This is a genomic window from Litoreibacter albidus (assembly GCF_900107015.1).
In the GTDB taxonomy this organism is placed as follows: Bacteria; Pseudomonadota; Alphaproteobacteria; order Rhodobacterales; family Rhodobacteraceae; genus Litoreibacter; species Litoreibacter albidus.
Window position 1 is genome coordinate 338,633 of record NZ_FNOI01000003.1, and the last position, 53,576, is coordinate 392,208.

Sequence of the window (53,576 nt, forward strand, 5' to 3'; positions counted from 1 at the left end):
CCTAATACTCACTCGCCAGAAACACCGTCATAACCCGCGTGGTTACATCTGGGTCGGCAGGGTTACTTGAGCCTGCGCTCAACTCATCGTTGTAATAATCAATCTTCCAAAAGATACGGTGTCCGTCATAGGTGACAACGCCAAAGTCGTGCTCGCCGTATGGATCATTATCTGGAGTGAAGTCATCAAAGGCAGCGATATCGCCCATGATCGCGTGAACGGCATGTGGGCCCATATCCATGATACTGGGGGTAGCCATTAGAGTGCCGCCGGTTTGCAGTTTGCGAAAACGATCATTTAGGTCTCGTATGGTGCCTACATTGGTTTGCGCATCAGGCACAGATGTTTCGTTCGTGTGATCAGTCATGTCCACGGTCCTTCAGAATGTTGATGTTGGGGAGTGGCAGGTCCGCCTTAAACGGACCTGCGCTTAGGTTAGCCGTAGGGCTAAAGCTCGCTGTCGAGCAGCAGTGTCATGAACCGTGTCGTTTGATCTGGGTTGGTGGAATCCAGCGACATGTCGTCAAAGGCTTTATTGTAGTAATTGATCTCCCAATAGATACGTCGACTGTTGACGGTGATCTCGCCACTGTCGTGTTCGCTACCAGCGTCACAACTACTATCGCCCTCCGCCCCACCGAGCTTTTTCATGATGGTGTCGGCCTCTGCGCGACCAAGCATATGGATACCCCAAGAGATCGAAACGATTCCGCCCTTGGCCGTTTTGCGGAAGTGGTCATTCAGCGTTCGGTTCTTTTGCAATGGGGACATTGTAGCTGTCAGTTTGACAGGTTCTGAGAGTGCGTTGACCGTCATGGTACGCTCCTTGATATATATGATTATGTTGAAGGGTTTGGCGCTCAATGGCATTGCCCAGATACGCCTGACATCACGCCACACAGGTTTACTGCGTGCTATGCTGTCAAATACAGTGTACTGAAAATCGACTAAAAGTCAAATTTATACCTAAAATCAATAACTTGAAAATCAAACCAACCGCAAAACAGATCATGCCGTTTGCGCACGGATTACCACAGAATTCTACGCTTTTTCATGCAGGGTGGTAGCTAGGTGGTTGCTGTAAACGAAAAATGGGCTAGCAGTTTCCTGCTAACCCATTGAAATCTCTGGTGCCCCCACACGGACTCGAACCGCGGACCTACTGATTACAAATCAGTTGCTCTACCAGCTGAGCTATAGGGGCACTGAGCGGCTTATAATGCGAGGATGGCGGGCTTCGCAAGACCGGAAATGCAACAAATTCAACTTCGCGTCGCTTTCCCGTTTGATTGCATGAAGTGGCGTAGGTAAATAGGTGGAACCCAGAAAATTTACCCAAGGTCTTTGTCGCATGGAAATCGTTCTACACGTCGGCGCTCACAGCACGGACGAAGACAACCTTCTGAAATGCCTATATAAAAACAAGGGCCCATTGGAAGAGCGCGGTATCATAGTGCCGGAGCCGTCGCGTTACCGGCGCGCCATCCGTGAGACCCTACAAGCCTTGGTCGGCGACGTTGCTCCCGTGGATGTACAAGAAACACTGATGGACAGCATCATGGACCAAGATCGCGCCGACCGTGTGATCTTAAGTCATGAGAGCTTCTTTTGCGTCCCAGGTCGCAGTATCAACGACGGCAAGCTCTACCCCACGGCGAGCTTCAAGGCTGCGCGGCTGCGCAACCTGTTCTCGCGTGAGGATGTGCGGTTCTGCATCGCTGTGCGCAACTTTGCGACGTTTATTCCGGCGCTTTTTGAGCGCGCCCAAGAGCCGAACTTCGAAGCGTTCCTAGATGGCGCGGACCCAATGGCGTTGCGCTGGTCCGAGTTGATTACGCGGATTCGTACTATGGTACCGGATGCGCCCATCACTGTGTGGTGCAACGAGGATACCCCCCTGCAGTGGCCGCATATACTGCAGGCCATTGCGCGGACCGACCCAGGCTTTCGCTTTGACGGTGAGAACGACTTTCTTGGAACGATTATGGGGCGCGGCGGTTTGAACCGTCTGCAAAGCTACCTAGAGACCCATCCGCCGCAGTCCGAAGGCCAGCGGCAACGTATTGTTGCCGCCTTCCTTGATAAATTCGGGGCCGATGCCATGGAGCAGGAGATCGACCTGCCGGGATGGTCAGAGGCTTACGTCAGCCAGCTAACAGAGCTCTACGACCGTGATCTGGAGTTGCTGGACGCGATGCCCGGCGTCACGTTTCTGACGCCGTAGGCAAATCACATACCCAAAGCTTCTTTGTACATCTCAAGAACAGCCTCTTCCTCGGAAATGTCTTGCGGGTCACGCTTGCGCAGGGCCATTATCTTGCGCAGGACCTTCGTGTCGTAACCGCGGCCTTTGGCCTCTGACATCACTTCTTTTTGCGCCTCGGCGAGGTCTTTCTTTTCTTGGTCAAGGCGTTCGTAGCGCTCTACGAACTGGCGCAGCTCATCTGCGGTGACACGGTAGGTGCTATCGACGTCGGAGGAGTCAGACATTTGGCGGTTCCTTGGCACTTGGAGGGATCAGAGACCCCGAGATACTAAGCCCCGCCCCCGCCTTCAAGGTGCAAACGGTTGCGGGGCGCGCGCGACTGGGATACTGCACCGCCACACAGTTGCAGGAGCCACCGTCATGTCAAACCTGATCCCCCTCGGGGCCGTTATCACACTGATGGGCTTGCTTGGCCTGATCTGGTGCATTGTCAAAGTTGCGCGCGCGCGCAAACAAGGGCTCAGCGATGAGGAGCTGCGCGCGGTCATGCAGACCACTGTCGGCCTGAACCTTGGGGCGCTGCTCCTCTCGGCCGTTGGGCTAATGATGGTGGTTTTGGGTATTATTCTGGCCTGACGCCCACGCGCTTAGACAGATCCCGCGTCGACCAGAAAGTTTTGCGCCGTGCACATCGCAGCGTCATCTGACGCCAAGAACAAGACCATACGCGCCACATAAACCGGATCAATCAAATCCGGCAGGCACTGCCGTTGGCGGTGGCTTTCCAGTGAGTCCGGCGTGGCCCAGAGCGTCTTCTGCCGCTCCGTCATGATCCAGCCCGGCACCACCGCGTTGACGCGGATGCGGTGATCGCCCAAGTCGCGCGCCATGGTTCTGGTCAACCCGTGCACCGCCGCCTTGGCGGTCGTGTAGGCAGGGAAGCCCCCGCCAGTCTCCATCCACGAATTCGAGCCCATGTTGATGATGCTGCCGGCCCCCGCCGCGATCATCCCGGGTGCGACAGCCTGTATGGCAAAGAACATGTGGCGCAGGTTCGTGGCCATCCGTTCGTCCCAGTACTCAGGCGTCACGTCTTGCCAGTTGTGGCGATCATCGCGGGCCGCATTGTTGACCAGAACCTCGAACGCACCTGCGTCCTCTGCCAGCGTCTCGATTGCGGCTTGGGTGGCTGGAACGTCGCGCAGGTCACACAGCGCATGGGCCGCGCCAGTGGCCTTGGATACGGCGGCACTGGCCTCCGCATCGCGGTCGAGGAACGCGACCTGTGCGCCCTGTTCGGCGAATGCCTCAACCATCAGCGCGCCAATGCCGGACGCGCCGCCGGTGACCAAGACGCGTTTGCCTTTCAGGCTGGGGTAATGTGCGAACTCTGGCATGGGTAACTCCTCAATTATGCGGGTACAGGCGTCATGCAACTGCACCGCCCGGCCTTTGGCCAAACCGTGGAAACCGCCTTAGCCCACAGGTTAGTTTAAATCCGCAAACTTCTGGCGCTCTTGCGCCAGCATGGTCAGCACCGGCGCCGCAGCCCAGAGCGACGGCTCCTCAGGGGCAAGAACAGACAGCCGCGAGGCGATGATCGAAGGCGTCGTCGCGTCCGCGTCCATCATCGGGCCGCCCCGACTGCGCGGGTAGCCGAAGCCATGCACCATGACGGTGTCGATGTCGCTGGGACGCGCGGCGACGCCCTCCCCTAGCAGGCGCGCGCCTGCGTTCACGATTGCCAGCAAGATGCGGTCACGAATATCGCGGTCCGAGAACTTGCGCGCGGTGATACCTTTGTGCGCACGGTGCTCCGATATCATCTTGAGGACATCACCGTTCGGTACCCCCGTGCGCTGCCCCTCGGCGTAGATGTAATACCCGCGCCGCGTTTTCTGGCCCAGCCACCCCTGCTCCACCATCTTGTCCGCAATCTCGACATAGCGCACGTCAGGGTCGCGGGGCTTCGATTGGCGGCGGGCATAAGCGATATCAAGCCCTGACATATCCGCAATTTGATACGGTCCTAGCGGGAAGCCAAACGACCGCATTGCGCCGTCGATCTGCGCGGGTGTCGCCCCGTCTTCCAGCATGATGTCGGCGGCAAGCCGGTAAGCCTCCAGAATGGCGTTCCCGATGTAGCCGCTTCCAAACCCCTTATGAACACGGGCGCGCACGGGGGTTTTTCCCATCGCCTTGGCGAACCCCACGCCTGTCATGACAGCTTGCGCGGATGCCGCGTCATGGACGCCCACCTCCACCAACTTGTTAACCTGCGCAGGTGCGAAGAAATGTAGACCGATGGTATTGGCTGGCCGACCTGTGGCTGCAGCCAAAGCTGACAAGTCCAGATAGGATGTGTTGGTCGCAATCACGGCGTCCGGCTTCGCCACGGCCCCTATCTCGGCCAGAATGCTGGCCTTGAGGTCAAAATCCTCGCCAATCGCCTCAATGATCAAATCCGCCTCGCCCAAGGTGTCGAGCTTGTTGGTCAGTTGTAGATGCGTCAGCGCTGCCGCGCCTTGCGCCTCTGACAGGCGGCCCTTCGCGATGGAACGCTCATAGAACGCGCCGATTTGCTCCAGCGCCGCGTTCACGCCGCTCTCTCCTTGCTCAACCAGCGTCACGGCAAAGCCGCTTTGAAGGCCCGCAATTGCGATCCCCGATCCCATGGTGCCGCCGCCCACGATGGCGATGCGCTCCACTTTGGCGGGCTTTGCGTCCGCAGCTTCGGGAAACTTGGCGGCCCTGCGTTCCGCGAAAAAGGCGTGGCGCAAACCGGCGCTTTCACGCGATGCGAGGCAATCCTCAAACGCCGCGCGCTCCAATTGCAGCCCTGCATCCATCGGCAGCAACAAAGCCGCCTCCACGCAGTCGACGATCTTCAACGGGGCCAGTGCCCCCGCCCCCAAGTCCGCCTTCACCTGCGCACGGCGCGCGGCGACCGTTGCCATGTAATCGCCCCCGTCCATGAGGTGCGTACGGTTCAACGCCGTCGGGCGCACCTCTGTCAGCGTGCGGGCGTATGCCACCGCCTCCGACCGCAGGTCGCCTGATGTAACGCTGTCGATTAGCCCGATCTCGGCGCAAATTCCGGCGCTCAACTGGTTGCCGGACATCATCATATCGAACGCCAGCTCCGCCCCGATCAGGCGCGGCAGCCGTTGCGTCCCACCAGCGCCGGGCAGAAGGCCCAGATGAATTTCGGGGAGCCCCATACGCGCATCACTTGATGCGATCCGGTAATGCGCGGCCATCGCCAGCTCTAGCCCGCCGCCCAGCGCGGTGCCATGTATCGCCGCCACAACCGGTTTCGGGGCGTTCTCGATCAAGTCAAACAACTGCCCGAGCGATGGTTCCTGCGCCGCCATGTCAAACTCGCGAATGTCTGCGCCTGCGGGGAATGTGCGCCCGTTGGCGGCAATCACAATCGCATCGGTCTTGTCATGCGCGACCGCCGCGTTCAACGCCGCCGCAATGCCACGCCGCACGGCCACGCCCAGCGCGTTTACCGGTGGGTTCTCAATAACAATCAGCGCAATAGTGCCTTGGCGTTCCAGCCGGACGGGGTGTTTGGGGGCCTGTTTCATATGGCTTTTTCGCTTGGATCATGGGCTATGTCTACCGCCTGTTTGATCAAGACAGGGATCGCTTGCGCATATTTTTGCGCCGCTTCGGGGTTTGAGGCATTCCCCCCCTTCGCCCGCGCCACCACGCCTTGCAAAATCGCCGCCAAACGGAAGTAGCTGAAGACGAGGTAGAAGCCCCAATTCTGCGGTGGTGCGATACCCCGCCTCATACAGTACCGCGCGATATAATCGCGCTCTGACGGTAATCCCAACGCGGCACGGTCCAAACCGCCTAACCCGCGCATACCGCCACTGTGCGGCAACCGCCACTGCATGCATTGATATGCCAAATCCGCGAGCGGATGCCCCAGCGTAGACAGTTCCCAATCAAGAAGTGCAATGACCTCAGGCACTTTCGGGGCGAACATCATGTTATCAAGCCGGTAGTCCCCGTGGACCAGCGCGACCTGCCCGTCGTCGTCCGGCACGTGCAAGCCCAGCCACTCCATTATTCCGGTCATCCCGCGATCCGCCTCATCGACGGACGCGAGATATTGCCGCGACCAGCGGTCAATCTGGCGCGAAAAATACGATCCCGGCTTGCCGAAACTGGCAAGACCCACTGCCCCCACATCAACGTTGTGAAGGGCGGCCAATGTATCTGCCATCGCGCTATAAACAGCGCCGCGCTCTTCGCGCTCCAGTTCCGGCAGGCTTGGATCCCAGAAGATACGCCCCTCCAGATGCTCCATCACAAAGAACGCGCGACCCAGTGGTGAGGTGTCGTCACTGGCCAGATGTATCATCGCTGGCACTGGCACAGGGGTCTTGGCAAGGCCGGACATCACCTCGAATTCGCGCTCTACCATATGCGCGGATTTCAGCAGCGCGCCAGGGGGTTTTGTGCGCAACACATACGTGCCCGTGTCGGTGGTCATCTTGAAGGTCGGGTTCGATTGGCCTGTGCCGAACTTATCCAGCCGCCGCACGGCCCCCAACTGCGGCGCGTGCGCCGTCAAATAGGGGTTCAAACTGGCAATCAATAAATCTGTGGTCCCGCCCATCCCCTGACATTACCGCGCTTTGCGCGATTGACAAGCGCCGCCGCTGCGCCGACCCTTCGCGCAGACAAACGGGAGACACTTCATGGACTTAGGCATCAGCGCACGGCTGCAACCAATTCGCACGGCGGTCACGGCTATGGTGCGCGACGAGATCGCGCCGCTCGATGCCGAGTATTTCGCGGAAGTAGAGATCGGCGACCGCTGGGAGTTCACCGCACGCCAACGCGATATTGTGGAAGGATTGAAAGCCAAGGCCAAGGCGACCGGCCTATGGAACCTCTGGTCATCCACAACCGGCCACGCCCTGTCGACGGTGGAATACGCCTACCTGGCGGAGGAGATGGGCAAGGCCCATCTCGCCCCCGAAACCTTCAACTGCAACGCGCCCGACACGGGCAATATGGAAGTGTTCGAGAAATACGGCACTGACGCCATGAAACAGCAGTGGTTGGCGCCCCTCCTTGCGGGTGAAATCCGCTCGGCATATCTTATGACGGAGCCTGATGTCGCCTCCTCCGACGCCACGAACATCGCGCTTTCCTGCGTGCGTGATGGCGACGACTACATCCTGAACGGCGACAAATGGTGGGCAACGGGTGCAGGTGATCCGCGCTGTGCCGTCTATATCGTTATGGTGCGCACGCCCACGGACGGGCCGAAGCATCAGCAGCATTCCATGATCGTCGTCCCCGCCGACACAAAAGGCATCGAGAAGTTGCGCGCGATGCAAGTCTACGGCGACGACGAGGCACCGCACGGTCACATGCATATCCGCTTTAGCGATGTGCGCGTCCCTGCCGAGAACCTGCTTTTGGGCGAAGGTCGCGGGTTTGAAATTTCCCAAGGACGCTTGGGGCCAGGCCGCATTCACCACTGTATGCGCGCGATCGGCATGGCCGAAAAGGCGCTGGAACTCATGACCCGACGCGCGCTGGCCCGCGAAGCGTTCGGCAAGCCATTGGCCCAGCTTGGCGGCAACTTCGACTACATCGCCAACGCCCGCATGCAGATTGAGCAGGCCCGCCTGCTCTGCCTCAAGGCCGCGTGGATGATGGATCAAGGCGACGCCCGCGCGGCCGCGCCGTGGATCAGCCAGATCAAGGTAGAGGCCCCACGCATCGCGCTAGAGATCACCGATCAGGCGGTGCAAATGTTTGGCGCGCAAGGCATTTCGCAAGACACGCCGCTCGCACGTCAGTGGGCGCATCTGCGCACGCTCAGGCTCGCCGATGGCCCGGATGCCGTACACCGTCGCCAAGTCGCCCGCGCAGAGCTGCGCAAATACACCCAGCAAAAGGTCTGACACGGGCGTTTGTGGCGCGCAAAGCTGGACGCGCCGCCCTTCGCGCAGTAATTGATATCTATGGACATTCGCACACTCTCCCCCGCCTTCGCCGTCACCCCACAAATTCACGTCTCCGACATCGAGGACATCAAGGCGCAGGGGTTCACCCACATCCTGTGCAACCGCCCCTCCGCCGAAAGCGCGCCGGGCGATAAACCATCCGACATTGAGATCGTGGCCAAGGCCGCCGGTCTGGGGTTCTCCGAAAACCCCGTCGTCATGGGGCAGTTAAACATGGACAATGTCAGCGCCCAAAAGGTCGAGGGCAAGGTCTTGGCCTATTGCGCATCGGGCACCCGCTCCGCCATTGTGTGGGCGCTGTCGGTCGCGGGCACGCAGCCCACCAAAGACATTCTGGCCGCGCTCGACACCGCCGGTTTCCCGATGCCCCAGCTGGGGCCACAGGTCGACGCACTCGCAAAAGGATAACACATGGACGATCCCACACACCGTTGGCACGACATGGGCGGGGACGCCGCCGGTCCGGTTCCCTTGGAAGGGCATGACTTTGCAATCTGGGAAAAGCGCGTCGATGCGCTGGTGATCCTTGGCCAACAACGTGGGCATTTCACCGTGGACGGCTTGCGCCGCGCGTTGGAGGACATGGGCGAAGCCGCCTTCGAGAGCATGACCTACTACGAGCGGTGGGTCGCCGCCCTGAACCAAAACCTCGTTGAGGCTGGGGTCTACTCGCTCGAAGAACTGGGCGCGAAGATGGAAGACGTGAAAGCCCGCGGCGACACCTACGGCGCGGTGCAATCATGACACTGGCCGTGGGCACCACCGTCCGCATCAAGGACATGGCGCCCTTGGGCCATATCCGTACGCCACATTATTTGCGCGGCAAAACTGGCGTGATCGAGCGCGTCTTGGGCGGTTTCAAGAACCCTGAGCAACTGGCCTATATGGTCCCCGCCCCGACCCGCACCCTCTACCGCGTCCGCTTTGAGATGGGGCATATCTGGCCCGATGCCGAAGCCACGCATGATACGTTAGACGCCGAAATATACGAGCATTGGATCGACCAAAATGCCCCATGATCATCACGACCATGACCACCTGTCCCCCTCTGGCCACCCGTATCGGCAAGATAACGACGGGGCGCTGACCTATTGGCAAACGATGGAAATCGCCATTCGGGAGCTGATGATCGAAAAGGGCGAACTCTCCGCCGCGCAGATACAAGCGCAGATCGACGCGATGGACGAGCGCAGCCCTGCGAACGGTGCAGCTGTGGTGGCCCGCGCTTGGACGGACCCTGACTTCAGGAACCGCTTGCTGGCAAATGGCTCCGACGCGGCACGGGAGATGGGTTTTGATATCGGCCCCATGCATCTGGTCGCAGTAGAGAACACCGCCCACATCCATAACCTGATCGTGTGCACGCTCTGCTCTTGCTACCCGCGCAACCTGCTCGGTCTGCCGCCGGACTGGTACAAAACCCGTGAGTACCGCTCCCGCGCGGTGCGTGAACCGCGCGCTGTGCTGCGCGAATTCGGCGTGGAGCTGCCTGTCACCACGACCCTGCGCGTCCACGACAGCACCGCCGACATGCGCTATATCGTGCTGCCCGCGCGCCCCGCAGGCACCGACGGTCTGTCCGTTGACGCCTTGGCCAAGCTTGTCACCCGTGACAGCATGATTGGCACCGGATTGGCGAAAGCGCCCTAATGCAGCACAGTAATGTGGCGCGTGGTATCGCGTTGATGGTCGCGGCCACGCTGATGTTCACCTTGATGGACGTGTGCGCCAAGGCCCTTTCCACCCGCGTGGACACGGTGCAGACGCTTTGGGCGCGCTACACCGTTCAGATGCTGGTCGTAACCCTGATTGTGCTGCCCCGCCTGCGCACGGTGGTACACACAACACGCCTGGGATTGCAGATATTTCGCGCGTTCGCGCTGCTTGCGACGACGGGATTTTTCTTCTTCGGGTTCAAGAAGATGTCGTTGATTGAGACGACGTCGCTCATGCAGATCAGCCCGATCTTCATCATGATTGGCGCGGCGGTGTTCTTGGGCGAAAAGTTCGGTCCCCGCCGTGCTGTCGCTGCGGGTTTTGCTCTGCTCGGCGCGATGATTATCCTGCGCCCCACCTCCGACGCCTTCACGCCCTATGCCTTCCTGACGCTGGGCGGCACGATTTGCTATTCCACCTACGCATTGGCCACGCGATATGCGGGGCGCGGTGAGGACGTTTGGACATCTCTGTTCTACACAGGCACCGTTGCCACACTGGTACTCTGCGTTATGGTGCCGTTCTTCTGGCAACCAATCGAGGCCTCGGACCTGCCCTATCTGCTGGGCGTCGGCTTGCTTGGCACCGTGGGCCAGTTGCTGCTGATCCGGTCGCTTTCCATGGCGCCCGCGTCGGTGCTGGCTCCGTTCACCTATGTGGCGCTTATCTTCTCGAGCGTCTGGGGGGTCGTGTTCTTCAACAGCTACCCTGACGGGCCGGTTTACATTGGGGCGCTTGTTATCGTCGGGGCCGGCCTTTATGTCTGGCACAGAGAAACTCGGGTAAAAACCAGCTAGCATATGGCATTAGGCAGTACAGCACAGGGGCGTCGCGGGATTGGCGAATTCGCCTCCTACTTGGCCATTCGTGGCATCATCGGTGTGGCCTTGGCCGTGCCGTACAAATGGCGCGTGCCCTTGGCGGGCTGGATTGTGTCGCGTGTGGTGGCTCCGCTAGCGGGCTACACCAAGCGGGTGCGCGATAACCTCGCCTACGTTTGCCCCGACCTGCCCAAGTCCGAAGTCGACCGCCTTGCCCGCGCGGTACCCGACAATGCGGGCCGCACCCTGATCGAGATTTATTCCGGCAAGGGCTTCACCGACCGTTTCAAGCATGCGCCGCTTACCGGCGACGGCGTGGCGGCCCTTCGGCAGGCCCATGCGGACGGTCGCCCCGTGGTGCTGGTCACGGGTCACTTCGGCAACTACGACGCGCCACGCGCCGCCCTGATTGCAGCGGGCTTCAATGTCGGCGCACTCTACCGCGAGATGAACAACGGCTTCTTCAATCCCCATTACGTGGCTGCCATCAGCACAGTGGGCACGCCGGTTTTTCCGCGTGGTCGTCAGGGATTGGCCGGATTAATCAAGTTCTTGCGAGCGGGCGGTATGGCCGGCTTCTTGATGGACCAATACATGTGGGACGGCGCGGACTTGACCTTCTTTGGCAAGCCCGCCCCCACCGCGCTGTCAGCTGCCGAACTGGCGTTGAAATACGACGCGCTGGTCATCCCCGTTTACGGCATACGCCAACCGAACGGCTTGGATTTTGAGGTGGTGTGCGAAGCGCCCATCGCCCATTCGACGCCAGCAGAGATGACTCAAGCCCTGAACGACTCGCTGGAGGCGCTGGTGCGCGAGCACATGGGTCAATGGTTCTGGATTCACCGCCGCTGGAAGCCAGAGCAGGCCGAGGTGCGTCAGTCGGCGCGCGCCGCCGCCAAGATGGGGCCAGACGATCCGTCCTGAATAAGCACAACGACCGGATTGTCGCCGGATACTTCGGTCTGGATGTTCAGGTCCGCGTCCCCTGTCCAGTCACCGATAGGCTCAAGGCTTTCGACAATATTGTGGTAGGTCACATCCATGCCAGCGTTCTCGCCACTGCGAATTTCTACCAGTTGTTCAGGCACATAGCGCACGATCTGCACCAACATTTTACCGGGCACGTCGCCCAACCGCTTCGCCGCGATGCGCAGTTTCCCCGCGTCCGTGCGTGTGACGGTTAAGGTAACGTTATCCGGTTTGGCCTTGTGGCGGTCGATAAGCTGCGCCAGCTTCATCGCCTTTGTTCCGACCAGTTCATCGGTGCCCGCAATCACCATCTGCGGCGTGTAGATCATCGTGCTGTTGCTCGCATGCGCGTATCCGCGCTGACGATCCGCGTTGGCCTTGCTGCCAAACTGGTCTTCCCAGCCAAGATAATCCCAGTAATCCACGTGAAGGCTCAGCGCGATCACGTCCTCACGGTCCGCCAACTCCCCCAACAGCGCATCGGCCGGCGGGCAAGACGAGCATCCCTGAGAGGTAAACAATTCGACAACGACCGGCCCCCCTGCGACCGCAGAACCGGCGCTGGCGAAAGTCATCGTAGCAATTGCTGCAACTGAGAGGCGTTTGATCATGTCATACTCGGTGTGGTGAATGGGTATTTCCGTAAGCTAGGCTGTCACGGCATCCGGTGCCAATCAAGCCTTTGCGAGCGGCGCGTGACGCGCGGCAGATTAAAGTGTGTAGCCACCCACAAACCCTACCGGCTGATCTGCCAAAGGCAAGATATACCAGCATAAAAAAGGCCCGCCGCGAGGATATCGCGGCGGGCCAATTGTTACGTGGCGTCAGAGATTACGACGCGGCAAGGTCACGCAGGACGTAGTGCAGAACGCCACCATGCTCGATGTATTCTTTCTCGATCGCAGTATCGATCCGGCATTTCAGCGTGATGTTCTTCACGGTGCCGTCCGCCATAGTGATCTCGCAAGGCACTTCGGACAATGGCTGCAAGTCGCCTTCCAGCCCCGTGATGTTGACCGTTTCGTCACCCGTCAGGCCCAGCGTCTTGCGGCTGTCACCACCAGTGAATTCGAACGGAATCACGCCCATGCCAACAAGGTTGGAGCGGTGAATACGCTCGAAGCTTTCCGCGATTACGGCTTTGACACCCAAAAGTGCTGTGCCCTTAGCCGCCCAGTCACGCGAGGAGCCCGCGCCGTACTGCTCACCACCGAAGACAACAAGCGGTGTGCCCGCGTCCTTGTACTCCATCGCCGCGTCAAAAATTGACGCCTGCTCACCGTTTGGCCCTTTGGTGTAGCCGCCTTCAACGCCGTCCAGCATCTCGTTCTTGATACGGATGTTGGCAAAGGTGCCGCGCATCATGATCTCGTGGTTACCGCGACGCGAGCCGTAGGAGTTGAACTCCCGCGGGGCGACTTGGCGATCAATCAGATACTTACCAGCTGGGCTGGTCTGCGCGAACGAGCCCGCAGGGGAGATGTGGTCGGTCGTAATCATGTCACCCAACACCGCCAGAACTTTCGCCCCTTTGACGTCTGAAATAACACCCGGTTCCGCGCCCATATCTTGGAAGTATGGCGGGTTTTGGACGTAGGTCGATGTCGCGGGCCAGTCGTAGGTCAGGCTGTCCGTGGTTTCGACGCCTTGCCACTTCTCGTCACCCTTGAACACATCCGCGTATTTTTCTCGGAACGCGGCGCGGGTCACGGTTTCTTCAACCAGATCAGCCACTTCTTTGGAGGTTGGCCAGATGTCTTTCAGGTAGACGTCGTTGCCGTCTTTGTCTTGGCCCAGCGGATCTTTCGCGATGTCGACATTCATGTCACCCGCCAAAGCGTAGGCCACAACCAACGGTGGGGAGGCAAGGTAGTTCGCGCGAACGTCAGGGCTGATGCGGCCTTCAAAGTTGCGGTTGCCCGACAATACGGAGGTCGCGATCAGGTCGCCCTCGTTCACGGCTTCCGACAGTTCCGGCGCGATTGGGCCGGAGTTCCCGATGCAGGTTGTGCAGCCGTAGCCCACAAGGTTGAAGCCGATGGCGTCCAGATCCTCTTGCAGGTTAGCCGCCTCAAGATAGGCCGAAACCACCTGAGAGCCGGGCGCCAGCGAGGTTTTCACCCAAGGCTTGCGGGTCAGACCCAAGGCGCGGGCCTTCCGTGCCACCAAACCGGCCCCGATCATAACATAGGGGTTCGATGTGTTGGTGCAGGAGGTGATCGACGCGATAACGATAGAGCCGTCATGCAGGCGGTAGTCCGCCCCTTTCACGGGGTAGGATTTATGGTGGCCCAGATCGCCGGGAATGCTTGTCGGGGCAAGCTGGCCGCCCTCGTCCGCCCATTCCTTTTTCTCTTCAGCAGGCGCACTTTTCTCTGGGCGTTGGCCTTTGATGTAGTCGCCAAATGCCGACGCCGCTTTGTCCAGTGCGATGTAATCTTGCGGGCGTTTCGGGCCGGAGATGGCCGGAACGATGGTGCCCATATCAAGGCTCAGCGTGTCGGTGTAGACGGGTGCGTAATCCGCGTCGCGCCAGAAACCGTTCTCTTTCGCGTAGGCTTCAACCAGCGCGATGGTCTCTTCCTCGCGGCCGGTGTTGTTCAGGTAACGCAGGGTTTCCGCGTCGATCGGGAAGAAGCCACACGTCGCGCCGTATTCCGGTGCCATGTTGGCGATGGTCGCACGGTCCGCCAGCGGCAGATTGTCGAGGCCCTTGCCGTAGAATTCCACGAACTTACCAACCACGCCCTTCTCGCGCAGCATTTCGACGACCTTCAGCACAAGGTCGGTCCCTGTGGTGCCTTCCATCATCGCGCCTGTCAGCTCGAAGCCCACAACCTCTGGGATCAGCATGGAAATCGGTTGCCCCAGCATCGCAGCTTCGGCCTCGATACCGCCAACACCCCAGCCCAAAACGGCCGCGCCGTTGACCATGGTTGTGTGGCTGTCCGTACCAACCAGCGTATCAGGATAGGCCACCAGTTCACCCGCTTGGTCAGTGTCGGACCATACGGTTTTAGACAAATACTCAAGGTTTACTTGGTGACAGATGCCCGTGCCCGGTGGCACAACGCGGAAGTTGTTAAAGGCACTTTGGCCCCATTTCAGAAAGGTATAGCGCTCAAGGTTGCGCTCATATTCACGGTCCACGTTCATCTGAAACGCGCGCGCGTTGCCGAATTCGTCGATCATAACGGAGTGGTCGATCACCAGATCGACAGGGTTCAGCGGGTTAATCTTCTCTGGGTCGCCGCCAAGGTTCTTCAGGCCGTCGCGCATCGCGGCCAGATCAACCACCGCAGGCACACCGGTGAAGTCCTGCAGCAGAATACGCGCGGGACGGTAGGCGATTTCTTTGGGGTTCTTGCCGCCTTGCTTGGCCCAGTCGGAAAATGCCTTGATGTCGTCGACATGTACCGTTTTACCATCTTCAAAGCGCAGCATGTTTTCCAGCACCACTTTCAGCGCGGCTGGCAGCTTCGAGAAGTCGCCCAAACCGGCCTCTTCAGCCGCCTTGATTGAGTAATAAGCAAAGGTTTTGCCACCGGCACTCAGGGTGCGGCGGGTCTTGGCGGTGTCTTGTCCGACGACGATAGGCATAGCTGGGACTCCCGATATGATCATGGAAATTGGTATCTGGCGCGGTGATGCCTCAAGTTTTACAGGCGATCAAGGGGGCAAACCGCCGTTCTTGTCGTTTTTGTATACTATTGCATACATTTTTACCTGTTTTCGCCGCCGAGCCGATGCGCTAGGCCATAATTGATGAATTTTTCTGTTGAAAATCTGGCCTGCAGACGGGGCGACGTGACGGTACTGACCGGCGTGACATTCAGTGTGGCAGAGGGCGAAGCCTTGGTTCTACGCGCGCCAAACGGCGCCGGAAAGACAACGCTGCTACGCTGCTTGGCAGGGCTGACGCCGCCTGTGAGCGGCGCGCTCCACTTCTCGCCGGAGGATGTCGCCTACGCCGCGCATGCGGACGGCCTGAAGGCACAGTTAAGCGTCGAGGAAAACCTACAGTTCTGGGCCGACATATTCGGCACCCGCGACATAGCGCCCGCCGTCGACGCCTTTGAGCTGAGCAGCCTTCTGTCTCGCCGCGCACAAGACCTCTCAGCGGGTCAAAAACGCCGCCTCTCCCTGTCGCGCATGGTGCTGACCGGCCGCGCAATTTGGGCGCTGGACGAGCCTACGGTGTCGCTTGACGTGGAGAACGTCGCGCGGTTTTCGTCCGCTGTCACGCGGCATCTGGCGCAGGGCGGCAGCGCCGTTCTGGCGACACACATCGACTTGGGCCTGCCAACCGCGCGCACGCTGGACCTCTCGCCGTTTCGCGCAATCTCGCAAGATGCGCCCTCTGACGATCCGTTTTTGGACGGGGCGTTTCAATGATTGCCTTGCTACAACGCGACCTGAAGCTGGCCATCCGCGCGGGCGGCGGCTTTGGCCTTGGTCTCGCGTTCTTCCTGATCCTTGTCGTGCTGGTGCCCTTTGGTGTCGGTCCGAACTCCGATATCCTGTCGCGCATCGCGCCTGGCATCTTGTGGGTCGGCGCGTTGCTGTCTTGCCTGCTGTCGCTCGACCGCATTTTTCAGCTCGATTATGAAGACGGCACATTGGATCTGCTGGCGACGGCCCCCCTGCCGCTGGAGGCTGCGGCGACGCTGAAAGCTCTGTCGCATTGGCTGGTGACGGGATTGCCGCTAACACTTGCCGCGCCACTTCTTGGGGTTTTGTTAAACATGCCAAGCGAGGCCACATTGTGGCTCGTCGCTTCGCTCGCGCTTGGAACACCGGCGCTGTCGATGCTGGGCACCTTTGGCGCAGCCCTGACTGTGGGCCTAAAGCGCGGCGGTTTGCTGATTTCCCTACTGGTGCTGCCCCTCTATATGCCTACGCTGATTTTTGGCGCGGAGGCTGTGCGCCGTGGGACAGAAGGCCTGCCAACGGGAACGGCCTTGGCCTTCCTCGCGGCGATCACCGCAGGCTGCGCGGCGCTCTTGCCTTTCGCCTCCGCCGCGGCACTGCGGATGAACCTGCGCTAGCGGCCCCACACAGACGTGACATTTGGCCCGTCGCAAAATCCATTGCCCCGCGCCGGAGCATCCCATAACAGTGGCACATGTCGATCTGGGAATACGCAAATCCAACCCGCTTCATGCAGACCTCTGGCAAGCTTTTGCCGCTGGTGTCTGTATTGTCCTTCGCGTGCCTGATCGTCGGGCTGGTTTGGGGGTTCTTCTTCACGCCTGACGATTACCGCCAAGGCTCTACCGTGAAGATCATCTATCTGCATGTGCCCAGTGCGCTGATGGCGATCAATGCTTGGATGATGATGCTGGTCGCCTCGCTGATCTGGCTGGTGCGCCGCCACCATGTCTCCGCACTTGCCGCCAAGGCCGCAGCGCCTGTCGGGCTGGCGATGACCCTGATCGCGTTGATCACTGGCGCCATCTGGGGGGAGCCGATGTGGGGCACCTATTGGGCGTGGGATCCGCGCTTGACGTCTTTTCTGATCCTGTTTTTGTTCTACCTTGGCTACATGGCCCTTTGGGCCGCGATCGAAAATCCGGACACCGCCGCCGATCTGACGTCAATTCTGTGTCTTGTGGGATCTGTCTTCGCATTGCTGTCGCGTTACGCGGTAAACTTCTGGAACCAAGGGCTGCACCAAGGCGCGTCACTGTCGCTGGACAAGGAAGAGAACGTGGCCGACGTGTTTTACTTCCCGTTGTTGGTATCTATCGCTGGCTTCGTGCTGCTGTTCTTGGCGCTTGTTCTACTGCGCACGCGGTCCGAAATTCGCCTGCGCCGCGCCAGCGCTCTTATTTCACGCGAGCGGTTGAGCTAACCTTACCCCCGCCCTTATCTTAGGATGCATCATGCCTGATCTTGGAAAATACGCCGACACCGTTCTGTCCGCCTATGTTATCTCCATCGCGATCCTGATCGGGCTTGTCGCACTGTCGGTTTGGCAGTCGCGGCAGTCGCGCGCCCGTCTGGCCCAGATCGAGGCACGTCGCAACGCTGCGCCACCCCGCTGACGCCACCTAGTAGATATACCTGATCTGGTCCGACCAATATCGCTCCATCCGGTGCAGCGAATGGTTGATCGTGTCGATCCCGTCGTTCCCAAGGATGCCCTTTTCTTCCAGCCCCACCGCGTGACGCTCAAAAAGATCAGTTACGTGACTGCGCACGGCGCGGCCCTTTTCGGTCAGGCGCACCCGTACCGACCGGCGATCAATTTCGCAGCGTTGATGGTGCATATACCCCATCTCCACCAGCTTCTTCAGGTTGTAGGACACGTTGGAGCCTTGATAGTAGCCGCGCGACTTCAACTCGCCCGCAGTTACCTCGTTCTCCCCGATATTGAACAGTAACAAGGCCTGCACAGAGTTGATATCCAGCACGCCCAGCCGTTCAAATTCGTCCTTAATCACGTCCAGTAACAGGCGGTGCAGCCGTTCGACCAGCGCAAGGCTTTCCAGATACCCCGCCATAAAAACACGGGCCTGGGGACTGGCGACAGGGTTGTGCATGCTCATTTGTTTTCTCCGACTGCTAATGCTCGCAAATCGGAAATAGGCCCCAAACCCCAAATAAACGGTTAAATGGCCACGGATTTTTATAAATCTGGCTTAAAAGATCTTCGACTCTTTGACCGCCCGCGCGATCAACGCCGCAAATTTTGGCGGCGCGTCGGACTGGCCGGACGCCCATTGGTACATGTCGTGATCGCTTTCGCTCAGCATTTCGTCATAGAGCGCCAAATCCGTGTCTGACAACCCGTCCAGCCCGTGCGTGGCAAAGCCCCCAAGGATCAAATCCATCTCCTTGATGCCGCGCCGCATCGAGCGCAGTTTGAGCCGCCGCAGCTTGGTTTCGCGCAGCTCGTCGATGGGGCCTACTTCGTTCATTCCGGTGCCCTCAGCAGCTTGCCCAACTTCTTCTCCAAACGGCCTAAGTGGTCCGAAAGGCGGCTGAATTCGGCCTTCGTACGGCGCAATTCAAGCAAGATGTCTTTCACGTCACCCGTCAGCTCAACCTCGCCTGCGGGGGAGTTCAGCCCCTCGCCCTCGGCGGTCAACAGCCAGCGCATCGACACATTCAAAATGCCAGACAGCATGGACAGGCGGTTGGCGCGGGGTTCGTCCACATCGTCTTCCCAGCCGCGAATCGTCTTAAGCTTTACACCCAGCTTCTTGGCCAGTTCTTCCTGACTTAGCCCCTGCGCGTCCCGCGCGGCGGCAACCCGATCCCCGAACGTCGCATTGTCGTTGCTGAAATAGGTATCGTCGTCGTGCATGTCGAACTCCTGAAAAGGCGTTATTGCTTGATTGCGCTTGGTGCTATCCGTAAGACCCTCGTGTCCATTATTCAACCAGACGAGGCGTCACATGTCCTTTCTCTCCGAGACCCTTTCGCGCGTAAAACCGTCCCCGACCATTGCAGTCACCCAAAAGGCGGCGGAGCTGAAGCGCGCTGGCAAGGACGTGATCGGCCTTGGCGCAGGGGAGCCGGACTTCGACACGCCGCAAAACATCAAAGATGCGGCGATTGCGGCGATCAACGCGGGTAAAACCAAATACACCGCCCCCGACGGCATCCCGGAGCTAAAAGAGGCGATTTGCGCCAAGCTGAAGCGCGACAACGGGCTGGACTACACCCCCGCGCAGGTCAGCGTCGGCACCGGCGGCAAGCAAATCCTCTATAACGCCCTAATGGCCACGCTGAACGAGGGCGACGAGGTCGTGATCCCCGCCCCGTACTGGGTGTCCTATCCTGACATGGTACTGCTGGCTGGCGGCACGCCGGTCATCGCGGAGGCGTCCATTCAGACCAACTTCAAGCTGACCGCAGACCAGCTGGAAGCAGCTATCACCGACAAGACCAAGTGGCTCATCTTCAACTCGCCATCAAACCCGACTGGCGCGGGCTACACCAAGGCGGAGCTGAAAGAGCTGACCGACGTGCTGTTGCGCCATCCGCATGTCTGGGTGATGACCGACGACATGTACGAGCACCTTGCCTATGACGACTTCGAGTTCTGCACCCCCGCCGAAGTGGAACCCGCACTCTATGACCGCACGCTGACCTGCAACGGGGTCTCCAAGGCCTACGCCATGACCGGCTGGCGCATCGGCTACGCCGCTGGCCCCGAGAAGCTGATCGCGGCAATGCGCAAGATCCAGTCGCAATCCACCTCCAACCCCTGCTCCATTTCGCAGTGGGCTGCGGTGGAGGCCCTGAACGGCACGCAAGACTTCCTTGCCCCCAATAACGAGACCTTCAAACGTCGCCGCAACATGGTGATCGAGATGCTCAACGAAGCCGAGGGCATCTCCTGCCCGACGCCAGAGGGCGCGTTCTACGTCTACCCGTCAATCGCGGGCTGCATTGGCAAGACCTCCCCAGCGGGCACGAAGATCGAAAACGATGAGATTTTTGCCACCGCCCTGCTGGAGGAATCCGGCGTCGCGGTCGTCTTCGGCGCGGCCTTCGGCCTAAGCCCCAACTTCCGCGTCAGCTACGCCACGTCGGATGAAAACCTGAAAGAGGCTTGCACGCGCATTCAAAAGTTCTGCGCTGCACTGACCTGAGCACACTCCCTCGGTGGGCGGATTTCTGCCCACCGAAACCTCACACAAAGTTGATGTTCGCGCGATATCCTTTGTTTTCTGCCCCTTACCTGATGCACCGCTTCTTTGCACACCCGCTGTGCAGATTTGCCGCATGACGGCCGCGTCTTTTCACTGCATAAACACACTGAACTGAACAGTATAGTTCCTTGTGAGTTCCCGCGTGCAATGTACTGCGCTTGGGCTGATTTCTGAATTCTAAACTGTGTGATCCCAACAGGTTACACGACGCTTTGCGCTGCCCAGCGCAGGCCCTCTCTAGCTATTGGACCAAGCCCCGTGGGACAATTTGACAACGCCGTACATGATGCCCGCCAGCAAGCCGCCAACGGTGATTTGATTGGCGCGCTAGGTGCTGCCAACCGCGCGCTCATGCAGATGCCGCAGGATCAGAACCTGAAGCTGTTCCGCGCGCGTCTGCTTCACGCCCTCGGGCGCGACACCGAGGCACTCGCCGACCTCAAGCCCTTCACCGCGGGCCCGATGCCCGCGCAGCTGGCGTTGTTTGTGGCAGAGGTTGCAGAACACGCGGGCGCACTAAAGCTGGCGGAAGACGCCCTCGGCCAAGCGCTCCCAACCGCCAAAAAGCCGGCCACCCTACTGGCCAAACGCGCCGTGTTGCGCCAGTCGCTTGGCGCGTTCGAGGCGGCCCAGAAAGACCTGCGCGACGCCATCAAACGATCCCCCACCGACGGGGAGCTATACCGCCTGCTGGGCAGCATGCACCGCTTTAAAGCAAACGACCCGTTGTTGAAGAAAATGCAACAGGCCCGCCGCAAAATTCCAGCAGGCTCCGCCGCTTCCGCCCATCTGGAATTCGCCATCTCCAAGGCCTTAGACGATCTGGGTGACTACGACCGCTCCTTCAAGCACCTGACGCAAGCCAACGCCACTATGCGCAAGCTGCACCCCTACAGCGCGCAGGTGCGTGACGATCAGTTGGCGCGCTACAAACAAGCCCTCTCCACACTCCCCCACGCGCCCGCCGCGACGGCGAGTAAGGCCGCGCCGATCTTCGTGACCGGCTTGCCGCGCTCCGGCACAACGCTTGTCGAACAAATCCTGTCCGCGCATCCCGACGTTACCGGCGGCGGCGAAATGGCGATCTTCGGCGGATTGATGCGCGAAACCTTGGGCGATCCGGCAGGCGACGCCCCCCTAGATCTAACGCAGGAAACTCTGTCGAAATTGGGCCACGCCTACGCAGATGCCGTTGCCATGCGCCATCCGAGCGCAAGCCGCGTCACCGATAAATCAATCCAGACCGCGTCCTACGCAGGCGCGGTGGCGGCTGCCCTGCCAAATGCCCGCATCATCGTGGTGCGCCGTAATCCCCATGGCAACGCGCTGTCCCTGCTGCGGCAGGTCTTCCAACCCGGCAAGCAGCTGTTCAGCTACAACCTAAAAGATATCTTGCGCTATCAGCGCGGCTTTGATGATATGGTCGCCTTCTGGCAAGCAACGCTGCCAGACAGGGTTCACGTGGTCGAATATGAAACGCTGGTACGCGAGCCGGACGCCACCACGCGCGCCCTACTGGACATGGCAGACCTGCCATGGGACGACGCCTGCCTGCATCCCGAAGACAACACGCGGGCGGTTCAAACACTCAGTGCGGTCGCCGTGCGCAAACCTATCTCCACCGATGCCGCCGACAAATGGCGCCGCTACGCCAGCCACCTAGGCGCCTAAAGCGCTGGACGCGGGCACGGCATTCTGCTCTGTTTCAGGCTCGCCCCACGCCCGGATGAAGGACCGCACAGATGGCGCAGAAAGCCGACGCACATGACAAGGACGTTGTCCTCCTGCGGCGCGTGCTCATCGGCGTGTTGGCGGTGGCCCTGCTGGGGGCTGTGGTCTTCGGGGTCCGTGCCTTGGCGTCATTCGTCTACTGGCACGATGAGGCTCATCAATCTCAGCCGATTGCCGGTTGGATGACGCCGCGCTACGTCGGCAAGTCTTGGCAAGTCCCGCCCGAGGTCATCGCAGACGCCTTAGCGCTCCGGTTGGAGGCTGGCACGGGGCGCACTCCCCTCACCGAAATTGCTAAGGCACGTAACCAAGACCTCAGCGTGATTATCGACACGCTGCAAGCGGCTATTGACGCCCATCTGGCAACCCGCCCATGACCGAAGTTTTCTTCGGGCTGGTCGCAAGCTGGGGTTTGATTGTCATCGCCCTCTCCGCCTATTTCTCATGCCTTGCGGTGCCAGTGCCCACGTCGGCGGTGATGCTGGCGGGCGGCGCTTTCGCGGCGGCGGGGGATTTGGTCCTTTGGCAGGTCTGCACCGTCGCCTACCTCAGCGCGCTTGCGGGCGATCAGACCGGCTTTCAACTGGGCCGTTGGGGCGGCAAATGGCTCTCAACGCGCGTCGCCGCGATGCCAAAACGCGCGGCCCTTTACGCAAAGGCCCAAGGCGCGATCAGCCGCTGGGGCGGCGCCGCCGTGTTCTTCAGCACATGGGCGGTTGCGCCCTTGGGGCCGTGGGTCAACTTCGCGGCAGGGGCCGCAGGCTACGATGTGTGGCGATTTACCCTTCTTGATGCCTTGGGCGAGGCGATTTGGGTCAGCATATATATCGCGCTCGGCTACAGCTTCGCATCTAATCTGGAGGCCTTGGCCAGCCTTGTGTCGAACTGGGGCGGGTTGATCAGCGCCATCGTTGTCGCCGCAGCAGCCGCCGCCGCATTGGTCCGTTTGGGCAAAAAGCGCGGCGGGCGGTCAGCTTAACCGCTGCTCCAATTGGTATAAAAACCGTATTTCAGACGCGCTTATGCTGTGCTAGCGTCGCCGGACAAACCAATAATGCGGGTTAAACCGAACATATGTCAGCCGAGCTTCCAGAGTTTTATTTCAGGGTCCGTGAGAATGGTGCAACCGTGTTCAGAGTTGATACCGAGAACCGACAACGCCGCATCGAGATGTCCGAAATTGCGATGGCCAACATCCGCAACGGACAGATCAAACCCCACGGCGACCACGAGTTATCCGAGGAAGAGCTGGAGGTCATCCAAGACTGGATGAACGAGCGCCTTGCCGTGATCGCGACCCGAGACATTGATGACATCTACCGCGCCATCGACTACCTGAACCTGACCACCCACTGGGCGCAAACTCGCGCCGAGGAGGACCAGCTTGAAGAAGTCACCGACGCGCTTTTGCTGGCCATGCATGACCTGCGCACGGTGCTCGTACGCAAGAAGGCCGACCGGTTGATGAAAGGTCGGGAGTGATCTGGCCTTTCCGGCAAACCTCTCAGCCACCAGAAACCCGCCTCTGGACCCACCTTGATGCCTGCGGCATCCCGTTTCGCGCCCCATTATCCGAATGGGCGACCGAGATGCATCTGACGTCCTGCGGATGGTGCCACGGGTTGGACTACTGCATCCCTGACGCGCAAGCGTCCTTCGTACCATGCCTTGATGCCCCCCTGCGCGCGCAGGTCTCGCCCGATACCAATCTGGACGCGCCGCCCGATTACCTGTGGGGCGCGGTGCGTGGCACGGGCGATTTGCGCCTCAACTACGCCAAGGCCATCGCCGCGCTGACCAAAACCTTCGGCAACGGCGCGGAATGCAGCACCGCAACCAGCGTTGCACGGCGGTGGGACATCGGGCTGGCCCGCATCACATGCACCGTTCACCCGCCGCAGCACCTGACAGGCACGCCGAGCCCGCGCCATCAAATGTTCCCCGAAACCGTGCATGAGGCGCAGATCGCGATCTATCCGGCATGGCGTCCCGTCCTGTCCAAACGGGTCGCTATGGAATGCGCGACGGCCAAATCCGTCTGGGCCATGCCAACCGCGCAGCGCCCCGTCCGCATCGCGATCACAGGGGCCAGCCACGATTGGCCGACGGGGATAACACCATTGCCCGTGGGGCTGGCGTGCTCCGACGCAGGGGCGCTGTTGGTGATCAAATCTCCGCACATCTTTGACCGCTATTCGGACGGTCGGTTGCGCGGAATCGTACTGTCGCGCGGCGCAGATGGTGCGCGCCTCTACGCCAATGTCACTGTAACCACCCGCGACGGCCCCGCCACCGCGCGCCGTGCCGTGGCCCATGATCCCTCCGGCCCAGACAAGCTTGATGCTGTCGCGAAGAGCTTGTCAGCGCGGCTGAATCTGCCGATGGACGTCGAGACCGACGCCTAGCCTGCGGCCTCGCGCAATTCCCGCAGGCGGTGAACGTAGCGCCACCACAGGGCGGCAGATGCAAACAGCAAACCAATCACCAGCCCCAGCCACACGCCAACGCCGCCAAAGCCCAACATTACGCCCAGCACATAGCTGGCCGGAATGCCAAGGCCCCAGTAGCTGATCGCCGCCGCATACATCGGCCAGCGCGTGTCTTGCATGCCGCGCAACAGCCCCAAGGCCATCACCTGCCCCGCATCGACCAGTTGGAACAAGGCGGCCACCGCCAGCAAGCTGGCACCAATGACCAGAACCGCGTCGCGATCCGCGCTCTCTGGGTCAAGGAAACCCGTCATCAGCAGGTCGGGCACCGCAAGGAAGGCGATCGTCGCCAACACCACAGCGCCGAACGACAGCAGCACAACCGCCTGCGCGCCCACCGCCAGCCCGCTCCAGTCCTTGCGCCCCATGGCGCGGCCCGCGCGCACGGTGGCGGCTTGGCTTAGCCCCACGTGGATCATGAACGTCGCGGCGGTGATTTGCAGCGCAATGCCATGCGCCGCCAATGGCAAGGTGCCAATCAGCCCGATAATCAGCGCAGAGGCCGAAAACATCCCGCTTTCCGCCAAATTCGTCAGTCCGATAGGCCAGCCCAGCCTGAACACCTCGCGAAACGCTTCGGGGTCAGGCCGCCAGATGCGTTGAAACAGCACATGCTCGCGCGTCGCAGGTCCACGCACCACGTAAAGGCTCAGCACACCCAAAGTTATAGCCTGAGAAATCACCGACGCAATCGCCGCCCCGCGCAGCCCCAACTCCGGCATCCCGAGGTTGCCGAAGATCAGGGCGTAATTCACCAAAACGTTCAAAAACACCGCCATGATTGTCACCCACAGCACAACGCCCGTGCGCTCCAGCGCGGCGAGGTAGCTTTTGATCACCATGACCAGCAGCGCCGGAAACAACCCGAACCCCGCGATCCGCAGATACTCCTGCGCCAAGGCTGATAGCTCTGGATCTTGGCCCAAGCTGCGCAGCAGCGGGTCCGACCAAACCATCAACGGCAAGAACAACAGCGCGTAGAGCACCGACAGCCACAGCCCCATGCGGGTCACCCGCCGGATGCGGGTGCTGTTGTCGGACGCCGCGGCTTCCGCCACCATCGGCATTACCGCAAACGAGAACCCCGCGCCCATGATGAAGACGACAAAGAAGAACGACGTCGCCAACACGCTCGCCGCCAGCGCGGTGGTGTCATACCAGCCCAGCATGATCGTATCGACCATCTGCACGGCAAACTGCGCCAGATGCGAGCCGACAAGAGGCAGTCCCAACACGAGGACGGCGCGAAGATGTTGTGTGAATGTCATGCAAAAAGCCTTAGGCCGATGCGGCCCCTAGGGCAAACCAAATAGAGCGGCAGCGGCCGCACCTCGGGTGTGCATTGCCAAACACTTGCCGCGATTGCGCCGCGTGGCGGCTTTATTCCTTGTGCAGACAGGGCATCGTAAAGTCTTGGTCCGGCAGGTGCCGAACCGCTAGTGCCACCCTGCCGCAAGGCATGACCCAGTAACGAGAGCCCGTATCACATGCCCCTGCCCTTACCTTCGGAATCCCCGCGCGCCCTCTTGGCCCGCTTCCTCACCGATACCTCCGGTGCCGTCGTCACTGACTGGGTGGTGCTGACCGCCGCCATCGCGGGCATCGGCGTCGCCGTGGTCACGATCACCAACGTCGGGGTGGAGCGGTCTTCTTCCAACATTCAGAAGTGTCTGGAAATTCAGGGCGATAAATGGGGCGGCACCAACGGTGGCGACTATGGGCAGCGGCTGGAAAGCATCCAAAACGAGTGTGGCGCGCTGTAACCCGCCAGTTTCGCGTACACACGCCATAAACCGCCCTTCCCCCCGCTAGCCCGCTCTGCCATAATCGCGCTCAAACCAACAAAAATGAGCAGCGGTATGAGCGACCTTCTTTCCAGTGGGCCAGATGACTACAACGCCTCCTCTATCGAGGTTCTCGAGGGTCTGGAGCCCGTGCGCAAACGCCCCGGTATGTATATCGGCGGCACCGACGAGCGCGCGTTGCACCACTTGGTGGCCGAGGTGCTCGACAACTCGATGGATGAGGCCGTCGCCGGTCACGCCAACCGCATCGAGGTGACGCTGAACGCCGATTACTCCATCACCATCAGCGATAACGGGCGCGGCATCCCGATCGACCCGCACCCCAAGTTTCCCGACAAATCCGCGCTGGAGGTCATCTTGTGCACCCTGCACGCGGGCGGCAAATTCTCTGGCAAGGCCTACCAGACCTCCGGCGGTTTGCACGGCGTCGGGGCTTCGGTGGTCAACGCGCTGTCCGACAGCATGGTGGTGCAGGTGGCCCGCAACAAGGAACTCTACGAGCAGCGTTTTTCGCGCGGTATCCCGCTGGGCCCCGTGGAAAAAGTCGGCCCGACCCAAAACCGCCGCGGCACCACGGTGACCTTCCATGCGGACGCCGAAATCTTCGGCGCGCACCGCTTCAAGCCCGCGCGGCTATTCAAATCCATCCGTTCCAAGGCGTATCTCTTCTCTGGCGTGGAAATCCGCTGGAAAACCGAGATCGACGACGGTGAAACCCCCGCCACCGCGACCTTCCACTTTCCGGGCGGCTTGGCGGACTACCTCTCCGAAACACTTGGCAAATCAACCACCTACGCCGATGCCGCCTTTGCAGGCACCGTCGACTTCAACGAGAAATTCGGCGCCGCAGGCAAGGTCGAATGGGCCATCAACTGGACCCCTGCCCGCGACGGTTTCATCCAAAGCTACTGTAACACCGTGCCCACGCCCGAGGGCGGCACGCACGTTACCGGCTTCTGGGCCGCGATCCTCAAGGGCATCAAGGCCTACGGCGAGCTGACCCACAACAAAAAGGCCGCGCAGATCACCCGTGACGACCTGATCTCCGGCGGCTGTGCGCTGGTGTCCTGCTTCATCGCGGAACCTGCCTTCGTGGGCCAAACCAAGGACCGCCTGTCGACCGAGGCCGCGGCCAAAATGACCGAAGGGGCTGTGCGCGACCACTTCGACAACTGGCTGGCCTCCGACACCAAATCTGCCGGTGCGATCCTCGACTTCCTTGTGCTGCGCGCCGAGGAACGTCTGCGCCGTAAGCAGGAGAAAGAGACCTCCCGCAAGTCCGCCACCAAGAAGCTGCGCCTGCCGGGCAAGCTGACCGATTGCACGTCCAAAACCCGCGAGGGCACGGAGCTGTTCATCGTGGAGGGCGACTCGGCCGGTGGCTCCGCCAAGGGCGCGCGCAATCGTGTTAATCAGGCGCTTTTGCCGCTCAAGGGTAAAATCCTGAACGTGCTGGGCGCGGCGTCCGGCAAGTTGCATTCCAACTCCGAAATCTCCGATCTGTGCGAGGCGCTTGGTGTTGGCATGGGCACCAAGTTCAACGTCGAGGACCTGCGCTACGACAAGATCATCATCATGACCGATGCGGATGTCGACGGCGCGCATATCGCGTCACTGCTGATGACGTTCTTCTTCATCCAGATGCGCCCGCTCATTGACCAAGGCCACCTCTATCTGGCCTGCCCGCCGCTCTATCGCCTGACCCAAGGCCCCAAACGCCTCTATGTGGCCGACGATATTGAGAAGGACGCGGCGATGGCCAAGGGCTTGGGCGGTAAGGGTAAAATTGACCTGCAACGCTTCAAGGGCCTGGGCGAGATGGACGCGAAGGACCTCAAAGAGACGACGATGGACCCCACCTCCCGCAAACTCATCCGCGTGACGGTGCAAGAGGACGAGCCGGGCGAGACCGGCGACCTGGTCGAGCGCCTGATGGGCAAAAAACCGGAGCTACGGTTCGAGTACATCCAGCAGAACGCGAAGTTTGTTGAGGATGTGGATGTTTAGAGACGCATTTTATTTAATCGTGCTCGTCGGGAGTTCGATCTAACCAACTCGGATATTTATAGACCTCTTTATAGGCCTCGTAATCGCCATTCTTAATTAATGACCTTGCTAGATCAGGCTTGGCATCCCACCCCTTTTTTCCATCCAAAAGTAATTTGAGAACGAATGTCTCATCTTTCAGAGCAGAAACTGGGTGCGTTACATAGTGTGTATCCAGACGTTCTGATCCAATCCTCTTTATGACTGCCGCGATGGCGTCTATCGCGTCCGTGACCTTTTGACGTGACGCACTTTCAAGCTTTACTGACCCCATCCTGTAATCATAGTCGGAGTGGGCAATACGCTTGTCGCTCCAGTTTTTAGCAAAGGCTGCTTTTGTCTTAGCTTCTTGAATTAGTTTCCGAAGTTCTTGGTCATTTGTTTGTTTTGAAATCTCTCTCAACAATCCCAAACTTAATGGCCTACGCTTTATTCGACTAGCCCCTTCATCGTTAAAACGTCGCAAACGTATCAAGACACTTTCCCAAAGGGAAATTTCAATTGTTTGGGCAAAGCTCCCAGAAATCGAATTGAGTAACTCAACTCTTTCCTTGTTTTTACCAAATAACTCTCGATATGATCGCCACATCAATCGCAGTTCGAAAAGATCACTTTTGAGCAGGTGGAATTCTTTGGCAATCTGTTCACCAAATTCTTCAACATGTTTATCCGGAATATCGTCCATGTTAAGCCACTCTACAAAACTAACTTCCAGAAGAGTGTGCATACCAATTTTCGAAGTAGCAAGTTTGATCGCGTCAAATTTCTACTATAAGAAGTACTATGAGGTTAGCACAAGCCGCGCATCGCCGTCACGCGGGGTGGCGATCTAACGCTAGTGACTGCCACTTTATGGCTGCCAAACTCCTCCCCCAAAACTGACCGTCCCCAGCATCAGCAAAATCGCCGCCCCATGGGGCGTGACGGCGATGCGCGGCGGCTACGCCTTGATTCCGCGCGGGGGAGAGCGCCCGACGTTTTGCCGACCGCCAAGATCACTCCACCTGAAGCGTCTGCAAATACTCCGCCACCGCCAGCAAGGGCTGCGGCACGGGGGTCATGACGCCGTCCAGTTCGATCTGGTCCATCGGCCCCTCGAACCAGCTGCCGAACTCCGGCATCGCGGTCTCGAACTTGGGGTTGCGGTGGAAGCCGTCGATGGTGCTCAGCACCCGCTCCATCGGGAAAGCCCCGCCGTTGCGCGCACTTAGCGTGGTCAGGTTCGCAGGCTTGCGCTTCAACCCCGCCGCCACCCAGCCCGTGCCCGCGCCATCCACCCCGTGGCAGGCCGTGCAATTTTCCGCAAACAACTGCGCGCCCGAGGGCGGCTCCGGCGCGGTGCATCCTGCAAGTGCCCCAACGGCCAATATATAAACGAGTTTCATCTGCGCCTCCCGAGTGTTGTTTTGCGGTGATCCTAGCACCCTACCTGCCGCTCGCCTTGCGCCATGTCAAACCCTCTTGCCCAATGTGCGAACTCTTGCCACTGTGCGTCTATGCGTGTGCTGTTTCTTCTTATGTTCCTTGGCCTTACCGCCTGCGGCAGGCCCCTGACCAAAGCGGAGCTGCAATTCGCCGCCGACTTCCACGGCCCCGATCTGGACGCCAGCAAGGTGCGCGTCCGCGCGGCCCCTGTGTTGAAGCTCTACCGCGCCACCTACCCCACGCCGCCGCGTACCACCTGCGTGCAAAAGCTGTTCCCGCCCGCCAAGGGACCGACGGTCTCCGGCTCCCCCGCCGCGACCGTTTTGTTCAACACGGTCAATGTGAACCCCGACTACCACGCCCGCAACTACCTGCCCGCCTACCCCGAGGCGTCCTTGCTGCTGGCGACCATGTTCCTCGCCCACGAGCTGATCCACGTCTGGCAGTGGCAAAACCGTGAGTTGACCGGCTACCACCCCCTCAAGGCCGCGCGCGAGCACCAGAACCAGCCGGACCCCTATCTGTTCGAGCTGTCCTCCAGCCGTAAACTGCTCGACTTCGGCTATGAGCAGCAAGGCGCCATCGCGGAGGAATACGTCTGCTGTGCAGCCCTTGCCCCGAAAGCCGCCCGCACCGCACGGCTGGAGGCCTTGCTGGGCGAGCATTTCGACCTGCGCGCGATGACCGCCCGCTTGGATCAGTCCGAAGTAGTGCTGCCGTGGGACGGGGTGGAGTTGAACGGAATCTGTGATTAGGCTTCACGTCGGAGGAGACCAGAATGAACACATATGATTTGAGCGGCCGCGTCGCCGTTGTAACAGGCGGGGCGCAGGGGATCGGCTTGGCGGTAACGGAACGGCTGCAAGCCTCCGGCGCCAAGGTCGCGGTATGGGACATGCAAGGCGCCAGCTCAGGTGACGCGCAGATGGTCTGCGACATCGCCGATATGGCGTCTGTGAAAGCGGCGCTTGCTGCGACGGAAGCCGCCCTTGGGCCGGTGGACATCTTGGTGAACTCTGCCGGCATCGCGGGGCCAAACGCCCCGATCGGGGAGTACGATGACGCCGCTTGGGCACAGATCATCGCTATCAACCTCACCGGCACCTACAACACCAACAAGGCGGTGCTGGCGGGCATGCAAAGCCGCGACTATGGCCGTATCGTCAACATTGCGTCCATCGCGGGCAAAGAAGGCAACCCGAACGCTTGCGCCTATTCGGCGTCCAAAGCAGGCGTCATCGGCTTCACCAAATCGGCAGGCAAAGAGAACGCCGCCCATAATATCGCGGTGAATTGCGTCACCCCTGCCGCGGCCCGCACGCCGATTTTCGACCAGATGAGCGAGGAGCACATCGACTACATGCTCTCGAAGATCCCGCGCGCACGGTTCCTAGAGGTCGAGGAGGCCGCAAGCATGATCGCGTGGATCGTATCCGCCGAGAACTCCTTTACCACAGGCGCAGTGTTTGACCTCTCCGGCGGTCGGGCAACGTATTGAACATCAAGGCAAGAACCGTCTTGAGCATGGTCGGCTATAGCTTGGTTACGATGCTCATTGTGGTGGCGGGCGTCGCGGTGGTGTTGCCCATGATAGAGCCACAATCAAACGTCAGGTATCAAACCGTCAAAATTTTGGCGCGCGGCACATCCAGTGTGAGCGATCAATCCGCCGCGCGTGGAGAGCCGCTGGTCGAGGTGCAGCTGCCGGACGGGCAAATACTTCGCCTGCCGGGTATGTATTATGCAGTTCATACCACTCTGGAGACGGCCTGCCTGCGCACAAGCCAAGGTCGCTTCACCGGCGTAATAAAACGGGATCTGCGCCCGATAAATCAGTGCGGCTAGCGGTCTTTCAACTGCGCTCCCTACGCCGCAATGCGTGCGCCCATCCGGGCCATCTCCGGCCCTGTCAGCTCGGTCTTCATGGCCTTTGGCGAGGCCTCGTATTTTGCATAGATCTTACGGCTGCGTTCTACCGTTCGCATCGCTTTAACGGCGGGGGTGAAGGCGATGTCGTGATGCGCGTTCGGCATGGTTAAGGCTTCGTTTCGGTTGGCCCAGGGTAGCTGGCCGCTTGCCCTTTGCCGGAACTCCATGCATCACTTCTACGTCACGACGCCCGATTTCCACTGAAAGCCACGGACAGACAGCCATGAACACCACATCCTACGCCCTGATTATGCTGGCCGCGGGCATCGGAATTCCCGTGCTCGCCGCCCTGAACGCCAGCCTTGGGCGCACGATCGGGGCCCCAGCCGCAGCCTCCGTTGTGCTGTTTGCGGTGGCGTTCCTCAGCGCGTTGGTGGTGGCCATCATCACCGGTCCCGCCGCCATCGCCAAGGTCGCGACAGCGCCAAAACACCTGCTATTGGCGGGGGTGCTGATTGCCTTCTACGTGCTGACCATCACCTACATCGCGCCGCACTTCGGCATCGGAAACGCGGTGTTCTTCGTGCTATTGGGGCAATTGATATCGGCCGCGCTCATCGACCACTTCGGCCTGTTCGGCGCGGTGCAAACACCCCTCACGCTGACGCGGGCAGCGGGGATCGCGGTGATGGCAGGTGGGGTCTTTCTGACCCAAATCACGGGCCGCCCCTAAAAGGGGGCTGGCACGTCGTTCCAATAAATCAGCCGTTTAGCGGGAAAAGCTAGGCCTTCCCCGCCTTCTCTTCCAGCGTCATCCATTCTTCTTCAGCGGCATCCAGCACGGCCTGCCGCTCCACCAAAGCATCTGTGGCCTTTTGGAATTTGGCCGGATGGTCGGTAAACAGGTTCGGGTCAGACATAAACTCCACCAGCTTGGCGATCTCGGCCTCAAGGCGCGCCATTTCGTCGGGCAAGGCCTCAAGCCGGTGCTTCTCGGTAAAGGTCAGCCCACCGCTGGCTTCCGCCTTCTTGTCTTCAGCGGCCTGACGCCCTTTCTCTCGGCGCGACTGCGCGGGCTTCTCGGATAGAACCGAGGCATCGCCAGCCTCAGCAGCTTGCGCTTTGTAGTCGGACCAACCGCCGGCATAGACCGTTGCCTTCCCGTCCTTCAGCGCCACGGTGGTCGAGGCCACACGGTCCAGAAAGTCGCGGTCGTGGCTCACAAGGATCACAGTGCCATCGTAGTCAGAGATCAGCTCCTGCATCAGGTCCAGCGTCTCGATGTCCAGATCGTTTGTCGGCTCGTCGAGGATCAGCAAGTTGCTTTCCCGCGCCATAATCCGCGCCAGCAATAGCCGTGCTTTTTCACCACCAGACAAGGATTTAACCGGCGCGCGGGCCTGCGCCTCGTCGAACAGGAATTCCTTGAGGTAGCCCACAACATGCTTCGGGGTGCCGCGCACCATGACGTGATCACCTTGCCCGCGCACGCGGGTCGCGGGATCCTCGGTCATCGCCGACCACAGCGTATCTTCTGGGTTCAGGGCGGCGCGGTTCTGGTCAAACACCGCCATCTCCAGATTGGTGCCGATCTTCACAGTGCCACTGTCGGGGGCCACTTCGCCCGTCATCAGTTTTAGCAGCGTGGTTTTCCCCGCGCCGTTCGGGCCAACCAACGCAATGCGGTCGCCACGGTTCACCTTCAGCGAGAAGTTTTTCACAATCGTTTTGTCGCCAAAGGCCAGCGACACGTCGTCCATAACAAACACCTGTTTGCCGGACTTCGGCCCCGCCTCCAGCGCCATGGCAGCGGTGCCTTGACGTTTGATCTGGCCTGCTTTCTCCGCCCGCAAGTCCTGCAACGCCCGCACGCGGCCTTGGTTACGCTTGCGCCGCGCCGAGATGCCCTCGACCGCCCAACGGGCCTCCGCCTTGATCTTGCGGTTCAGCTTGTGGCGCTGCTGGTCTTCGTCTTCCCACAGCTTGTCGCGCCACTCCTCAAAGCGGTCGAACCCCTGCTCTTGGCGGCGCACTTGGCCACGGTCGACCCAGAGCGTGGCGCGGGTTAGCGCGCGCAAAAACGCCCTATCGTGCGAAATCAGGATGTAAGCCGCGCGGGTGGAGGACAGATGCCCCTCCAGCCATGCGATGGCCTCGATATCAAGGTGGTTGGTCGGCTCATCAAGCAGCATCAACTCCGGCGCCTCCGCCAACAGTTTTGCCAAGGCGGCACGGCGGCGCTCCCCGCCGGAGGCCGCGTCGACCTTCGCGTCTAGGTTCAGCTTCAACCCCTCAGCTGCGCTCAGCAGCTTGTATTCCTCGCTGGGGTCCATCTCGCTCAGGGCGAACTCGCCCAGCGTGTCGAACCCGCTCAGGTCGGGGTCTTGTTGCATGTATCCGGTGGTCACGCCGGGCGCGAGAAAGCGCGCGCCGGAATCGGGTTCAATAATCCCGCCCATGACTTTCATCAGCGTCGACTTGCCAGAGCCGTTGCGCCCCACGAGGGCCACACGGTCCCCCGGTTGGACAACCAACCCGAGGTCAGAGAATAAGGGATCGCCGCCGAAGGTCAGCGAGATGTCGGTGAGTTGTAAATGCGGTGTACGTGCCATGGAACACCCGCTACGGCCTCCGCGCTACGGCGTCAACTGATCACCCGACGACGGCGCGTAAAAGCTTCTTGCGGGCGGGGGGAATCGCCGTGATCTCCAGCCCCGTGAACACATGCAGCGTGTTCATCTCCTCATCAATCACCGCATGGTCACTGACCCATCCCCCCATCGCCAGATAGGTGCGCAGCAGCGGCGGCATAGATTGCATCGCAGTTTTCATGTCGGGGCGGTGCAATTCCAGCCTGTCCGCATAGGGGAAGATCGACGCCGCCTTGACGCGCGGCAGCCAGTGCGGTGGCGCTAAATGGCGTGCCTTCAAAAGCGCGAACGCGTCCAGATACGCCTCCCCCGACGTCCCTTTGAAAGAGGAGCAGCCGAATAACATCTGTACGGACGCCGCATCCACGTAGGCCGTCAGCGCCCCCCACGCGACGCGCAAAATGTCGGGGTCACTGTGGTCGGGGTGGATGCAGAACCGCCCTACCTCCAGCATCTTGCCATCGTAGCATGCCAGCCGCGATAGCCCGTAGTGCTGCGCCGAATAGCTTTGCTCAATCGCGCCGCCACTGTCCAACGCCAGCAGCCGATACGCGCAGACAAGCGCACCGCGTGCGGTGTCCTCCACCAAAACATGCAGGCAGCTGTCGTCAAAGCTGTCGTGGTCCGGCGGCGCATCCGCGCCGTGAAAGGCCAGCGCGCGCAGCCGCTGGGCCGCCGCCACATCCTCAGGGCCGTCCGCAAAGCGGGCGACGTAGCGGCCTTTGCTCAGCAGTGGCATGATTTCGCCCTCCGGCGCGCGCCGCCTCACCAGCGAGACGGCGTCGATATAGCTACCTAAATATTATAAGCGCACAGACGCAAGAACCGGCGCAACTCGGGGAAAACTTATTCGCCCAAAGCCTGACCAAGGTCGATACGGCCAAAGTTGCGGATGATCTGGCGAATGAACGTCACGTCACGCACTGTGGTTTCCGTCACGCGGCGCGACAAGGTGACAACCCGCCCGTCTTGCAGGCCAAAGCGTTCCACATTTTGCAACACGTCGTCGTCGCTAAAGCGCAAGGCGATCACTTCGCGGTTGATTTCTTGAGGTTTTCTATAGGCGAAGTGGCGCAGCTTGCTACCCACATAGAACCAGTCACCGCCACGCAGAACGCCGGATGATGACGGCTTACCGATCAAATCCTCGACCGATCCACGCGTATCGACACCAACCGTGAGGCTTTGAAGATCTTCCTCTACAGGAATGTAGCCGTGGTTGCGGATAACTTCCGAGCACCCAGCCAGGACCACAAGCGCCGTTACTGCTACCAGTTGTACCAGACGCGATGCCTGTTTGATCTCACCGTGCCGCATGCGCGACCCCCGTATTTTGTTCGTGTCTTGCTCTACTCGCGCCCAAAGGCCTAAAGAAGGACTTACAGAAGGACGCGCAAGTGATCAAGAAAGATAGCTCCCCTATGGCTAAGACAACAGTGTTACGGCTGGCAGACCTGCCGACCCGCAAAATCACACAGATCGACTACACCCCCGACGCGGCGGTGCTAGAGCGGCTCGCAACCGAGATGGACCTGAGCGCGCTGCGCAAGGTTCGGCTGGACGGCACGCTAAAGCCGCTTGGCAACAAGGACTGGCAATTGAACGCCCGCCTTGGCGCAACGGTGGTGCAGCCTTGCGTTATAACGCTGGCCCCGGTGACCACACGGATAGATGAGCAGGTGGAGCGCAACTACCTGTCCGACTGGATGGAACCCACTGCGGCAGAGCTGGAAATGGACGGCGACGACATCTCCGAACCGCTGCCCGAAGCCATTGATCTGGCGCAGATCACCGCGGAGGTGCTGGCCATCGCCGTCCCCGCCTACCCGCGTGCCGAAGGCGCGGAGCTGTCGAAAAAAGATTTTACCGAGCCGGGGCAAGAGCCGCTCACCGACGAAGATGTGAAGCCATTTGCGGGCCTCGCCTCCCTGAAAGCCAAGCTGGAAAACCCCGACAAAGACTAATCGCGCAAGGAAGCGCCCCGAATCGTCTTGCCATATGCGATGGAATAGGTATTTTCCGCGCTTCTTGAGATTATGGCTCTGGACGCGAGGACCATGAGGCGTTAGACGCCCACGGAACGTCGTCGTAAAGACGCCTACACTGACACACGGGCCAAAGCTGGCCCCTTTAACACCAAAGGTTGAGACATGGCCGTCCAGCAGAATAAAGTATCCAAGTCGCGCCGCAACAATCGTCGCGCCCATGACGCGCTGGTGGCTGCGAACCCTAACGAGTGCAGCAACTGCGGCGAACTGAAACGCCCACACCACGTTTGCCCATCTTGTGGCCACTACGCAGAACGCGAAGTTGTGGCTTTGGCGAACGAAGTCGATCTGGACGACGACGCCGCATAAGCTTACGCTGCTTCGCTACAATAATGCGAAAATACAGGCAGGCTTACCGGTGAGTTCATCAGACACAGTCATATCAATTGACGCTATGGGCGGGGACTTGGGCCCCGCCGTTGTCGTTGCTGGAATGGCAATGTCGGCTAAGGCGAACCCAGAAGTGCGCTTCATCGTGCACGGCGACAAGGATGAGCTGTCAAAGCACATCGAAAAGCGCGGCATCGCTGACCGCTGCGAGATTCGCCACACCGATGATGTGGTCACCATGCATGAAAAGCCGTCCCACGTGATGCGGCATGGCAAGGGCACGTCCATGTGGTCTGCCATTGATGCCGTGCGCGCGGGCGACGCGACGGTCTGCGTCAGCTGCGGCAACACCGGCGCTCTCATGGCTGTGGCCATGATCCGGCTGCGTAAGGTTCCGGGCGTGAACCGCCCCGCCATCGCGTGCCTGTGGCCCTCGCGCAATCCCTCCGGCTTCAATGTGATGCTCGACGTGGGGGCAGACATTCGCGCCGATCAAGATGACTTGCTGCAATATGCTCTGATGGGCCTCAGCTACGCGCGCAACGGCTTTGACCTCACCCGCCCCCGCATCGGCCTGCTCAACGTCGGCACTGAGGAACACAAGGGCCGCGCTGAGCTAAAAGTCGCGCATGAGATGATCGAGGCCGCCGCCGAATATAACGATTTCGAGTACGTGGGCTTTATCGAGGGCGGCGATATCCCGTCAGACCGCGTGGACGTGATCGTCACCGACGGGTTCACCGGAAATGTGGCGCTGAAAACCGCGGAAGGCACCGCTAACCTGATCTCTGGCCGCCTGCGCGAGGCCTTTCTTTATTCGCTCCCCTCACGCTTCGCGGCCTTGCTGGCCTACCCATCGCTGCAACGCCTGAAAAAGCGCATCGACCCGCGTCAGGCCAACGGCGGCGTGTTTCTTGGCCTCAACGGCACAGTGGTAAAATCCCACGGCTCCGCCGACGCTACCGGCGTCTCCGCCGCGATCAAGTTGGCCTTCCAGCTGGCGCAATCAGGTTTTGGCGAGAAGCTGGCCGCACGGGTTGCATCCGTTACCGAAGCGGGTCAATCTGAGGGTCCGGCTCCGAAGGCGCCGACGACGGCAAAAGGCAAACCCAATACATGACAATGATCCGTTCCGTTCTGCGTGGCATGGGCCACGCCCTGCCCGAGCGCGTGGTAGAAAACGCTGAGCTCGAAACCATTGTGGACACCACCGACGCATGGATCAGATCGCGCTCCGGAATTGAACGTCGCCACTTCGCGGCAGAGGGCCAAACCACCTCCGATCTGGCCACCGACGCCGCACGCGCCGCCTTGGCGGACGCAGGCATGGACGTATCCGACATTGACGCGATCGTGGTCGCCACCTCGACGCCCGACACGACCTTCCCCTCCGTCGCCACGATGGTCCAAGGCAACTTGGGCATGAAGACAGGCTTTGCCTTCGATGTGCAGGCCGTGTGTGCGGGCTTCGTCTTCGCCATGTCGAACGCCGACGCGTTGATCAAATCCGGTCAGGCCAAACGCGTGCTGGTCATCGGCGCGGAGACCTTCTCGCGCATCATGAACTGGGAAGACCGCACCACCTGCGTGCTGTTCGGCGACGGCGCTGGCGCCGTGGTCCTTGAGGCCGCCGAAGGCGAAGGCACCACGCAAGACGCGGGCATCCTTGCCACCGATCTGAACTCCGACGGCAGCTACCGCGACTTGCTTTATGTCGATGGCGGCGTCTCCAAAACCCAAACCACTGGCGTGCTGGTGATGCAGGGCAAAGAAGTCTTCCGCCACGCCGTCGAAAAGCTGGCCAAAACCGCTGAAGCCGCCCTTGCTAAGGTCGGGCTAAGCGATGACGACGTGGATTGGGTCGTGCCGCATCAGGCCAACCTGCGCATCATCAAAGCCACCGCCACCAAGATGAATATCCCGATGGAGCGCGTCGTTGTGACCGTCCAAGACCACGGGAATACCTCCGCCGCATCGATTCCCCTCGCCCTGTCCGTGGCCAAATCGGAGGGCAAGTTCGCCCCCGGTCAGCTGCTGGTAATGGAGGCAATCGGCGGTGGTTTGGCATGGGGCTCGGTCGTTTTGCGCCTTTGATGGGGGAAAACCCGCTCAATCTACGCATAAAGCGCGCAATCCAAGCCCTTGATATTGACTCGGAAATTCCCCCAAGCCTATCGTCTTGAAACATATTACTAGGGGGACGACATGACTGCCAAAACATTGACCCGCATGGATTTAAGTGAAGCTGTATTCCGAGAGGTCGGCCTGTCGCGCAATGAAAGCGCCGATTTGGTCGAAAGTGTTCTCAAACACATGTCCGACGCCTTGGTCGCGGGCCAACAAGTCAAGATCTCGTCCTTCGGCACATTCTCCGTCCGTGAGAAGTCCGCCCGCGTGGGCCGGAACCCGAAAACCGGCGAAGAAGTCCCTATTCACCCCCGCCGCGTGCTGACCTTCCGTCCGTCACATCTGATGAAAGACCGCGTCGCATCCGGCAACAAGTCCTGACCCGCCGATAACGGAGGTCTCGTTTATGGCAACCAAAGCGCGTGATGCGTTCCGTACCATTTCTGAAGTGGCCGACTGGCTGGATGTGCCAGCACATGTGCTGCGCTTTTGGGAAAGCAAGTTCACCCAGATCAAACCGGTGAAACGTGCCGGCGGACGGCGCTACTATCGCCCCGTCGATATGGAGCTGATCGGCGGCATTAAAAAGCTGCTGCATGACGACGGCATGACCATTCGCGGCGTACAAAAGCTGCTCAAGGAAGACGGCGTGAAAGCCGTAAGCGCGATGTCCCCCTCGCTTGACGGTGTGGACGAAGCCGCCTCGCCGCGCACCGCCCGCCGCAAGGCAGAGACCGCAGATATCGAGGATGCGGTCGAGAGCACGGCAGACGACACCGCAGATCAGTCCAGCGACACAAGCGATGATCGCAAAACGCATGACGCGTGGGACGCCGACGCCAAGCAAGACACCCCGCCCCCACCGCCTGCGCGCGAAATCGCGGCAACCGCCGACCAGACAGAAACCCAAAACGAGACGGGAACCGGCGACGCCGAAACCCCGCCCATGGAAGAGCCAATGCAAGAAGACGTGCCCGAGGCCCCCTTTATCGAGGTCGAAGAGGAGCCGCAGTTTGGCGGCGACAATGTGGTTGAACTGACAACGCGCGGCGAAGCGGCGGCTAAGCCTGAGCCTGAGCCTGAAATAGAAAAGCCGCCAGCGATGGAAGACACCCCAGAAGCTGCCCCCGATCCAATCGCGGAGCCAACCACCGCCGAAGACCTCGCTACGGAAACGACCACCGTTGAGGACGCCACCGCCCCAGAAACAGAGGCAGAGGCAGAGGCAGAGGCAGAGGCAGAGGCAGAGGCAGAGGCAGAGGCAGAGGCAGAGGCAGAGTTGACTGCCGCGCCCGAAGATCAAGCCCCTGACGCTGCCCCTGAAGAAGAAACCTTGGCCGAAAGCGCCCCCGAAGCGGAGCCAGAGCCTGAAGCCCCCGCCGTCGAGGCCGCCCCCGAACCAGAGCCCGCGCCAGAACCCGAACCAGAGCAGCCCCCTGCCGAAAAAGGGTTCCAGCTCTCGGAATCGCAGCTTGCCGCGCAGGCCTTGCACCGCGCCTTGCGCAGCACCCGCGCCAAGGCGGCGAACCCAGAGGAGCTGGCCCCGCATATTGCCCGCCTTCAGGCCCTGCGTGACCGTTTGGCCAACAACCTGTCCGCACAATAGACCGCTTCGGGCAGCGATGTTTTTGCAGGCCGTGCAATATTCTGCCCAAAGCCCTTGCCACCGCTTGGAATTTGGCTATGACATGGCGGCATTAGTCGGGCTATGGCGCAGCCTGGTAGCGCGTCCGTCTGGGGGACGGAAGGTCGCAGGTTCGAGTCCTGCTAGCCCGACCAATACCAAAACGCCCGTGTGCTTTTGCGCCGGGCGTTTCGTGTATCTAGGGGGATGATGTAGTGGCAGATTTCAAAGCAGGCGTGCTCGCCGATCACCAGATGCAGGCGATGATCGCCTCCGGCGCCATCACCGCTGAACAGCCCATTGAAGCTGGCCAAATTCAACCCGCCTCCCTTGACCTGCGCCTTGGCACCCACGCCTACCGTGTCCGCGCCTCCTTTCTGACGGGCCGCGATCATCCGGTGGAGCGGCGTTTGGAAGATTTCACCATGCACAAGGTCGACCTGACCAAAGGCGCGGTGCTGGAAAAGGGCTGCGTCTACGTCGTCCCGCTGTTGGAGCATCTGGCCCTGCCGCAAGACATGTCCGGCGCGGCCTCCGCGAAGTCCTCTATCGGTCGGCTCGACCTGCTCACCCGCGTCATTACCGATCACGGCGTAGAATTCGACCGCGTCCCTGCGGGCTACGTCGGTCCGCTCTATGCAGAGATTTGCCCGCGGTCCTTCTCCGTCGTGGCCCGCACGGGGCAAATGCTCAACCAGATCATCTTTCGCGTAGGCAAAACCGTCATGGACGATACGGCGCTACGCGCGTTGCACGCCGAAAGCCCGATCGTGTCCGGCGACGCGGTGATCTCTGACGGCTTGGGCTTCTCCGTCGATCTGAAGCCGCAAAACGGTGATCTGGTGGGCTACCGTGCCAAGCCACACACGGGCGTGATTGATCTGGACAAGCTCGCGCATTACGACCCCGCCGACTATTGGGAGGAGCTGCGCACAACAGAAGGCCGCCTGATCCTCGACCCCGGTGCGTTCTATATCCTCGTCAGCCAGCAAAGCATCACCATCCCGCCCCATTGCGCGGCAGAGATGGCCCCCTATCTGGCGATGGTCGGTGAATTCCGCGTGCACTACGCGGGCTTCTTCGATCCGGGTTTCGGCTACTCCAGCGCGGGCGGCACAGGCTCGCGCGGGGTGCTGGAGGTTCGTTGCCACGAAGCCCCCTTCGTGCTGGAGCACGGCCAAACCGTGGGCCGTCTGGTGTATGAGCACATGTCGGAAATCCCGACGCAGCTATACGGCGTCGACATCAAGTCAAACTACCAAGGCCAAGGCTTGAAGCTGTCCAAACACTTCAAAACCCCTGCCCCATAGCAATACGGGCGACCACTGGCCGCCCGCACGCTTTACTCCCCCACCACAAACGGCGCGGCGCACTCGTTACCCTACCCCTTACTTCATTGAGTTCATGCCAAACATGTTGCCCTCTGTGTCTTGGCACAGGGTGACGAAGCCAAACTCCCCGATGGAGAACTTCGGGCGAATGACAACGCCGCCTGCATCAGCCACCCGCGCTTGGTTCACGGCCGTATCCTCCACCATGAAATAGACGACCGTGCCGCCAACACCGGGGGAGGCGTATTCCGCCTTCGTCAGTGCCCCACCTGCACCATATACGCTCATGTCGGCGGGGAAGCTCATCATCTGGGATTCTCCAGTCGGGTCCGGCATCTCTTCCAGCTTGTTGCCAAGCACCGCCTCGTAAAACGCGACTGCACGGTTAAGGTCGTTCACGTAGATGTCGAACCATCCTACTGCGTTCATTTTGGTCATGTTCAGCTCCATAATACGTTGGTTATGAAGCCTGTGTAACAACCCGCTATAGCCGCGTATTGTAGATATCAGACATCGAACTTGCGCGAATACCGTCCGGGCGTGTAGCCCGTGGCCTTGCGAAACGAATGGATAAAGTGGGACTGATCGGCATAGGACCACGTGTGACTGCCGTTTAACGTCTGCTGCAGGCGCAAAACCTTCAAGAAGTCATGCGGCGCGAACCCTGTCGTCTGCTTCAACGTCCGCTGCAACTGACGCGTCGACAGATTGGCGACCTCCGCCATATCGCCCACCGTGTGGATGTCGTCCAAATGCTGGAATATCTTCTCTGTCACGGGGTTCGGCGCGACCATTTTATCCGCCACCAGCCTGTCCACGAAGTCGGAGAGCACGGATTGTTGCGCCTCAAACCCCTGCCCCGCCAACGCGCCGTTCAGATCAAGCAGAGGCAGGTCACCGCTGTAGGGCATGTCGATAATGCCCATATGCGCCGCCTCCCCGCACCAGACACCTGGAAGAAAGCGGATGTTCACGAAGTGGAACTCCCGCCCCAAGTTGAACTCCTCCGACGTCGCGCGCAGCTTGGAAACCCCCGCGATCTTGCGGTCCAACTGGTCAAAAACAATGTAGCAGCAGGCATCCGGCAACGCGTGAAAGCGGTAGTCCTCGGGCAACACACCGTCCGTTTTCAGGTCCAGAAAGCGATGCACAATGCCGCGCAAATGCTGCGGCGGCTCCGCCTCGACGAATTGCACCTCGGGGACAGTCTTGTCCTTGCCGTTGCCCTTAGGGTCATACATCGCGGAGGGCGGGACTCTAGAACCGCCCGATCCGTCGGCTCATCCGAACCGCTTGTTTGGCGCGTTTGGATGTCTCCCCCGACTTTTGGCGCTGCTCCGGCGTCAGGTCTTTGCCGCGCTGGCCACGGTTGGCGGCGACGTCGATGCCCTTGTTGATCCCCATGTTGATCAAGCGGCGCATGATCATGCGCATCGCCATATTTATCATCTGGTTCATCTGAGTACTCCTGTGTCGCCCCTTATGTGGGGATCAATCCTCAAAAAGCTCGTTCTGGCCTTCTGGGCTTTCATCGTCATCATCGTCGTCGTCGCGCGTCAGCCCGCCCGGCTGGGGTCGGTTGTCCAGCAATCCGGCAGAGCGCAGCTCCTTCAGGCCCGGCAAATCACGCGCGTTCTCAAGGCCGAAGTGATCAAGGAACTCTTGCGTCACCACAAAGGTCACAGGCCGCCCCGGCGTCATCCTGCGTCGCCCGAACCGGATCCACTCCATCTCGATTAGCTGGTCAATCGTGCCCCGCGACACCGAGACGCCGCGAATTTCCTCAATCTCCGCACGGGTCACTGGCTGGTGATAGGCCACAATCGCCAAGGTTTCGATCGCCGCGCGCGACAGTTTGCGCGTCTCGACGGTCTCCTTTTGCATCAAGAAGCCCAAGTCCCCCGCCGTGCGCATCGCCCAAGCATCCCCGACCCGCACCAAATGCACGCCCCGCCCCTCGTAGCGTTTCTTGAGGTACACAAGCGCCTCTGCGGGGTCCGCGCCGTGGGGCATGCGGTCCGCCAGTTCCTTCACGGTCACAGGTTCGACCGAGGCAAACAGAATTGCCTCCACCATGCGCTCCTGCTCGCCCATGGGGGGGGCCTCAAACAAGGATTCTTCGGGTTGCTCAGACATTTAGCTGTCCTTCTTGCGAATTTGTATGGGGGCGAAAACATCGCCTTGGCGCAGCTCTATCTGCCCCTGTTTTACCATCTCCAGTGACGCGGCAAAGGTCGCCGCCGTGGCGGAGCGCCGCTTCACAGGGTCCACCTCCCAGCCCTCCGGCAGCCACGAATTCAGGTCCGACCAATCGCCCGCATAGCCAATCAAACTGCGCATCCGCGCCAAGGCTTGCTCCATGGTGAACACCTTTTCACGGTCCATCACAAACGGGCGGAAGTCGTCCTTGGTCTTGATCCGCGCGTAGCCTTGCATCAGGTCCAGCAGCGTCGCCGTATAGGTCACCTTGCGCACGCGGGTCACATCTTCGGGCAGGCCCCGCGCAAAGAAGTCGCGGCCCAACTGGTCTCGCGCCATCAGCTTGGCGGAGGCTTCGCGCATCGCGCTCAACCGTTCCAACTGGAACGCCAAATGCGCGGCCAGTTCCTCGCCGCTGGGGCCTTCTTCCGTCGGATCGGGCGGCAGCAACAGGCGGGATTTCAAGAACGCCAACCACGCCGCCATCACCAGATAATCCGCCGCGAGCTCCAAACGCAGCTCCTTGGCGCGCTCGATGAAGATCAGATACTGCTCAGCCAGCTGCAAAATGGACACTTTGCGCAGGTCCACTTTCTGGGTCCGCGACAGCGTCAGCAACAGGTCCAGCGGACCCTCAAACCCGTCAACGTCAACGATCAACGCCTCCGCGGCCAAGCGCGCCTCAACGGTGCCCTCGTCCCAGTTGATCTCGGTCTGCTCGTTCTCGCTCATATGCTACCCTGCGACTAGGGTGCGAAACTCCGCTTCAAGCGCCGAAATGTCAACATCTGTTGGGGTTTTGCGCTGGCTCAGCGCCCGCTTGGCCCGAATATCCATAGCCGGTGTCATGGCGCCGCAAACCTCGGCCACGCCCGCCATCTCCGTCATGTCGCCGTTGCAATGCAGCGCGATATCGCAGCCCGCGTCCAACGACGCCCGCGCCCGCTCCGGCACCGCCCCCGACAGCGCCTCCATCGAAATATCGTCGGTCATGATCAAGTTGTCGAACCCGATATCCTCACGGATCATCGCCATCGCCTTGGGCGATGTTGTGGCGGGCAGATCATCAATGCACGGAAACACGATATGCGCCGTCATGCCCATAGCCATATGCGTCAACCGCTTGAACGGCGCGAAGTCCAGCGCGTCCAACTCCGCACGCGGGACATCGACGGTGGGCAGGTCTTTGTGCCCGTCGACCACCGCACGCCCGTATCCAGGAATATGCTTCAGCACCGGAAGCACGCCACCATCCAGCAGCCCCTGCTCCGTGGCCAAACACATCTGAACGACCGTATCGACATCCGACCCATAGCAGCGGTTGCGCAAAACTGGATGGCTTTCCGGCCAGATCACATCCGCAAGCGGCGCACAGTTCACGTCAATGCCAACCTCGAACAGCTCCGCCGCAATCAGGCGATTGCGCAGGTACATAGCCCGCGCGGCGTTCTCGCCTGCCATGGCCATCTGATCCAACGCCGGTGGATACTCCCGCCATTCCGGCGCGCGCATCCGCTGAACGCGTCCGCCCTCTTGGTCAATCAAAACCGGCGCATCCCAGCCCACGCTGTCGCGCAGCTCAGTGGTCAGCGCCGATAACTGACTGCGATTTTCGATATTTCGGGCAAAAAGGATGAATCCCCACGGATTTGCGCTTGCGAAAAAGCGACGTTCCGCCTCCGACAGCCGCAAACCCTCGCAGCCAAAAATATATGCGCCTGAGGGCATTGCAAACACCTCTTAAACTAGATCGCCCAAATGCAGTTGCACAAAGCGAACATTGGGCCCTTTAACGGGCCAGAACGGGGATACAGGCAGCTTTGCCCGCGACCAGCACCGCGCAAAAGCGCCGCGAGGCGTTCAAATCCGCAAAACCAACCGCCCGCAAACGGTAGAACTTGCGCCCGCCAGAGGTCGCCTCTTGGATGACCCGCGATTTGCCGTCGATATAATCTTCAAACCGTGCCGCGATTTTGTCCCACTCAGAGCGTGCCGTCGCCGCATCGTCAAACGCGCCCAGCTGCACCAAACGTGTGCCAGAGGCGATCTCGCTCGGGTCGATCTCCTCAACCGCGCCGCCGCCCACGGCCATCACCGCCGATGCCACGGCTGCATTCGCTTGCAACGCGGCCAAATCAACCTCCGGCTTGCGCCCCGGCACGGGGGAACGGCTCACGCCCGGCAGGCTCGGATCAAGGATCGGCCGCGCGAGGTTCATCGCCACTTGCTCACCCGCCGGTGTGCGGTTTTCCAACGGGGTCGCGCCTGCGGCCAAGCGGTCCGCCAGCGCTTGCGCGCTTTCTTCGGCGTCCGCGCCGCTGGAGGCGGCATTCAAAGACACCATCGTGCCCACGGCCTCCTCAACCACGCCCTCGGCGTCGACCTCGATCTCGCTTGGCGGGGCCATAATGGCGTCGTCTTGGGTCAAATCGATCGGTTCGGGTGCCAGAATAACCTGCCCCGTCGGCCCCTCGGCCTCACCCTCTGATTGTACGGAATTCACAGCCAAACCAGTGTGTTGCGCCAATTGACCACCGGGGTCGGCAGGTTGCACACGGGCAGGCCCTTCCAGCGCGCGGATCACGGGCACGTCTGTGACGTCGCGCACGGTCAACTGGTAGCCCCAAACGGCCAGACCAAGCACCAACACCACAGAGCTGCCAGCCCCCACAAGGTTCATCATGCGCGAAAGTGTGCCCTGCTGCGGGGCCACAGGCGCGTCAAACGCGCCAAATTCCAGATCTGCCATAGTCGCCTCTCCGCCCCCGAATTTAGTATCGGGTGGTCTGTCTTCTAGCCTGCTCTTAGCTCCCAAACCTGGCGCGGATCATTGCACGTCAGCGCATCTCTTCGGCGGGAGCTACCCCTAGAATACCAAGACCTGCGGAAATAACAATCGCCGTGGCACGCGCGAGCGCAATTTTTGGTAAACTCGCCGCAGCACTGTCCTGCAAGAAGCGCAATTCGACAACGTCATTGCCCCTGTTCCACAACGCGTGCAGCTCTCCGGCCAGCTCATAAAGGTAGAAGGCAATGCGGTGCGGCTCGTTCGTGCGACCCGCAATTTCCACCAAACGCGGCCATTCCGCCAGCTTTGACGCCAGTTTCAGCTCCGCCTCATGGGTGTTGCCCGACAGATCCACCTTGGCCAGCGCCGCGTCGGAGATATCCCACCCCTCGGCCTCGGCCTTCCGCAGAACAGAACACACCCGCGCATGGGCGTATTGCACATAGAACACAGGGTTGTCCTTGGATTGCTCCAGAACTTTGGCAAAGTCGAAGTCCAGCGGCGCATCCTGCTTGCGGGTCAGCATCACAAAGCGCGTCACATCCGCGCCCACCAGATCAACCACATCGCGCAAGGTCACAAAGGTGCCCGCGCGTTTCGACATCTTGAACGGCTCGCCGTTTTTGAACAGCCGCACCAGCTGCGTCAGCTTGATATCCAGCGGCACACGCCCGTCAGACATCGCCGACACGGCCGCCTTCATCCGTTTCACATAGCCGCCGTGGTCCGCGCCAAGCACGTCAATCAGCTCGTCAAAACCACGGTTCACCTTGTCGTAGTGATAGGCAATATCCGGCGCGAAATAGGTCCAAGCCCCGTCCGACTTCTGGATCGGCCGGTCCACATCATCGCCATGCGCGGTGGAGCGGAACAACGTCTGCTCGCGCGGCTCCCAGTCTTCAGGCAGCTTGCCCTTAGGCGGCTCCAAGGTGCCGCGATAGATCAGGTCTTTCGCCTTCAACTCGGCAATCGCCGCCTCGATCTGGCCCGTCCCATAGAGTGACTTCTCGGAGTAAAACACGTCCATCTCAACGCCCAAGGACGCCAGATCGGCACGGATCAAATCCATCATCGCATCGGTGGAGAACGCGCGCACCTCTTGCAGCCACACGTCTTCGCCCTTGCCCACATAGGCGTCGCCCACTTTGGCTTTCAGTGCCTCGCCGACTTCAACCAGATAGTCGCCCGGATAGGTGCCGTCCTCAAACGCCACTTCTTGGCCGTGCGCTTCCAAATAGCGCAAATAGACAGAGCGCGCCAAAACGTCGACCTGTGCGCCGCCATCATTGATGTAGTATTCGCGCGTCACCGCATAGCCCGCGTAGTCCAGCAAGGACGCCAAGGCGTCGCCAAACACCGCCCCGCGCGTGTGCCCCACATGCAAAGGCCCCGTCGGGTTGGCAGAGACATACTCCACATTCACCTTGCGTCCCGCCCCCATCGTAGAGCGCCCGAACGCCGTGCCCTTCTCCAACGCCGCCAAAACGACACCCGCCCAGACATCCGTCTCCAGACGCAGGTTCAAAAACCCCGGCCCCGCCACGTCAACCAAGGCAACACGCCCGTCCGCCGTCAGTTTCACGGCCAGCGCGTCGGCAATGTCGCGCGGTTTCATCTTGGCAGGCTTCGCCAACACCATCGCGGCGTTGGTCGCCATGTCGCCGTGGGCCGCGTCACGCGGCGGCTCGACCGACACATTGGAAAAATCCAAGCCTTCCGGCAGAATGCCCTCAGCCACCAAGGCTTCAAGCGATGCAATCACAACGGTCCGGATATCAGAAAACAGGTTCATCAGCTTACCTCATTAGTCTCGCGCGGTTTACCACGCCCAGATGCGTGGTCCACCCCCATCATTGCTTCAAAAATACCTCGGGGGTTTGGGGGCAGCGCCCCCATCTCTCTAAATCAGCGCGCGCAGCGCACCTTATGATCAGTCTCGTTGATCAGTCTCGCGCCACCACATAGCTGTCCGCCGCGATCCCGCCAATCAGCCGCTCGTGCTCTTGCAGGGCAAAGCGGTCGGTCATGCCCGCGATGTAATCGGCCACAATCCGCGCCAGTGCGGTCTCGCCCTCTGCATCCTCGACATCCTTGCGCCACTGCTTGGGCAACAAATCGGTCTGCGCCATGAACAGCGGGAACAACTCATCGACCACCTGCGTCACCTGCACCCGCATCTCCACCACGGCGGGGGCGCGGTACATGCGGGTGAACAAGAACGCGCGGATCACTTTCAGCTGCTCCCACACCTCGGGCGAGAATTGCACCATCGGTCGCCCCGCGCCGCGGATATCCGCAACGCTCAAAGGCGCCAGATCCGCCAGCCGCGCTTTCGCGACCGCGATCACATCCTCCACCAGCACGCCAAAGAACCGGCGCAGCGCCTCATGGCGGCGGCGGTAATAGTTCAGGCCCGGATAAAGTTCGTCCACCCGTGCAAAGCACGGGCCAACCAGCGGCAGCTCCGCCAACTCGTCGGTAGAAAACAACTCCGCCCGCAGCCCGTCGTGCAGATCGTGGTTGTTGTAGGCAATGTCATCCGCCAGTGCCGCCACCTGCGCTTCGGCGCTGGCATAAGTGTCCAACTCCAGATCGTGGCGGCGCGAGTATTCGGTAAGCGCAAAAGGCAAACGGCCCGTCACCGGCCCGTTGTGTTTGGCAATGCCTTCCAACGTCTCCCACGTCAGGTTCAGCCCGTCCCACTCCGCGTAATGGCGCTCCAGCGAGGTCACGATTTTTAGCGCCTGCGCGTTATGGTCGAACCCGCCGTAGGGCTCCATCAAGGCGTCCAACGCCTCCTCGCCCGTGTGCCCGAACGGCGTGTGCCCCAGATCATGCGCCAAGGCCACGGCCTCGGTCAGCTCCTCGTTCAGCCCCAGAACCCCCGCAATCGTGCGCGCCACCTGCGCCACCTCTATCGAATGGGTCAGACGTGTGCGGAAATAGTCGCCCTCATGCTCGATGAAAACTTGCGTCTTATGCTTGAGCCGCCGGAAGGCGCTGGCATGAATGATCCGGTCGCGGTCGCGCTGAAAGCAGGACCGAAAGGTGCTTTCGTCCTCAGGGTGGAGCCGTCCACGGCTTTGGGTCGGGTGGCAGGCATAGGGGGCCAACATCACGGGGTGTCCTCGTTCTTCTTTTCCCGACCGTCCTACACCACCACGCCCCCCGTGACGAGACCGCGCACCCTGTTGCGAAATTCCGCTTTTGCGCCCATAATTATACCGCGAGCAGGATCACTCTTTCCTTGTCTGAAAGGACTAAGACCATGTTCACAGTTACTCCGGTCAGCCCCGACCTCGTGCAAATCGAAATCGGTGGCAAAATCACCGCGGAGGAGATGTCCTCCGGCCTCGACGCCTTGCTCCCCTTGACCAAATCCATGACCGACGGGCGCATGCTCGCGCTCTACCATGACATCGAATTCCCCGAAGCTGGGGCCATTCTGGAGGAGATGAAGCGCCTCCCGCAGCTGTTCAGCGTCATCGGCAAGGTCAAGAAAGTCGCCATCGTGTCCAACCAAAAATGGATCCGCGACATGGCCGAACTGGAGGGCAAAGTCTTGCCCGGCACGTCGATCCGCAGCTTTGAATTCAAGGATCGCGCCCACGCGGACGCCTATCTTGGCACGGTGGACAGCGACGCCGATGATGATGACGACGCGGAGAATTTTCCCGTCTAACCCCTCAACGCCTTGAGATCGCCCTTGGGCCGCATTACGTTCTGACCAAACGCGCACTCATAAGGATGCGAGCGATGGAACTCACCCTACCCCCAAAAGTCACGGACCGCGCCTTCGAGCGTCTGGCCGAGATCGGTGCCTCTCAACAAGGCCAAGCCCTGCGGGTCGCCGTGGACGGCGGCGGCTGCTCGGGGTTTCAATATGACATCAAGCTGGACGCCCCAGCGGACGACGATCTGGTGCTGACAAAAGACGGCGAAACCGTGGTGGTCGACGCGGTGTCCCTGCCGTTCTTGGCCAACGCGGTGATTGATTTCTCCGAGGAGTTGATCGGCGCGCGCTTCGTCATTGAGAACCCGAACGCCACCTCCTCTTGCGGCTGCGGCACGTCCTTCTCCATGTAGGCGGCCCCACTTAATATGGCAGGCACAAAAAAGGGCGTCGCTTCACAGCACGCCCTTTTGCACATCTATGACCCGAATTATCACATCTCGCGTTTGTATTCTTCCAGCGCGGCCTCCCACGCGGGTGAATTGTCCAGAATTTCTGGCTCGAACGGAATGAAATAGAGCCCTTGAATCGCGCCACGCGAAGCTTGGACATCCTCGGATTCGGGGACGCCACAGGCTGTAAGCGCCAACATGGCGCCCAGTACCAGTACTACTCTCATTGTCTGCCTCATGCAGTGTATTGTTTTTATTTTGTTGTTCTTTGTTTGTAGAAAAAGAACACGGAAATGGGGCGCAAATATGTCATTGCACCCCGAATCAGCTCAGCGGCTGTGTCCTTTGAGTCACAAACAGCGACCTCAAGGCTATGTCGCGCGCCCCTACCGAAGGCTGGTGCGCAGCAGTGATCTCTCTAACGACGCCCGCGTCACGATAGCCTCTGACGGGACAATCACCTTCGTGATGGTCACGATCTGCGAGCCATCCGCACGCGTTACCGTTTCTACATAGGTCACGGTTTTGGCGCTGGCAGCGCTGCACAGCGCCACGGTGGCGGCTGCAACAAGGGGTATCAGGCGGGTCATAGCGAATACCTTTCAATCGGTTACCCGACCGAATGCCCCGCAATCGGGGCACGATTACGGCGGTGAAAGGGTCATTTCAGGGGGCATCCGCGCAAGTCGCCATAAATACCACATAAGAAAAACGGCCACGCTGGTGCACCCTAGCGTGGCCGTTTAGAAGAGTGCCCGCACCGAAAGTGTCAGGCGACCTTGCCTTGCGCGGCTTCACGCGCGGCACCCCTATTGCGCACTCGCCGTGCGTCACACTCGTCTACACCTGGGCGACCGCCATTGACGCGGGGAAAACGCGCCCGATCACGGCAAGTTTAACGCCTGCACCCTTCCTTGCGCCAAATTTATGCACTTGGCCCCCCGCATAGCCCCTCCGCCCTTGCCCCTGCCCTCGCCATGCCCGATACCTTGCAGGCACAGATAACAGGGGGCCCCGTCCATGAAGATTGCCACATTCAACATCAACGGGATCAAGGCACGCATCAACGCGCTGACCGACTGGCTGAACGAGACTCAGCCGGATGTCGCCCTGCTGCAAGAAATCAAATCCGTAGACGAAGGCTTCCCCCGCGAACATTTTGAAGACATGGGCTACAACGTCGAAACCCACGGCATGAAAAGCTTCAACGGGGTTGCTATCCTCTCCAAGCTGCCGCTGGAGGACGTCACGCGCGGCCTTCCGGGCGATGACACCGACGAACAGGCCCGCTGGATCGAGGCCACCGTGGTCGGTGATCAGCACGCCATTCGCCTCTGCGGGCTCTACCTGCCCAACGGCAACCCGCGCCCCGGTCCGAAATACGACTACAAACTGGCTTGGATGGAGCGCATGTACGCCCGCGCCCAACAGCTTATGGCCGACGAGATGCCCGCGATGATGGCAGGTGACTACAACATCATCCCGCAAGCCATCGACGCCGCCCGCCCCGAGGCATGGCGCGACGACGCGCTGTTCCACCCCGACAGCCGCGCCGCCTACCGCCGCATCCTGAACCTCGGCTTCACCGAAGCGTTCCGCACCCGCAACGCCGCCCCCGAACAATATAGCTTCTGGGATTACCAAGCAGGCGCGTGGAACAAGAACGACGGCATCCGCATCGACCACTTCCTGCTGACCCCGCAGGCCGCCGATTTGCTGAAGGACTGCCAGATCGACAAGGAGTTCCGCGCCCGCGAAAAGCCGTCGGACCACGTGCCGGTCTGGGTGGAACTCGCCGCCTAGAAGGCGCTCCACACCGCCAAGCTGACCACAACCAGCATCGCAACCGCCATGCCCACGTTAATCACGCGCTGCACGTGCGGAGGCAGCGCCATGCGCTTGATCGCACTCCCGACCCACAGCCACAAAAAGTGGATGACCAGCCATATAACGTTGATGATCGCAAACTTCACTGCGATTTCCAGCCCGTAGGCCTCGGGAAAAATCGGAAAGCCGGTGAACAGCGTCGTGTTCACCACATAGGCCTTTGGATTAACCGCCTGCAACAACAGCCCGTCACGGATACCCGGTTGGCGCGACGCCGGCGAAAACGCGATACTGGTGCCCGCCAACGCGATCCGCGCCGCAAGGTACAACAGATAGCCCGTCGATAGCGCCAATAGCACAAACCGGATCACTGGGTCCGCCAAGATCAGCGCGCCCAACCCCGTCACCACCGCCAAAGCGACAAGGTTGGTGCCGAAAAACAGCCCCGCCAGATAACGCCACCCCGCCCGAAACCCGAACGCGGCCCCGACGCCCGCCAAGGACAAAACGCCCGGACCTGGGGTGATAATCAGCAAAAATATCGCTAGCGCAAAATTCAGCATGGGACCTCACAATGAAAAACCGCCAGCGCATCACTGCGCTGGCGGTTTCATAGTGAACAATTGTTCAAATTTTGTCAGGTGTCGCGGTGCACTTTTTCGCGGCGCTCGTGACGCTCTTGCGCCTCAAGGCTCATCGTGGCCACTGGACGCGCATCCAGACGTTTCAGCGAAATAGGCTCGCCCGTCACGCTGCAATACCCGTATTCCCCCTCGTC

67 protein-coding genes and 2 tRNA genes (2 of these 69 running past the window's edge) are annotated in these 53,576 nt (G+C 60.5%); 37 read left to right on the forward strand and 32 right to left on the reverse strand.

The window, feature by feature from the left end:
- A protein-coding gene (locus BLW66_RS10050) for a hypothetical protein (protein WP_089947012.1) crosses the window boundary here: on the forward strand, window positions 1-33 show its end. Its footprint begins 603 nt before the window's first position; 33 of the gene's 636 nt are visible here — the last part of the coding sequence; its start codon lies off the left edge, out of view; its stop codon occupies window positions 31-33.
- On the opposite strand, the gene BLW66_RS10055 is transcribed toward BLW66_RS10050, so the two are convergent.
- From BLW66_RS10055 to BLW66_RS10065, 3 genes are all read right to left on the reverse strand, one after another.
- Window positions 2-367: a DUF3768 domain-containing protein gene (locus BLW66_RS10055; RefSeq protein WP_089947013.1), complete on the reverse strand. Its 366-nt coding sequence runs from the start codon at window positions 365-367 to the stop codon at window positions 2-4. The genes BLW66_RS10050 and BLW66_RS10055 overlap by 32 nt on opposite strands.
- Before the next feature lie 80 nt (window positions 368-447).
- Window positions 448-771, reverse strand: coding sequence for a DUF3768 domain-containing protein (locus tag BLW66_RS10060; RefSeq protein ID WP_089947092.1), 324 nt, complete (start codon window positions 769-771; stop codon window positions 448-450).
- A gap of 357 nt (window positions 772-1,128) precedes the next feature.
- Window positions 1,129-1,204 (reverse strand) — tRNA-Thr (locus tag BLW66_RS10065).
- A gap of 147 nt (window positions 1,205-1,351) precedes the next feature.
- Here BLW66_RS10065 and BLW66_RS10070 point away from each other — a divergent pair.
- Window positions 1,352-2,224, forward strand: a complete 873-nt coding sequence (locus BLW66_RS10070) for a hypothetical protein (protein ID WP_089947014.1) — start codon at window positions 1,352-1,354, stop codon at window positions 2,222-2,224.
- 5 nt (window positions 2,225-2,229) lie between these two features.
- On the opposite strand, the gene BLW66_RS10075 is transcribed toward BLW66_RS10070, so the two are convergent.
- Window positions 2,230-2,490 (reverse strand): DUF2312 domain-containing protein, encoded by a 261-nt coding sequence (locus BLW66_RS10075; RefSeq protein ID WP_089947015.1) that lies wholly within the window; start codon window positions 2,488-2,490, stop codon window positions 2,230-2,232.
- A 136-nt stretch (window positions 2,491-2,626) separates the two neighbouring features.
- Here BLW66_RS10075 and BLW66_RS10080 point away from each other — a divergent pair, with 136 nt between their 5' ends.
- Window positions 2,627-2,842, forward strand: a complete 216-nt coding sequence (locus BLW66_RS10080; protein ID WP_089947016.1) for a hypothetical protein — start codon at window positions 2,627-2,629, stop codon at window positions 2,840-2,842.
- An 11-nt stretch (window positions 2,843-2,853) separates the two neighbouring features.
- Here BLW66_RS10080 and BLW66_RS10085 read toward each other — a convergent pair whose 3' ends face one another.
- From BLW66_RS10085 to BLW66_RS10095, 3 genes are all read right to left on the reverse strand, one after another.
- Window positions 2,854-3,603, reverse strand: coding sequence for an SDR family NAD(P)-dependent oxidoreductase (locus BLW66_RS10085; RefSeq protein WP_089947017.1), 750 nt, complete (start codon window positions 3,601-3,603; stop codon window positions 2,854-2,856).
- A 90-nt stretch (window positions 3,604-3,693) separates the two neighbouring features.
- Complete coding sequence (locus BLW66_RS10090; protein WP_089947018.1) at window positions 3,694-5,799, reverse strand: 3-hydroxyacyl-CoA dehydrogenase NAD-binding domain-containing protein; 2,106 nt, start codon at window positions 5,797-5,799, stop codon at window positions 3,694-3,696.
- Entirely contained in the window at window positions 5,796-6,842 is a 1,047-nt protein-coding gene (locus BLW66_RS10095; RefSeq protein ID WP_089947019.1) for a phosphotransferase family protein, read from the reverse strand. Before BLW66_RS10095 ends, BLW66_RS10090 begins: the two co-directional genes overlap by 4 nt.
- 82 nt (window positions 6,843-6,924) lie before the next feature.
- On the opposite strand from BLW66_RS10095, the gene BLW66_RS10100 reads away from it, so the two are divergent.
- The 7 genes from BLW66_RS10100 to BLW66_RS10130 are packed head-to-tail and all read left to right on the forward strand — an operon-like array spanning window position 6,925 to window position 11,672.
- Window positions 6,925-8,145: an acyl-CoA dehydrogenase family protein gene (locus tag BLW66_RS10100; protein ID WP_089947020.1), complete on the forward strand. Its 1,221-nt coding sequence runs from the start codon at window positions 6,925-6,927 to the stop codon at window positions 8,143-8,145.
- 60 nt (window positions 8,146-8,205) lie between these two features.
- Window positions 8,206-8,616 (forward strand): protein tyrosine phosphatase family protein, encoded by a 411-nt coding sequence (locus BLW66_RS10105; protein WP_089947021.1) that lies wholly within the window; start codon window positions 8,206-8,208, stop codon window positions 8,614-8,616.
- 3 nt (window positions 8,617-8,619) lie between these two features.
- On the forward strand, window positions 8,620-8,952 hold the full coding sequence (locus BLW66_RS18210) for an SH3-like domain-containing protein (protein WP_280140678.1): 333 nt from the start codon (window positions 8,620-8,622) through the stop codon (window positions 8,950-8,952).
- Window positions 8,949-9,227, forward strand: coding sequence for an SH3-like domain-containing protein (locus BLW66_RS18215; protein ID WP_089947022.1), 279 nt, complete (start codon window positions 8,949-8,951; stop codon window positions 9,225-9,227). The genes BLW66_RS18210 and BLW66_RS18215 overlap by 4 nt, the downstream gene beginning before the upstream one ends.
- Entirely contained in the window at window positions 9,217-9,858 is a 642-nt protein-coding gene (gene nthA / locus BLW66_RS10120) for a nitrile hydratase subunit alpha (RefSeq protein WP_089947023.1), read from the forward strand. Before BLW66_RS18215 ends, nthA begins: the two co-directional genes overlap by 11 nt.
- A complete protein-coding gene (locus BLW66_RS10125) occupies window positions 9,858-10,721 on the forward strand; it encodes a DMT family transporter (protein WP_089947024.1) in 864 nt (287 codons plus the stop codon). Before nthA ends, BLW66_RS10125 begins: the two co-directional genes overlap by 1 nt.
- A gap of 3 nt (window positions 10,722-10,724) precedes the next feature.
- Entirely contained in the window at window positions 10,725-11,672 is a 948-nt protein-coding gene (locus BLW66_RS10130) for a lysophospholipid acyltransferase family protein (protein WP_089947025.1), read from the forward strand.
- Here the strand turns inward: BLW66_RS10130 and BLW66_RS10135 are convergent.
- Together BLW66_RS10135 and acnA are read right to left on the reverse strand one after the other, a co-directional pair.
- Complete coding sequence (locus BLW66_RS10135; RefSeq protein ID WP_089947026.1) at window positions 11,624-12,328, reverse strand: DUF1223 domain-containing protein; 705 nt, start codon at window positions 12,326-12,328, stop codon at window positions 11,624-11,626. The two genes, BLW66_RS10130 and BLW66_RS10135, sit on opposite strands and share 49 nt — an antisense overlap.
- Before the next feature lie 220 nt (window positions 12,329-12,548).
- The gene (gene acnA, locus BLW66_RS10140) at window positions 12,549-15,317 is read right to left on the reverse strand and encodes an aconitate hydratase AcnA (protein ID WP_089947027.1); all 2,769 of its coding nucleotides are present in this window, start codon (window positions 15,315-15,317) and stop codon (window positions 12,549-12,551) included.
- Between the two features lie 165 nt (window positions 15,318-15,482).
- On the opposite strand from acnA, the gene ccmA reads away from it, so the two are divergent.
- From ccmA to ccmD, 4 genes are all read left to right on the forward strand, one after another.
- Window positions 15,483-16,112, forward strand: a complete 630-nt coding sequence (gene ccmA, locus BLW66_RS10145; protein ID WP_089947028.1) for a heme ABC exporter ATP-binding protein CcmA — start codon at window positions 15,483-15,485, stop codon at window positions 16,110-16,112.
- Complete coding sequence (ccmB, locus tag BLW66_RS10150; protein WP_089947029.1) at window positions 16,109-16,765, forward strand: heme exporter protein CcmB; 657 nt, start codon at window positions 16,109-16,111, stop codon at window positions 16,763-16,765. The genes ccmA and ccmB overlap by 4 nt, the downstream gene beginning before the upstream one ends.
- A gap of 77 nt (window positions 16,766-16,842) precedes the next feature.
- Window positions 16,843-17,571, forward strand: coding sequence for a heme ABC transporter permease (locus BLW66_RS10155; protein WP_089947030.1), 729 nt, complete (start codon window positions 16,843-16,845; stop codon window positions 17,569-17,571).
- Window positions 17,572-17,602: 31 nt separating this feature from the next.
- Window positions 17,603-17,764, forward strand: a complete 162-nt coding sequence (gene ccmD / locus BLW66_RS10160) for a heme exporter protein CcmD (protein WP_394198290.1) — start codon at window positions 17,603-17,605, stop codon at window positions 17,762-17,764.
- Between the two features lie 6 nt (window positions 17,765-17,770).
- Here the strand turns inward: ccmD and BLW66_RS10165 are convergent, their stop codons facing one another.
- The 3 genes from BLW66_RS10165 to BLW66_RS10175 form a co-directional block, all read right to left on the reverse strand.
- On the reverse strand, window positions 17,771-18,268 hold the full coding sequence (locus BLW66_RS10165) for a MarR family winged helix-turn-helix transcriptional regulator (RefSeq protein WP_089947032.1): 498 nt from the start codon (window positions 18,266-18,268) through the stop codon (window positions 17,771-17,773).
- A 93-nt stretch (window positions 18,269-18,361) separates the two neighbouring features.
- The gene (locus tag BLW66_RS10170) at window positions 18,362-18,640 is read right to left on the reverse strand and encodes a succinate dehydrogenase assembly factor 2 (RefSeq protein WP_244508615.1); all 279 of its coding nucleotides are present in this window, start codon (window positions 18,638-18,640) and stop codon (window positions 18,362-18,364) included.
- Complete coding sequence (locus BLW66_RS10175) at window positions 18,637-19,029, reverse strand: helix-turn-helix domain-containing protein (RefSeq protein ID WP_089947033.1); 393 nt, start codon at window positions 19,027-19,029, stop codon at window positions 18,637-18,639. The genes BLW66_RS10170 and BLW66_RS10175 overlap by 4 nt, the downstream gene beginning before the upstream one ends.
- A gap of 91 nt (window positions 19,030-19,120) precedes the next feature.
- Here BLW66_RS10175 and BLW66_RS10180 point away from each other — a divergent pair, with 91 nt between their 5' ends.
- From BLW66_RS10180 to BLW66_RS10205, 6 genes are all read left to right on the forward strand, one after another.
- On the forward strand, window positions 19,121-20,323 hold the full coding sequence (locus tag BLW66_RS10180; RefSeq protein ID WP_089947034.1) for a pyridoxal phosphate-dependent aminotransferase: 1,203 nt from the start codon (window positions 19,121-19,123) through the stop codon (window positions 20,321-20,323).
- Between the two features lie 318 nt (window positions 20,324-20,641).
- Window positions 20,642-22,054: a tetratricopeptide repeat-containing sulfotransferase family protein gene (locus tag BLW66_RS10185; protein ID WP_089947035.1), complete on the forward strand. Its 1,413-nt coding sequence runs from the start codon at window positions 20,642-20,644 to the stop codon at window positions 22,052-22,054.
- A gap of 71 nt (window positions 22,055-22,125) precedes the next feature.
- Complete coding sequence (locus BLW66_RS10190) at window positions 22,126-22,491, forward strand: hypothetical protein (RefSeq protein WP_089947036.1); 366 nt, start codon at window positions 22,126-22,128, stop codon at window positions 22,489-22,491.
- Window positions 22,488-23,093: a DedA family protein gene (locus BLW66_RS10195; RefSeq protein WP_089947037.1), complete on the forward strand. Its 606-nt coding sequence runs from the start codon at window positions 22,488-22,490 to the stop codon at window positions 23,091-23,093. Before BLW66_RS10190 ends, BLW66_RS10195 begins: the two co-directional genes overlap by 4 nt.
- Before the next feature lie 95 nt (window positions 23,094-23,188).
- A complete protein-coding gene (locus BLW66_RS10200) occupies window positions 23,189-23,596 on the forward strand; it encodes a hypothetical protein (protein WP_089947038.1) in 408 nt (135 codons plus the stop codon).
- Window positions 23,593-24,519, forward strand: a complete 927-nt coding sequence (locus BLW66_RS10205) for a hypothetical protein (RefSeq protein WP_089947039.1) — start codon at window positions 23,593-23,595, stop codon at window positions 24,517-24,519. Before BLW66_RS10200 ends, BLW66_RS10205 begins: the two co-directional genes overlap by 4 nt.
- Here BLW66_RS10205 and BLW66_RS10210 read toward each other — a convergent pair.
- Window positions 24,516-25,871 carry an MATE family efflux transporter gene (locus tag BLW66_RS10210; RefSeq protein WP_089947040.1) on the reverse strand — a complete coding sequence of 452 codons (1,356 nt, stop codon included), beginning with the start codon at window positions 25,869-25,871 and terminating at the stop codon, window positions 24,516-24,518. The genes BLW66_RS10205 and BLW66_RS10210 overlap by 4 nt on opposite strands.
- 219 nt (window positions 25,872-26,090) lie before the next feature.
- Between BLW66_RS10210 and BLW66_RS18030 the strand changes: the two genes are divergently transcribed.
- Entirely contained in the window at window positions 26,091-26,366 is a 276-nt protein-coding gene (locus BLW66_RS18030; RefSeq protein ID WP_089947041.1) for a hypothetical protein, read from the forward strand.
- 96 nt (window positions 26,367-26,462) lie between these two features.
- Window positions 26,463-28,415 (forward strand): DNA topoisomerase IV subunit B, encoded by a 1,953-nt coding sequence (gene parE / locus BLW66_RS10220; protein WP_089947042.1) that lies wholly within the window; start codon window positions 26,463-26,465, stop codon window positions 28,413-28,415.
- A 13-nt stretch (window positions 28,416-28,428) separates the two neighbouring features.
- On the opposite strand, the gene BLW66_RS10225 is transcribed toward parE, so the two are convergent.
- Together BLW66_RS10225 and BLW66_RS10230 are read right to left on the reverse strand one after the other, a co-directional pair.
- Complete coding sequence (locus BLW66_RS10225) at window positions 28,429-29,181, reverse strand: AbiU2 domain-containing protein (protein ID WP_089947043.1); 753 nt, start codon at window positions 29,179-29,181, stop codon at window positions 28,429-28,431.
- Between the two features lie 268 nt (window positions 29,182-29,449).
- Window positions 29,450-29,839: a c-type cytochrome gene (locus tag BLW66_RS10230; RefSeq protein WP_089947044.1), complete on the reverse strand. Its 390-nt coding sequence runs from the start codon at window positions 29,837-29,839 to the stop codon at window positions 29,450-29,452.
- Between the two features lie 111 nt (window positions 29,840-29,950).
- On the opposite strand from BLW66_RS10230, the gene BLW66_RS10235 reads away from it, so the two are divergent.
- The 3 genes from BLW66_RS10235 to BLW66_RS10245 are packed head-to-tail and all read left to right on the forward strand — an operon-like array spanning window position 29,951 to window position 31,724.
- Window positions 29,951-30,634: a hypothetical protein gene (locus BLW66_RS10235; protein ID WP_089947045.1), complete on the forward strand. Its 684-nt coding sequence runs from the start codon at window positions 29,951-29,953 to the stop codon at window positions 30,632-30,634.
- Between the two features lie 23 nt (window positions 30,635-30,657).
- Window positions 30,658-31,377, forward strand: coding sequence for an SDR family NAD(P)-dependent oxidoreductase (locus BLW66_RS10240; protein ID WP_089947046.1), 720 nt, complete (start codon window positions 30,658-30,660; stop codon window positions 31,375-31,377).
- Window positions 31,374-31,724, forward strand: coding sequence for a hypothetical protein (locus tag BLW66_RS10245; protein WP_089947047.1), 351 nt, complete (start codon window positions 31,374-31,376; stop codon window positions 31,722-31,724). Before BLW66_RS10240 ends, BLW66_RS10245 begins: the two co-directional genes overlap by 4 nt.
- Before the next feature lie 20 nt (window positions 31,725-31,744).
- Here the strand turns inward: BLW66_RS10245 and BLW66_RS17920 are convergent, their stop codons facing one another.
- Window positions 31,745-31,912 carry a hypothetical protein gene (locus BLW66_RS17920; RefSeq protein WP_170833453.1) on the reverse strand — a complete coding sequence of 56 codons (168 nt, stop codon included), beginning with the start codon at window positions 31,910-31,912 and terminating at the stop codon, window positions 31,745-31,747.
- 119 nt (window positions 31,913-32,031) lie between these two features.
- On the opposite strand from BLW66_RS17920, the gene BLW66_RS10250 reads away from it, so the two are divergent.
- Window positions 32,032-32,481, forward strand: coding sequence for a DMT family transporter (locus BLW66_RS10250; RefSeq protein WP_089947048.1), 450 nt, complete (start codon window positions 32,032-32,034; stop codon window positions 32,479-32,481).
- 49 nt (window positions 32,482-32,530) lie between these two features.
- On the opposite strand, the gene BLW66_RS10255 is transcribed toward BLW66_RS10250, so the two are convergent.
- The 3 genes from BLW66_RS10255 to BLW66_RS10265 form a co-directional block, all read right to left on the reverse strand.
- The gene (locus BLW66_RS10255) at window positions 32,531-34,360 is read right to left on the reverse strand and encodes an ABC-F family ATP-binding cassette domain-containing protein (RefSeq protein WP_089947049.1); all 1,830 of its coding nucleotides are present in this window, start codon (window positions 34,358-34,360) and stop codon (window positions 32,531-32,533) included.
- Between the two features lie 40 nt (window positions 34,361-34,400).
- Complete coding sequence (locus BLW66_RS10260) at window positions 34,401-35,138, reverse strand: GNAT family N-acetyltransferase (RefSeq protein ID WP_089947050.1); 738 nt, start codon at window positions 35,136-35,138, stop codon at window positions 34,401-34,403.
- A 107-nt stretch (window positions 35,139-35,245) separates the two neighbouring features.
- Window positions 35,246-35,716, reverse strand: coding sequence for an outer membrane protein assembly factor BamE (locus BLW66_RS10265; RefSeq protein ID WP_089947051.1), 471 nt, complete (start codon window positions 35,714-35,716; stop codon window positions 35,246-35,248).
- Window positions 35,717-35,820: 104 nt separating this feature from the next.
- On the opposite strand from BLW66_RS10265, the gene BLW66_RS10270 reads away from it, so the two are divergent.
- The 8 genes from BLW66_RS10270 to BLW66_RS10310 all read left to right on the forward strand — a co-directional run bounded on the left by BLW66_RS10270 (window position 35,821) and on the right by BLW66_RS10310 (window position 41,838).
- The gene (locus tag BLW66_RS10270) at window positions 35,821-36,363 is read left to right on the forward strand and encodes a YceD family protein (protein WP_089947095.1); all 543 of its coding nucleotides are present in this window, start codon (window positions 35,821-35,823) and stop codon (window positions 36,361-36,363) included.
- 186 nt (window positions 36,364-36,549) lie between these two features.
- Window positions 36,550-36,756: a 50S ribosomal protein L32 gene (rpmF, locus tag BLW66_RS10275; RefSeq protein WP_073140558.1), complete on the forward strand. Its 207-nt coding sequence runs from the start codon at window positions 36,550-36,552 to the stop codon at window positions 36,754-36,756.
- A 31-nt stretch (window positions 36,757-36,787) separates the two neighbouring features.
- Complete coding sequence (gene plsX, locus BLW66_RS10280) at window positions 36,788-37,897, forward strand: phosphate acyltransferase PlsX (RefSeq protein ID WP_394198615.1); 1,110 nt, start codon at window positions 36,788-36,790, stop codon at window positions 37,895-37,897.
- A gap of 2 nt (window positions 37,898-37,899) precedes the next feature.
- Complete coding sequence (locus BLW66_RS10285; RefSeq protein ID WP_170833454.1) at window positions 37,900-38,871, forward strand: beta-ketoacyl-ACP synthase III; 972 nt, start codon at window positions 37,900-37,902, stop codon at window positions 38,869-38,871.
- 111 nt (window positions 38,872-38,982) lie between these two features.
- Complete coding sequence (gene ihfA, locus BLW66_RS10290; RefSeq protein WP_089947054.1) at window positions 38,983-39,285, forward strand: integration host factor subunit alpha; 303 nt, start codon at window positions 38,983-38,985, stop codon at window positions 39,283-39,285.
- 25 nt (window positions 39,286-39,310) lie between these two features.
- Entirely contained in the window at window positions 39,311-40,510 is a 1,200-nt protein-coding gene (locus tag BLW66_RS18130; RefSeq protein WP_244508617.1) for a MerR family transcriptional regulator, read from the forward strand.
- Between the two features lie 96 nt (window positions 40,511-40,606).
- Window positions 40,607-40,683, forward strand: a tRNA-Pro gene (locus tag BLW66_RS10305).
- A gap of 60 nt (window positions 40,684-40,743) precedes the next feature.
- Window positions 40,744-41,838, forward strand: coding sequence for a 2'-deoxycytidine 5'-triphosphate deaminase (locus BLW66_RS10310; protein WP_280140680.1), 1,095 nt, complete (start codon window positions 40,744-40,746; stop codon window positions 41,836-41,838).
- Window positions 41,839-41,916: 78 nt separating this feature from the next.
- Here BLW66_RS10310 and BLW66_RS10315 read toward each other — a convergent pair whose 3' ends face one another.
- The 9 genes from BLW66_RS10315 to BLW66_RS10355 all read right to left on the reverse strand — a co-directional run bounded on the left by BLW66_RS10315 (window position 41,917) and on the right by BLW66_RS10355 (window position 49,962).
- Entirely contained in the window at window positions 41,917-42,297 is a 381-nt protein-coding gene (locus BLW66_RS10315) for a VOC family protein (protein WP_089947097.1), read from the reverse strand.
- Window positions 42,298-42,365: 68 nt separating this feature from the next.
- The gene (locus BLW66_RS10320; protein WP_089947055.1) at window positions 42,366-43,100 is read right to left on the reverse strand and encodes a helix-turn-helix domain-containing protein; all 735 of its coding nucleotides are present in this window, start codon (window positions 43,098-43,100) and stop codon (window positions 42,366-42,368) included.
- Window positions 43,101-43,116: 16 nt separating this feature from the next.
- The gene (locus BLW66_RS10325) at window positions 43,117-43,317 is read right to left on the reverse strand and encodes a hypothetical protein (protein ID WP_244508618.1); all 201 of its coding nucleotides are present in this window, start codon (window positions 43,315-43,317) and stop codon (window positions 43,117-43,119) included.
- Between the two features lie 33 nt (window positions 43,318-43,350).
- Window positions 43,351-43,995 carry an SMC-Scp complex subunit ScpB gene (scpB, locus tag BLW66_RS10330; RefSeq protein WP_089947056.1) on the reverse strand — a complete coding sequence of 215 codons (645 nt, stop codon included), beginning with the start codon at window positions 43,993-43,995 and terminating at the stop codon, window positions 43,351-43,353.
- Complete coding sequence (locus BLW66_RS10335; protein ID WP_089947057.1) at window positions 43,996-44,790, reverse strand: segregation and condensation protein A; 795 nt, start codon at window positions 44,788-44,790, stop codon at window positions 43,996-43,998. It abuts the gene before it with no gap.
- Window positions 44,791-44,793: 3 nt separating this feature from the next.
- On the reverse strand, window positions 44,794-45,786 hold the full coding sequence (locus BLW66_RS10340) for a glycoside hydrolase family 3 N-terminal domain-containing protein (RefSeq protein WP_089947058.1): 993 nt from the start codon (window positions 45,784-45,786) through the stop codon (window positions 44,794-44,796).
- A gap of 61 nt (window positions 45,787-45,847) precedes the next feature.
- Complete coding sequence (locus BLW66_RS10345; RefSeq protein WP_089947059.1) at window positions 45,848-46,807, reverse strand: SPOR domain-containing protein; 960 nt, start codon at window positions 46,805-46,807, stop codon at window positions 45,848-45,850.
- An 88-nt stretch (window positions 46,808-46,895) separates the two neighbouring features.
- A complete protein-coding gene (gene argS, locus BLW66_RS10350; protein WP_089947060.1) occupies window positions 46,896-48,638 on the reverse strand; it encodes an arginine--tRNA ligase in 1,743 nt (580 codons plus the stop codon).
- A 151-nt stretch (window positions 48,639-48,789) separates the two neighbouring features.
- Window positions 48,790-49,962: a deoxyguanosinetriphosphate triphosphohydrolase gene (locus BLW66_RS10355; protein ID WP_089947061.1), complete on the reverse strand. Its 1,173-nt coding sequence runs from the start codon at window positions 49,960-49,962 to the stop codon at window positions 48,790-48,792.
- A gap of 152 nt (window positions 49,963-50,114) precedes the next feature.
- On the opposite strand from BLW66_RS10355, the gene BLW66_RS10360 reads away from it, so the two are divergent.
- Complete coding sequence (locus BLW66_RS10360; RefSeq protein ID WP_089947062.1) at window positions 50,115-50,528, forward strand: SpoIIAA family protein; 414 nt, start codon at window positions 50,115-50,117, stop codon at window positions 50,526-50,528.
- A 74-nt stretch (window positions 50,529-50,602) separates the two neighbouring features.
- On the forward strand, window positions 50,603-50,932 hold the full coding sequence (locus BLW66_RS10365) for a HesB/IscA family protein (RefSeq protein WP_089947063.1): 330 nt from the start codon (window positions 50,603-50,605) through the stop codon (window positions 50,930-50,932).
- Between the two features lie 80 nt (window positions 50,933-51,012).
- On the opposite strand, the gene BLW66_RS17780 is transcribed toward BLW66_RS10365, so the two are convergent.
- Entirely contained in the window at window positions 51,013-51,198 is a 186-nt protein-coding gene (locus tag BLW66_RS17780) for a hypothetical protein (protein WP_139254560.1), read from the reverse strand.
- 159 nt (window positions 51,199-51,357) lie between these two features.
- Window positions 51,358-51,561, reverse strand: coding sequence for a hypothetical protein (locus BLW66_RS10370; RefSeq protein ID WP_089947064.1), 204 nt, complete (start codon window positions 51,559-51,561; stop codon window positions 51,358-51,360).
- 430 nt (window positions 51,562-51,991) lie between these two features.
- On the opposite strand from BLW66_RS10370, the gene xth reads away from it, so the two are divergent.
- Entirely contained in the window at window positions 51,992-52,774 is a 783-nt protein-coding gene (gene xth, locus BLW66_RS10375) for an exodeoxyribonuclease III (RefSeq protein WP_089947065.1), read from the forward strand.
- On the opposite strand, the gene BLW66_RS10380 is transcribed toward xth, so the two are convergent.
- Both BLW66_RS10380 and dksA read right to left on the reverse strand, forming a co-directional pair.
- Complete coding sequence (locus tag BLW66_RS10380; RefSeq protein WP_342027821.1) at window positions 52,771-53,334, reverse strand: LysE family translocator; 564 nt, start codon at window positions 53,332-53,334, stop codon at window positions 52,771-52,773. The genes xth and BLW66_RS10380 overlap by 4 nt on opposite strands.
- A gap of 101 nt (window positions 53,335-53,435) precedes the next feature.
- Window positions 53,436-53,576, reverse strand: partial view of an RNA polymerase-binding protein DksA gene (gene dksA / locus BLW66_RS10385; protein ID WP_089947067.1) — the final stretch only. 282 nt of this gene lie beyond the right edge of the window; only the last 141 of its 423 coding nucleotides appear in the window; its start codon lies off the right edge, out of view; the stop codon is at window positions 53,436-53,438.

Coding starts and splice junctions, on each gene's coding strand:
- BLW66_RS10055 (WP_089947013.1), bottom strand. CDS start 367: ATGACTGATCACACGAACGAAACATCTGTGCCTGATGCGCAAACCAAT.
- BLW66_RS10060 (WP_089947092.1), bottom strand. CDS start 771: ATGTCCCCATTGCAAAAGAACCGAACGCTGAATGACCACTTCCGCAAA.
- BLW66_RS10070 (WP_089947014.1), top strand. CDS start 1,352: ATGGAAATCGTTCTACACGTCGGCGCTCACAGCACGGACGAAGACAAC.
- BLW66_RS10075 (WP_089947015.1), bottom strand. CDS start 2,490: ATGTCTGACTCCTCCGACGTCGATAGCACCTACCGTGTCACCGCAGAT.
- BLW66_RS10080 (WP_089947016.1), top strand. CDS start 2,627: ATGTCAAACCTGATCCCCCTCGGGGCCGTTATCACACTGATGGGCTTG.
- BLW66_RS10085 (WP_089947017.1), bottom strand. CDS start 3,603: ATGCCAGAGTTCGCACATTACCCCAGCCTGAAAGGCAAACGCGTCTTG.
- BLW66_RS10090 (WP_089947018.1), bottom strand. CDS start 5,799: ATGAAACAGGCCCCCAAACACCCCGTCCGGCTGGAACGCCAAGGCACT.
- BLW66_RS10095 (WP_089947019.1), bottom strand. CDS start 6,842: ATGGGCGGGACCACAGATTTATTGATTGCCAGTTTGAACCCCTATTTG.
- BLW66_RS10100 (WP_089947020.1), top strand. CDS start 6,925: ATGGACTTAGGCATCAGCGCACGGCTGCAACCAATTCGCACGGCGGTC.
- BLW66_RS10105 (WP_089947021.1), top strand. CDS start 8,206: ATGGACATTCGCACACTCTCCCCCGCCTTCGCCGTCACCCCACAAATT.
- BLW66_RS18210 (WP_280140678.1), top strand. CDS start 8,620: ATGGACGATCCCACACACCGTTGGCACGACATGGGCGGGGACGCCGCC.
- BLW66_RS18215 (WP_089947022.1), top strand. CDS start 8,949: ATGACACTGGCCGTGGGCACCACCGTCCGCATCAAGGACATGGCGCCC.
- nthA (WP_089947023.1), top strand. CDS start 9,217: ATGCCCCATGATCATCACGACCATGACCACCTGTCCCCCTCTGGCCAC.
- BLW66_RS10125 (WP_089947024.1), top strand. CDS start 9,858: ATGCAGCACAGTAATGTGGCGCGTGGTATCGCGTTGATGGTCGCGGCC.
- BLW66_RS10130 (WP_089947025.1), top strand. CDS start 10,725: ATGGCATTAGGCAGTACAGCACAGGGGCGTCGCGGGATTGGCGAATTC.
- BLW66_RS10135 (WP_089947026.1), bottom strand. CDS start 12,328: ATGATCAAACGCCTCTCAGTTGCAGCAATTGCTACGATGACTTTCGCC.
- acnA (WP_089947027.1), bottom strand. CDS start 15,317: ATGCCTATCGTCGTCGGACAAGACACCGCCAAGACCCGCCGCACCCTG.
- ccmA (WP_089947028.1), top strand. CDS start 15,483: ATGAATTTTTCTGTTGAAAATCTGGCCTGCAGACGGGGCGACGTGACG.
- ccmB (WP_089947029.1), top strand. CDS start 16,109: ATGATTGCCTTGCTACAACGCGACCTGAAGCTGGCCATCCGCGCGGGC.
- BLW66_RS10155 (WP_089947030.1), top strand. CDS start 16,843: ATGTCGATCTGGGAATACGCAAATCCAACCCGCTTCATGCAGACCTCT.
- ccmD (WP_394198290.1), top strand. CDS start 17,603: ATGCCTGATCTTGGAAAATACGCCGACACCGTTCTGTCCGCCTATGTT.
- BLW66_RS10165 (WP_089947032.1), bottom strand. CDS start 18,268: ATGAGCATGCACAACCCTGTCGCCAGTCCCCAGGCCCGTGTTTTTATG.
- BLW66_RS10170 (WP_244508615.1), bottom strand. CDS start 18,640: ATGAACGAAGTAGGCCCCATCGACGAGCTGCGCGAAACCAAGCTGCGG.
- BLW66_RS10175 (WP_089947033.1), bottom strand. CDS start 19,029: ATGCACGACGACGATACCTATTTCAGCAACGACAATGCGACGTTCGGG.
- BLW66_RS10180 (WP_089947034.1), top strand. CDS start 19,121: ATGTCCTTTCTCTCCGAGACCCTTTCGCGCGTAAAACCGTCCCCGACC.
- BLW66_RS10190 (WP_089947036.1), top strand. CDS start 22,126: ATGGCGCAGAAAGCCGACGCACATGACAAGGACGTTGTCCTCCTGCGG.
- BLW66_RS10195 (WP_089947037.1), top strand. CDS start 22,488: ATGACCGAAGTTTTCTTCGGGCTGGTCGCAAGCTGGGGTTTGATTGTC.
- BLW66_RS10200 (WP_089947038.1), top strand. CDS start 23,189: ATGTCAGCCGAGCTTCCAGAGTTTTATTTCAGGGTCCGTGAGAATGGT.
- BLW66_RS10210 (WP_089947040.1), bottom strand. CDS start 25,871: ATGACATTCACACAACATCTTCGCGCCGTCCTCGTGTTGGGACTGCCT.
- BLW66_RS18030 (WP_089947041.1), top strand. CDS start 26,091: ATGCCCCTGCCCTTACCTTCGGAATCCCCGCGCGCCCTCTTGGCCCGC.
- parE (WP_089947042.1), top strand. CDS start 26,463: ATGAGCGACCTTCTTTCCAGTGGGCCAGATGACTACAACGCCTCCTCT.
- BLW66_RS10225 (WP_089947043.1), bottom strand. CDS start 29,181: ATGCACACTCTTCTGGAAGTTAGTTTTGTAGAGTGGCTTAACATGGAC.
- BLW66_RS10230 (WP_089947044.1), bottom strand. CDS start 29,839: ATGAAACTCGTTTATATATTGGCCGTTGGGGCACTTGCAGGATGCACC.
- BLW66_RS10235 (WP_089947045.1), top strand. CDS start 29,951: ATGCGTGTGCTGTTTCTTCTTATGTTCCTTGGCCTTACCGCCTGCGGC.
- BLW66_RS10240 (WP_089947046.1), top strand. CDS start 30,658: ATGAACACATATGATTTGAGCGGCCGCGTCGCCGTTGTAACAGGCGGG.
- BLW66_RS17920 (WP_170833453.1), bottom strand. CDS start 31,912: ATGCCGAACGCGCATCACGACATCGCCTTCACCCCCGCCGTTAAAGCG.
- BLW66_RS10250 (WP_089947048.1), top strand. CDS start 32,032: ATGAACACCACATCCTACGCCCTGATTATGCTGGCCGCGGGCATCGGA.
- BLW66_RS10255 (WP_089947049.1), bottom strand. CDS start 34,360: ATGGCACGTACACCGCATTTACAACTCACCGACATCTCGCTGACCTTC.
- BLW66_RS10260 (WP_089947050.1), bottom strand. CDS start 35,138: ATGCCACTGCTGAGCAAAGGCCGCTACGTCGCCCGCTTTGCGGACGGC.
- BLW66_RS10265 (WP_089947051.1), bottom strand. CDS start 35,716: ATGCGGCACGGTGAGATCAAACAGGCATCGCGTCTGGTACAACTGGTA.
- BLW66_RS10270 (WP_089947095.1), top strand. CDS start 35,821: ATGGCTAAGACAACAGTGTTACGGCTGGCAGACCTGCCGACCCGCAAA.
- rpmF (WP_073140558.1), top strand. CDS start 36,550: ATGGCCGTCCAGCAGAATAAAGTATCCAAGTCGCGCCGCAACAATCGT.
- BLW66_RS10285 (WP_170833454.1), top strand. CDS start 37,900: ATGATCCGTTCCGTTCTGCGTGGCATGGGCCACGCCCTGCCCGAGCGC.
- ihfA (WP_089947054.1), top strand. CDS start 38,983: ATGACTGCCAAAACATTGACCCGCATGGATTTAAGTGAAGCTGTATTC.
- BLW66_RS18130 (WP_244508617.1), top strand. CDS start 39,311: ATGGCAACCAAAGCGCGTGATGCGTTCCGTACCATTTCTGAAGTGGCC.
- BLW66_RS10315 (WP_089947097.1), bottom strand. CDS start 42,297: ATGACCAAAATGAACGCAGTAGGATGGTTCGACATCTACGTGAACGAC.
- BLW66_RS10320 (WP_089947055.1), bottom strand. CDS start 43,100: ATGTATGACCCTAAGGGCAACGGCAAGGACAAGACTGTCCCCGAGGTG.
- BLW66_RS10325 (WP_244508618.1), bottom strand. CDS start 43,317: ATGAACCAGATGATAAATATGGCGATGCGCATGATCATGCGCCGCTTG.
- scpB (WP_089947056.1), bottom strand. CDS start 43,995: ATGTCTGAGCAACCCGAAGAATCCTTGTTTGAGGCCCCCCCCATGGGC.
- BLW66_RS10335 (WP_089947057.1), bottom strand. CDS start 44,790: ATGAGCGAGAACGAGCAGACCGAGATCAACTGGGACGAGGGCACCGTT.
- BLW66_RS10340 (WP_089947058.1), bottom strand. CDS start 45,786: ATGCCCTCAGGCGCATATATTTTTGGCTGCGAGGGTTTGCGGCTGTCG.
- BLW66_RS10345 (WP_089947059.1), bottom strand. CDS start 46,807: ATGGCAGATCTGGAATTTGGCGCGTTTGACGCGCCTGTGGCCCCGCAG.
- argS (WP_089947060.1), bottom strand. CDS start 48,638: ATGAACCTGTTTTCTGATATCCGGACCGTTGTGATTGCATCGCTTGAA.
- BLW66_RS10355 (WP_089947061.1), bottom strand. CDS start 49,962: ATGTTGGCCCCCTATGCCTGCCACCCGACCCAAAGCCGTGGACGGCTC.
- BLW66_RS10360 (WP_089947062.1), top strand. CDS start 50,115: ATGTTCACAGTTACTCCGGTCAGCCCCGACCTCGTGCAAATCGAAATC.
- BLW66_RS10365 (WP_089947063.1), top strand. CDS start 50,603: ATGGAACTCACCCTACCCCCAAAAGTCACGGACCGCGCCTTCGAGCGT.
- BLW66_RS17780 (WP_139254560.1), bottom strand. CDS start 51,198: ATGAGAGTAGTACTGGTACTGGGCGCCATGTTGGCGCTTACAGCCTGT.
- BLW66_RS10370 (WP_089947064.1), bottom strand. CDS start 51,561: ATGACCCGCCTGATACCCCTTGTTGCAGCCGCCACCGTGGCGCTGTGC.
- xth (WP_089947065.1), top strand. CDS start 51,992: ATGAAGATTGCCACATTCAACATCAACGGGATCAAGGCACGCATCAAC.